At 65.4% G+C, this 56230-nt stretch carries 53 protein-coding genes and 1 tRNA gene (2 of these 54 only partly in view); 20 read left to right on the forward strand and 34 right to left on the reverse strand.

Annotation, left to right across the window (positions count from 1 at the left end):
• Nucleotides 1-88 carry the start of an NAD(P)-dependent alcohol dehydrogenase gene (locus tag Q0602_RS15625; protein ID WP_298845312.1) on the reverse strand. 923 nt of this gene lie to the left of the window's left edge, so the window shows 88 of its 1011 coding nt (coding positions 1-88); its start codon is at nt 86-88; its stop codon lies off the left edge, out of view.
• A gap of 145 nt (nt 89-233) precedes the next feature.
• Between Q0602_RS15625 and Q0602_RS15630 the strand changes: the two genes are divergently transcribed.
• Nucleotides 234-1133 carry a LysR family transcriptional regulator gene (locus Q0602_RS15630; protein ID WP_298845315.1) on the forward strand — a complete coding sequence of 300 codons (900 nt, stop codon included), beginning with the start codon at nt 234-236 and terminating at the stop codon, nt 1131-1133.
• Nucleotides 1134-1140: 7 nt separating this feature from the next.
• On the opposite strand, the gene Q0602_RS15635 is transcribed toward Q0602_RS15630, so the two are convergent.
• Complete coding sequence (locus tag Q0602_RS15635; protein ID WP_298845318.1) at nt 1141-2070, reverse strand: AraC family transcriptional regulator; 930 nt, start codon at nt 2068-2070, stop codon at nt 1141-1143.
• Between the two features lie 225 nt (nt 2071-2295).
• Here Q0602_RS15635 and Q0602_RS15640 point away from each other — a divergent pair, with 225 nt between their 5' ends.
• From Q0602_RS15640 to Q0602_RS15650, 3 genes are all read left to right on the forward strand, one after another.
• Nucleotides 2296-3060, forward strand: a complete 765-nt coding sequence (locus Q0602_RS15640; RefSeq protein ID WP_298845324.1) for an SDR family NAD(P)-dependent oxidoreductase — start codon at nt 2296-2298, stop codon at nt 3058-3060.
• A gap of 36 nt (nt 3061-3096) precedes the next feature.
• The gene (locus tag Q0602_RS15645) at nt 3097-3873 is read left to right on the forward strand and encodes an SDR family NAD(P)-dependent oxidoreductase (protein ID WP_298845328.1); all 777 of its coding nucleotides are present in this window, start codon (nt 3097-3099) and stop codon (nt 3871-3873) included.
• A gap of 209 nt (nt 3874-4082) precedes the next feature.
• Nucleotides 4083-4607: a YgjV family protein gene (locus tag Q0602_RS15650; RefSeq protein WP_295036458.1), complete on the forward strand. Its 525-nt coding sequence runs from the start codon at nt 4083-4085 to the stop codon at nt 4605-4607.
• A 233-nt stretch (nt 4608-4840) separates the two neighbouring features.
• On the opposite strand, the gene Q0602_RS15655 is transcribed toward Q0602_RS15650, so the two are convergent.
• Entirely contained in the window at nt 4841-5236 is a 396-nt protein-coding gene (locus tag Q0602_RS15655) for a helix-turn-helix domain-containing protein (RefSeq protein ID WP_298845331.1), read from the reverse strand.
• Between the two features lie 100 nt (nt 5237-5336).
• On the opposite strand from Q0602_RS15655, the gene Q0602_RS15660 reads away from it, so the two are divergent.
• Nucleotides 5337-6458 (forward strand): NADH:flavin oxidoreductase, encoded by a 1122-nt coding sequence (locus Q0602_RS15660; RefSeq protein ID WP_298845333.1) that lies wholly within the window; start codon nt 5337-5339, stop codon nt 6456-6458.
• Nucleotides 6459-6594: 136 nt separating this feature from the next.
• Here Q0602_RS15660 and Q0602_RS15665 read toward each other — a convergent pair whose 3' ends face one another.
• Nucleotides 6595-7284, reverse strand: coding sequence for a glutathione S-transferase family protein (locus tag Q0602_RS15665; protein WP_295040772.1), 690 nt, complete (start codon nt 7282-7284; stop codon nt 6595-6597).
• A gap of 208 nt (nt 7285-7492) precedes the next feature.
• Here Q0602_RS15665 and Q0602_RS15670 point away from each other — a divergent pair, with 208 nt between their 5' ends.
• On the forward strand, nt 7493-9286 hold the full coding sequence (locus Q0602_RS15670; RefSeq protein WP_298845336.1) for an assimilatory sulfite reductase (NADPH) flavoprotein subunit: 1794 nt from the start codon (nt 7493-7495) through the stop codon (nt 9284-9286).
• Nucleotides 9287-9294: 8 nt separating this feature from the next.
• Complete coding sequence (locus Q0602_RS15675; protein ID WP_298845338.1) at nt 9295-11058, forward strand: NADPH-dependent assimilatory sulfite reductase hemoprotein subunit; 1764 nt, start codon at nt 9295-9297, stop codon at nt 11056-11058.
• Between the two features lie 21 nt (nt 11059-11079).
• Here Q0602_RS15675 and Q0602_RS15680 read toward each other — a convergent pair whose 3' ends face one another.
• Nucleotides 11080-11913 carry a citryl-CoA lyase gene (locus Q0602_RS15680; RefSeq protein ID WP_298845341.1) on the reverse strand — a complete coding sequence of 278 codons (834 nt, stop codon included), beginning with the start codon at nt 11911-11913 and terminating at the stop codon, nt 11080-11082.
• Nucleotides 11914-11927: 14 nt separating this feature from the next.
• Nucleotides 11928-13088, reverse strand: a complete 1161-nt coding sequence (locus tag Q0602_RS15685) for a CaiB/BaiF CoA-transferase family protein (protein ID WP_298845345.1) — start codon at nt 13086-13088, stop codon at nt 11928-11930.
• A gap of 198 nt (nt 13089-13286) precedes the next feature.
• On the opposite strand from Q0602_RS15685, the gene Q0602_RS15690 reads away from it, so the two are divergent.
• The gene (locus Q0602_RS15690; protein WP_298845347.1) at nt 13287-13952 is read left to right on the forward strand and encodes a helix-turn-helix domain-containing protein; all 666 of its coding nucleotides are present in this window, start codon (nt 13287-13289) and stop codon (nt 13950-13952) included.
• Nucleotides 13953-14037: 85 nt separating this feature from the next.
• Here Q0602_RS15690 and Q0602_RS15695 read toward each other — a convergent pair whose 3' ends face one another.
• Nucleotides 14038-15027, reverse strand: coding sequence for a tripartite tricarboxylate transporter substrate binding protein (locus tag Q0602_RS15695; protein WP_298845350.1), 990 nt, complete (start codon nt 15025-15027; stop codon nt 14038-14040).
• 351 nt (nt 15028-15378) lie between these two features.
• Here Q0602_RS15695 and rluF point away from each other — a divergent pair, with 351 nt between their 5' ends.
• The gene (gene rluF, locus Q0602_RS15700; RefSeq protein ID WP_298845353.1) at nt 15379-16467 is read left to right on the forward strand and encodes a 23S rRNA pseudouridine(2604) synthase RluF; all 1089 of its coding nucleotides are present in this window, start codon (nt 15379-15381) and stop codon (nt 16465-16467) included.
• Nucleotides 16468-16486: 19 nt separating this feature from the next.
• On the opposite strand, the gene Q0602_RS15705 is transcribed toward rluF, so the two are convergent.
• From Q0602_RS15705 to Q0602_RS15730, 6 genes are all read right to left on the reverse strand, one after another.
• The gene (locus Q0602_RS15705) at nt 16487-16888 is read right to left on the reverse strand and encodes a heme-binding protein (RefSeq protein WP_149434359.1); all 402 of its coding nucleotides are present in this window, start codon (nt 16886-16888) and stop codon (nt 16487-16489) included.
• 146 nt (nt 16889-17034) lie between these two features.
• Complete coding sequence (gene glcF / locus Q0602_RS15710) at nt 17035-18312, reverse strand: glycolate oxidase subunit GlcF (protein WP_298845357.1); 1278 nt, start codon at nt 18310-18312, stop codon at nt 17035-17037.
• Nucleotides 18313-18327: 15 nt separating this feature from the next.
• The gene (gene glcE / locus Q0602_RS15715) at nt 18328-19515 is read right to left on the reverse strand and encodes a glycolate oxidase subunit GlcE (protein WP_298845360.1); all 1188 of its coding nucleotides are present in this window, start codon (nt 19513-19515) and stop codon (nt 18328-18330) included.
• A gap of 13 nt (nt 19516-19528) precedes the next feature.
• Nucleotides 19529-21028, reverse strand: coding sequence for a glycolate oxidase subunit GlcD (glcD, locus tag Q0602_RS15720; RefSeq protein WP_298845362.1), 1500 nt, complete (start codon nt 21026-21028; stop codon nt 19529-19531).
• A gap of 194 nt (nt 21029-21222) precedes the next feature.
• Nucleotides 21223-22920 (reverse strand): L-lactate permease, encoded by a 1698-nt coding sequence (locus tag Q0602_RS15725; RefSeq protein WP_298845364.1) that lies wholly within the window; start codon nt 22918-22920, stop codon nt 21223-21225.
• Nucleotides 22921-23264: 344 nt separating this feature from the next.
• On the reverse strand, nt 23265-25616 hold the full coding sequence (locus Q0602_RS15730; protein ID WP_298845366.1) for an FdhF/YdeP family oxidoreductase: 2352 nt from the start codon (nt 25614-25616) through the stop codon (nt 23265-23267).
• Between the two features lie 248 nt (nt 25617-25864).
• Between Q0602_RS15730 and Q0602_RS15735 the strand changes: the two genes are divergently transcribed.
• Both Q0602_RS15735 and Q0602_RS15740 read left to right on the forward strand, forming a co-directional pair.
• Nucleotides 25865-26575 carry a glutathione S-transferase N-terminal domain-containing protein gene (locus Q0602_RS15735; protein ID WP_298845368.1) on the forward strand — a complete coding sequence of 237 codons (711 nt, stop codon included), beginning with the start codon at nt 25865-25867 and terminating at the stop codon, nt 26573-26575.
• A gap of 172 nt (nt 26576-26747) precedes the next feature.
• A complete protein-coding gene (locus tag Q0602_RS15740) occupies nt 26748-27434 on the forward strand; it encodes a glutathione binding-like protein (protein WP_298845370.1) in 687 nt (228 codons plus the stop codon).
• Between the two features lie 111 nt (nt 27435-27545).
• On the opposite strand, the gene Q0602_RS15745 is transcribed toward Q0602_RS15740, so the two are convergent.
• From Q0602_RS15745 to Q0602_RS15780, 8 genes are all read right to left on the reverse strand, one after another.
• Nucleotides 27546-28499, reverse strand: coding sequence for a D-2-hydroxyacid dehydrogenase family protein (locus tag Q0602_RS15745; protein WP_298845371.1), 954 nt, complete (start codon nt 28497-28499; stop codon nt 27546-27548).
• Nucleotides 28500-28595: 96 nt separating this feature from the next.
• Nucleotides 28596-29417 carry an amino acid ABC transporter ATP-binding protein gene (locus Q0602_RS15750; protein ID WP_298845373.1) on the reverse strand — a complete coding sequence of 274 codons (822 nt, stop codon included), beginning with the start codon at nt 29415-29417 and terminating at the stop codon, nt 28596-28598.
• Complete coding sequence (locus Q0602_RS15755) at nt 29410-30075, reverse strand: amino acid ABC transporter permease (RefSeq protein ID WP_295040109.1); 666 nt, start codon at nt 30073-30075, stop codon at nt 29410-29412. The genes Q0602_RS15750 and Q0602_RS15755 overlap by 8 nt, the downstream gene beginning before the upstream one ends.
• Nucleotides 30076-30123: 48 nt before the next feature.
• On the reverse strand, nt 30124-30765 hold the full coding sequence (locus tag Q0602_RS15760; protein WP_298845375.1) for an amino acid ABC transporter permease: 642 nt from the start codon (nt 30763-30765) through the stop codon (nt 30124-30126).
• A gap of 119 nt (nt 30766-30884) precedes the next feature.
• Nucleotides 30885-31793: a transporter substrate-binding domain-containing protein gene (locus tag Q0602_RS15765; protein ID WP_298845377.1), complete on the reverse strand. Its 909-nt coding sequence runs from the start codon at nt 31791-31793 to the stop codon at nt 30885-30887.
• A 145-nt stretch (nt 31794-31938) separates the two neighbouring features.
• On the reverse strand, nt 31939-32844 hold the full coding sequence (locus Q0602_RS15770; protein ID WP_298845379.1) for a GTP-binding protein: 906 nt from the start codon (nt 32842-32844) through the stop codon (nt 31939-31941).
• Nucleotides 32837-34465 carry an amidohydrolase gene (locus Q0602_RS15775; RefSeq protein ID WP_298845381.1) on the reverse strand — a complete coding sequence of 543 codons (1629 nt, stop codon included), beginning with the start codon at nt 34463-34465 and terminating at the stop codon, nt 32837-32839. Before Q0602_RS15775 ends, Q0602_RS15770 begins: the two co-directional genes overlap by 8 nt.
• Complete coding sequence (locus Q0602_RS15780; protein WP_298845383.1) at nt 34462-35865, reverse strand: sodium/glutamate symporter; 1404 nt, start codon at nt 35863-35865, stop codon at nt 34462-34464. Before Q0602_RS15780 ends, Q0602_RS15775 begins: the two co-directional genes overlap by 4 nt.
• Nucleotides 35866-36046: 181 nt before the next feature.
• Between Q0602_RS15780 and Q0602_RS15785 the strand changes: the two genes are divergently transcribed.
• Complete coding sequence (locus tag Q0602_RS15785; protein ID WP_298845385.1) at nt 36047-37507, forward strand: PLP-dependent aminotransferase family protein; 1461 nt, start codon at nt 36047-36049, stop codon at nt 37505-37507.
• A 63-nt stretch (nt 37508-37570) separates the two neighbouring features.
• On the opposite strand, the gene Q0602_RS15790 is transcribed toward Q0602_RS15785, so the two are convergent.
• Nucleotides 37571-38899: an aspartate aminotransferase family protein gene (locus tag Q0602_RS15790; RefSeq protein WP_298845387.1), complete on the reverse strand. Its 1329-nt coding sequence runs from the start codon at nt 38897-38899 to the stop codon at nt 37571-37573.
• Between the two features lie 393 nt (nt 38900-39292).
• Between Q0602_RS15790 and Q0602_RS15795 the strand changes: the two genes are divergently transcribed.
• On the forward strand, nt 39293-40066 hold the full coding sequence (locus Q0602_RS15795; protein WP_298845389.1) for a sulfite exporter TauE/SafE family protein: 774 nt from the start codon (nt 39293-39295) through the stop codon (nt 40064-40066).
• Nucleotides 40067-40140: 74 nt separating this feature from the next.
• Nucleotides 40141-40902, forward strand: a complete 762-nt coding sequence (locus Q0602_RS15800; RefSeq protein ID WP_298845391.1) for an SDR family NAD(P)-dependent oxidoreductase — start codon at nt 40141-40143, stop codon at nt 40900-40902.
• Nucleotides 40903-41028: 126 nt separating this feature from the next.
• Here Q0602_RS15800 and Q0602_RS15805 read toward each other — a convergent pair whose 3' ends face one another.
• From Q0602_RS15805 to Q0602_RS15815, 3 genes are all read right to left on the reverse strand, one after another.
• Nucleotides 41029-41859 carry a TIM44-like domain-containing protein gene (locus Q0602_RS15805; RefSeq protein ID WP_298845393.1) on the reverse strand — a complete coding sequence of 277 codons (831 nt, stop codon included), beginning with the start codon at nt 41857-41859 and terminating at the stop codon, nt 41029-41031.
• A 138-nt stretch (nt 41860-41997) separates the two neighbouring features.
• Nucleotides 41998-42780, reverse strand: a complete 783-nt coding sequence (gene yaaA / locus Q0602_RS15810) for a peroxide stress protein YaaA (protein ID WP_295037515.1) — start codon at nt 42778-42780, stop codon at nt 41998-42000.
• A 90-nt stretch (nt 42781-42870) separates the two neighbouring features.
• Nucleotides 42871-43908 (reverse strand): NADP(H)-dependent aldo-keto reductase, encoded by a 1038-nt coding sequence (locus Q0602_RS15815; protein ID WP_295037517.1) that lies wholly within the window; start codon nt 43906-43908, stop codon nt 42871-42873.
• Nucleotides 43909-44365: 457 nt separating this feature from the next.
• Here Q0602_RS15815 and Q0602_RS15820 point away from each other — a divergent pair, with 457 nt between their 5' ends.
• Nucleotides 44366-44881: a tetratricopeptide repeat protein gene (locus tag Q0602_RS15820; protein ID WP_295037519.1), complete on the forward strand. Its 516-nt coding sequence runs from the start codon at nt 44366-44368 to the stop codon at nt 44879-44881.
• Between the two features lie 121 nt (nt 44882-45002).
• On the forward strand, nt 45003-45512 hold the full coding sequence (locus tag Q0602_RS15825; protein ID WP_295037521.1) for a hypothetical protein: 510 nt from the start codon (nt 45003-45005) through the stop codon (nt 45510-45512).
• Nucleotides 45513-45526: 14 nt separating this feature from the next.
• On the opposite strand, the gene Q0602_RS15830 is transcribed toward Q0602_RS15825, so the two are convergent.
• Nucleotides 45527-46498, reverse strand: a complete 972-nt coding sequence (locus Q0602_RS15830; RefSeq protein WP_298845397.1) for an NAD(P)H-quinone oxidoreductase — start codon at nt 46496-46498, stop codon at nt 45527-45529.
• A gap of 108 nt (nt 46499-46606) precedes the next feature.
• Between Q0602_RS15830 and Q0602_RS15835 the strand changes: the two genes are divergently transcribed.
• Nucleotides 46607-48391 (forward strand): GNAT family N-acyltransferase, encoded by a 1785-nt coding sequence (locus Q0602_RS15835; protein ID WP_298845399.1) that lies wholly within the window; start codon nt 46607-46609, stop codon nt 48389-48391.
• On the opposite strand, the gene Q0602_RS15840 is transcribed toward Q0602_RS15835, so the two are convergent.
• The 4 genes from Q0602_RS15840 to ybaK are packed head-to-tail and all read right to left on the reverse strand — an operon-like array spanning nt 48392 to nt 50314.
• Nucleotides 48392-48940, reverse strand: coding sequence for a TIGR00730 family Rossman fold protein (locus Q0602_RS15840; RefSeq protein WP_295037527.1), 549 nt, complete (start codon nt 48938-48940; stop codon nt 48392-48394).
• 57 nt (nt 48941-48997) lie between these two features.
• Entirely contained in the window at nt 48998-49519 is a 522-nt protein-coding gene (locus Q0602_RS15845) for a DUF501 domain-containing protein (RefSeq protein WP_298845401.1), read from the reverse strand.
• Nucleotides 49488-49817 carry a hypothetical protein gene (locus Q0602_RS15850; protein WP_149434382.1) on the reverse strand — a complete coding sequence of 110 codons (330 nt, stop codon included), beginning with the start codon at nt 49815-49817 and terminating at the stop codon, nt 49488-49490. The genes Q0602_RS15845 and Q0602_RS15850 overlap by 32 nt, the downstream gene beginning before the upstream one ends.
• Before the next feature lie 8 nt (nt 49818-49825).
• On the reverse strand, nt 49826-50314 hold the full coding sequence (gene ybaK / locus Q0602_RS15855) for a Cys-tRNA(Pro) deacylase (RefSeq protein WP_149434383.1): 489 nt from the start codon (nt 50312-50314) through the stop codon (nt 49826-49828).
• 85 nt (nt 50315-50399) lie between these two features.
• Here ybaK and Q0602_RS15860 point away from each other — a divergent pair, with 85 nt between their 5' ends.
• Nucleotides 50400-50732, forward strand: a complete 333-nt coding sequence (locus Q0602_RS15860) for a hypothetical protein (protein ID WP_295037535.1) — start codon at nt 50400-50402, stop codon at nt 50730-50732.
• A 6-nt stretch (nt 50733-50738) separates the two neighbouring features.
• Here Q0602_RS15860 and Q0602_RS15865 read toward each other — a convergent pair whose 3' ends face one another.
• Nucleotides 50739-51194: a hypothetical protein gene (locus Q0602_RS15865; protein WP_295037537.1), complete on the reverse strand. Its 456-nt coding sequence runs from the start codon at nt 51192-51194 to the stop codon at nt 50739-50741.
• Nucleotides 51195-51229: 35 nt separating this feature from the next.
• Between Q0602_RS15865 and Q0602_RS15870 the strand changes: the two genes are divergently transcribed.
• Nucleotides 51230-52381, forward strand: a complete 1152-nt coding sequence (locus Q0602_RS15870; protein ID WP_298845409.1) for a MalY/PatB family protein — start codon at nt 51230-51232, stop codon at nt 52379-52381.
• 77 nt (nt 52382-52458) lie between these two features.
• On the opposite strand, the gene Q0602_RS15875 is transcribed toward Q0602_RS15870, so the two are convergent.
• Nucleotides 52459-53394, reverse strand: coding sequence for a tetratricopeptide repeat protein (locus Q0602_RS15875; RefSeq protein ID WP_298845410.1), 936 nt, complete (start codon nt 53392-53394; stop codon nt 52459-52461).
• Between the two features lie 106 nt (nt 53395-53500).
• Between Q0602_RS15875 and Q0602_RS15880 the strand changes: the two genes are divergently transcribed.
• Nucleotides 53501-54307: a DUF3750 domain-containing protein gene (locus tag Q0602_RS15880; RefSeq protein ID WP_298845411.1), complete on the forward strand. Its 807-nt coding sequence runs from the start codon at nt 53501-53503 to the stop codon at nt 54305-54307.
• A gap of 126 nt (nt 54308-54433) precedes the next feature.
• Here the strand turns inward: Q0602_RS15880 and Q0602_RS15885 are convergent.
• Both Q0602_RS15885 and Q0602_RS15890 read right to left on the reverse strand, forming a co-directional pair.
• A tRNA-Met gene (locus Q0602_RS15885) sits at nt 54434-54510 on the reverse strand.
• A gap of 28 nt (nt 54511-54538) precedes the next feature.
• Nucleotides 54539-56230, reverse strand: the 3' portion of a protein-coding gene (locus tag Q0602_RS15890; protein ID WP_298845412.1) for a DUF349 domain-containing protein. Its footprint extends 1077 nt past the window's final position; the window shows 1692 of its 2769 coding nt (coding positions 1078-2769); its start codon lies beyond the right edge, outside the window; it ends in the stop codon at nt 54539-54541.

The raw sequence follows: 56230 nt of genomic DNA on the forward strand, positions 1-56230 counted from the left end.
CACCAGGGCCCGGCTCCGGCTTCACGACATCCTCAATGACCAGCCCATCTAGGGTGGTCTTCCCACTCTTCAGAACCCAACGTTTCATGATTTTCGCGCCTGATCGGATCATTCGAGATGTGGCCCCGGCAGCGGCTTCTTCTGTGCTGCCAAGTACTCAGATAACGATAGAAATGTCGCCATTCATTGATAAGGTGGTTTTTACTTGATGAGTTTATGAGTGAGATTCAGCAATGAAGCGTTCGGATTTTGCGGACCTGATGGCGTTTGCGATGATCGCCGAGGAGCGGAGCTTTACCCGGGCGGGCAATAGACTGGGCATTTCAAGCTCCGCGCTCAGTCATGCCATGCGCCAGTTGGAAGAGCGGCTCGACGTCAAGCTGCTCAGCAGGACCACCCGCAGCGTCGCCCCCACGGCCGCCGGCGAACGTCTCCTCGCGCGTCTGCAGCCGGCGCTCCAGGAAATCGGGGACGGACTCGAAGAACTTGCAGACGAGCACGCCGGACCCAGTGGACTCGTGCGCATCAATACCCACCACAGCGCGGCGGCGCTCTATGTGGTTCCGAAGCTGCCAGCGCTACGTCTCACCCACCCCGGTATCACCCTGGAAGTCACGACCAACGAGGGGGTGGTCGATATCGTGTCGGCTGGCTACGACGCAGGCATCCGCAATGGAGAGCAGTTGGCCCAGGACATGGTGGCCGTGCGTATCGGTCCCGACTACCGGACGGCCGTCGTCGCCACGCCTGGGTATCTGGAGGTAGCACCTGCCATCGCACGTCCCCAGGATCTGGTGCAACAAGCCTGTATCGCCTATCGAATGAGCACGTCCGGCACCTTGTTGCGATGGCAGTTCCAGCGCGGATCGCGCACGTTCGACGTCGCGATAAAGCCGACCTTCATCACCAACGACATGGACCTTCTGATAGAGGCAACGCTGCAAGGCATTGGTGTGGGCTATTTGCTGCGTGAGCAGGTTGCAGCGCATCTTGCCAGCGGAAGGTTGGTGGAACTCCTGCCACGATGGTCCGTGCGCCATACCGGCAGCTTTCTGTACTACCCGGGGCGTCGCCAGATGCGTCCGGCGGTGCGCGCCGTGGTCGACATGCTGCGCTATGAGGGGCGAGCCTAGTTGGCAGTCAGATGGACCTCAATGGCGCGACGTCGCGAATCGGTGGGGCGCCGAACATCCGTCGGTATTCCCGGTTGAATTGACTAATGCTTTCGTAGCCAACCCGGATACCTGCCGTTGCAGCATCGATATTTTCCGCGATCAGCAGCCTTCTCGCCTCATAAAGGCGTAGATGTTTCTGGTACTGAAGCGGGCTCATCGAAGTCACTTTACGAAAATGATGGTGAAGCGTAGATACGCCCATCTCGGCCAGTTCCGCCAGGGCTTCGATTTTCAGCGGCTGCGTATAGTGATCACGCAACCAGGTAACGGCCTTGGCGACACGCTGGCTTTGCGTTCCCACCATGACGGTGTCGCGAAAACGCCCGCCGGCAGAGCTAGTCAGTACCCGATAAAGAATCTCTCGCTGGACGAGACTGCCCAGGTGGAGCATGTCGTGTGGCTGGTCGAGCAGCCGAACCAGCCTGCTCGTCGCGTCCATCAAGTCGACGGTTGCGGGACCGGTCGCCATGGCTTTGTGCTGTATCTCTGCTTTCGGGCCAAGCGTCTCGACATCCGCAATCAACTGGCGAGCCATCTGTAAATCAATCTTCATCAGTAAAGAGAGATAGGGCCGCTCGGGCGATGCATCTGTGACTTCGGTAATCGTGGGCAGATTCACCGCCGTCAGCAGAAACCGTGAGGCATCGTAGATATACGTCGTGTTCCCCAGCACGACGCGTTTCCTCCCGCGAATGATGATGGCGAGGCTGGGCTCGTACAGATAGGGCGTCGGTGGCTGTGGCGTCGTTACCTTGAAAAAATTCAGGCCTGGCAGATGGGTTTCACGCTCCATCTGATTGCCGACGAAGGTGGAGATCTGTCTCGCCATCTGATCGCGAATGGCTGCCGTTTCCTCTCGCCGTGCCTGGTCGTCTGCACCGAGTTCAATGATCACTGTCCGCTCCTGCCTGTTTGAGCATGCTCCATTCTAGAGCGATGAACGGCTAGATTTCCGCTTTTCCCTGGGATCAAGAGAATTAGGCAATCAATGGGAAGAATTGGCGTCACGGGTTCCCCCACGAGGGCCCTACCTTTGGATCGTCACTTGAATCAAATATCCGGACACAGACACCGGTATCAGGTGTTCCGGATCCATTGTCGACTCAAATGGAGAAACTCCATGAACAACGCCGAGAAGCTCAACGGAACCGTAGCCCTCATCACCGGCGCATCCAGCGGCATCGGGCAGGCCACGGCCATTCGACTGGCTAACCTGGGAGCCAGCGTTGCGCTGGTGGCCAGACGCCAGGATAGGCTCGAATCACTTGCCAACAGGATCGCCGCCGCTGGCGGCACCACGCTGGTGATCGCTGCCGACATCACAGACAACCACGAAGCCGAGCGTGTGGTGGATCGGGTACTCGAACGCTTCGGTCGTCTGGACACCTTGGTCAACGCCGCTGGGCTGATGCTCAATGGCCCCTCCGTGGAATCGCCGCTTGAAGAGTGGGATCGCATGGTGGACGTCAACCTGCGGGGGTTGATGTACCTCACCAAACAGGCCCTGCCGCATCTTCTCCAGGCGGTGACATCAAGCCCTCGCGCTGTGGCGGATGTCGTCAATATCTCCTCGGTTGCCGGGCGCATCGCTGCTCCCCAGGTCGCCATCTACAACGCCACCAAGTTTGCCGTCACGGCAGCCACCGAAGCCTGGCGTCAGGAGTTCACCAAGCAATCGCTACGCTTTTCGGTGATCGAACCCGGCGCGACCGCGACCGAACTCTTCGAGCAGAAAGACGGACAGTGGGAAGGTTTCACCAGCATGTTCGGCGAGGTGGAGCGCCTGCATGCGGAAGATATCGCCGAGGCCGCTGCCTTCATCGTGACCAATCCCCGGCGAGTGGCGATCAACGAGATCGTCGTCAGGCCCACGGATCAACCTTGATCCATCCGACACGACCTGATCATGAGGAAGATCGCTATGTCTACAGCGCAGGATTTCGCCCAGAAAGTCGTACTCGTGACCGGTGGTGGCACCGGGATCGGCAAGGCTACGGCTATGCAGTTCGCCCGTCGGGGAGCGCGAGTGGCTATCGCGGCCCGACGGCCTGAAGCGCTCGAACAGACCGTTGCCGAGATTCGCGCGGCCGGGGGCGATGCCACGGCGTTCCGAGCCGACATTGCCCTGGCTACGGATGTGGAATCGCTAATTGCCAGTGTCGTCGAGCGATACGGACAGTTGGATATCGCCTTCAACAACGCGGGCATCATGGGAAAGTGGGGGCTCAGTGAGTCACTGACGGTCGAGGATTTCGACCAGGCCATCGGCATCAATCTGCGAGGTACCTGGTTGTGTTGTCAGGCCGAGATCGCCCAGATGGCCAAACAGCAGACCGGGGGTGCCATCGTGAATACGTCATCGTGGCTTGCGCATGGTGCGCTCGAGGGGTCGACCCTCTATTCGATCAGCAAGGCGGGTCTCGACAACATGGTACGGGCCCTGGCGCTGGAGACCAGCCGTCAGGGAATCCGGATCAACAATGTCAATCCAGGCGTCATCGACACGGATATGTATCGTCAGAATACCGACGAAGCCAGCCGCAAACCGTTTATCGCTCATACTCCCATGAGCCGGGTGGGTAGCCCCGAAGAAGTCGCTGAAGCCGTGATTTGGCTGAGCTCCGACGCGTCTCGCTTCGTGACCGGCCAGAACCTGCTGGTCGATGGCGGGTATACCATCCCGGGTAATCGGGTCTGATGGGAAAGCCGCAGCGCGGTCGCCGGGAGCGAGATGGGAACCCTCGGCCAACCCTTTCGCCAGACTCGGGTCACCGGCCTATCTCGGTCTTACCGAATTGGGCTCATGGCGCTAGCGGTTTTGAAATTTCGGCAAATGCATCGCTCACGGTCCGAACCGTCTAGGCTTGAGGGCTGTCACGCCAATCCTGCCCCGACATTAGGAGTCGCATGGACGCACACAGCCCGACCTGGATCGCCGCCCAAATCGGCGGGTTCGTCGCCCTCGGCTTCATCATCGCGGCGTTCGCCAGCCGTCAGGACGATCGGCTGCTGCTCTATCTCATCTTCGCCAACGTCGCCTTCGCCGTGCATTTTCTGCTGTTCGGGGAGGCCGTTGCCGCCGGCATGTCGGTCCTGGTCGTCGTCAGGATCTGGCTGGCGCGGCGGTTTCCGCGACGTCAGCCGCTCATGTGGCTGGTGCTGATCGCAACGGTGGCGGTCGCCGTGGCGACCTGGCACTCCTGGTACGACATCTTCCCGCTGCTCGCCGCCGTCTTCGGCACCCTGGCGATGTTTCTGCTGCGCGGCCTGCCCATGCGAGTGCTGCTGGCGGGTGTGGCGCTGTGCTGGCTCGCCAACGCGCTGATCATCGGCTCGATCGGTGGTTTCATCGCCGAACTGCTGGCGCTGGGTACCAACCTCGTCACTATGTGGCGCATCCAGCGCGCCAAGCGCCGACCTCAGCCCGGTTGACGGGATCGCCTTGGTCTCGTGGCGTGGGTCCGCAGGCCCACCGCTCTCCTCGTAAGATCGTCAAGGGATCGCTAGTGTGATGTCTCGCAAGTAACGCGAAGAAATATCGGATGCATGGTGTTGCCAGACAAGGCGCGAGGAGGCGTCATATCGGGGTCTATGGCAACGACGCGCAACGCGGTATGGCGGTGCCAGGCGCCGATATTATTGGATGATATTTGTGAGACATCACACTAACCCCACGCGGCTTCGTCATCGAGTGCCTGCTGGCGCGCATCGTAGACGCTTCGCGCCTTTTCGATTTCATGGTGGTGTTGCAGCGTCCATTGATGCAGCGCGTGAAAAGGCGCCTCGAGCGTTCGGCCGAGCGGCGTGATCCGGTATTCCACGGCTACCGGAGCCGATGCGATCACGCGGCGCTCGACGATGCCATTGCGCTCCAGCCGACGTAGCGTTTGGCTCAGCGCCTTCTGGGTAATGCCCTCCAACTGGCGCTTGAGCGCATTGAAGCGCAGCGGCTCGCTGCAGAGTGCCGCCAGCACCAGTACCGACCACTTGTCGGCGATCTGATCGAGAATCACGCGGCTGGGGCAATTGGCCGCCGCCGTCTGGCATGGTGAGTTGGGCATGGCGGTTTCCTCGAGGATACCTGGTGAGTTGAAAGTAGCCGATGGGTATCAGGTATAAACCATATACCGCAGTTTCCATCTTATCACTCGGAGTATTCCCATGGCCTCATCCAACGTCGATGCGCTGTTTCGGCCCTTTCAACTGAAATCCCTCTCGCTCAAGAACCGTATCGTCATGGCGCCGATGACGCGGTCGTTCTCGCCGGCGGGCATACCTGGCGACAACGTCGCCGCCTACTACCGCCGGCGGGCCGAGAACGAGGTTGGCCTGATCCTGTCCGAAGGCACCACCATCGATCGGCCGGCCGCCCGCAACGAGCCCAATATCCCGTTCTTTCATGGCGAAGAGGCGCTGGCCGGTTGGCAGAACGTCATCGATGGCGTGCATGAAGTGGGTGGCCGCATGGGGCCGCAGATCTGGCACGTGGGCTCGGTCGCCAGTTTTCTCACGGACTGGGTACAGGAGATACCTGTCGAAAGCCCGTCCGGTCTGGTCGCGCCCGGTCAGCCGCGCGGCGAAGCCATGAGTGAAGAGGCTATCGCCGACACGCTGGATGCCTATGCCCGCGCCGCGGCCGACGCCAAGCGGCTCGGTTTCGACACGGTGGAAATTCACGCCGCCCACGGCTATCTGATCGATCAGTTCTTCTGGGCGGCCACCAATCGGCGCAGCGATCGCTACGGCGGCACTACCCTCAAGGAGCGTTCCCGCTTCGCCGCGGAAGTCGTCAAGAGCGTGCGCGCTGCCGTCGGCCCCGATCTGCCGATCATCCTGCGCGTGAGTCAGTGGAAACAGCAGGACTTCGACGTACGCCTGGCCAATACGCCGGACGAGATGACCGACTGGCTCGCCCCGCTCGTGGAAGCCGGTGCGGATATCCTGCACTGCTCGCAGCGACGGTTCTGGGAGCCGGAGTATCCGGAAATCGACGGCCCCGATGGCCTGAATTTTGCCGGCTGGGCCAAGAAACTCACGGGGGCGCCCACCATCAGTGTCGGTTCGGTCGGCCTGTCCGGTGATTTCATGGGCGCCTTCAGCGGCGAGAGCTCGAGCCCGGCCAGCCTGGACAAGCTCTTGGCCCGGATGGAGCGCGACGAATTCGATCTGATCGCTGTCGGTCGCGCGTTGCTGAGTGATCCGGCGTGGGTGAGGAAGATCCATGCCCGCGATGAGGGATCGTTGAGCGATTTCACCAAGGAGGCGTTGGCCGAACTGTACTGATTCGGCATTCGATCTCCGCAACGGGCTTGGACCACCACAGGGTGGTCCAGCAGCCGGTCGGCACGCGAAGTCGTGGCATTTCGATCCGACCCCGAAAGCTCTCGAGCCGACGGGGTCTCCCCTCGAAGGATCGGCTTCAGGCTTGTCGGCGCCGATCCGCGATGACACGCCGGCCACGCACGCAGTCGGCTTCGTGCGGCTCGTCGACCCACGGTTCGGCGATGCCCTGTTCGACCCATTCGGCCACCGCCGGATGCGCCAGCAGGCGCTCGGCGTAGGCCATGGCCGCCGCCCCGAGTTCGATGCCGTAACCGCGGATGCGCACCGCGACCGGGGCGAACATGGCGTCCACGGCGGTGAAGGCGTCGCCCGCGAGCCATGGGCCGCCGAAAGTCTCCAGCCCTTCCTGCCATAGCGTATCGAGTCGCTTCAGATCCCTCTCCAGCGCCTCGCTCGGCGTGCCCAGGTCGATGCTCAGCGCGCAGTTCATCGAACACTCGTCGCGCAGGGCGGCAAAGCCGGAATGCATCTCGGCGCTGGCGCAGCGGGCCCAGGCTCGGGCGGCGCGATCGGTGGGCCATGCGCTCGGGTGGGCCTCGGCCAGGTACTCCGCGATCGCCAGTGACTCCCATACCACCTGGTCGTCGTCGTGCAGGCAGGGGACCTTGGCGGTGGGCGAGAAGCGCGTGAACGCCTGCTGCTGGCCGGCGCCTTCGAACGGCGTCAGCACCTCCTCGAACGGGATCTGCAGGGCCCGCAGCAGCACCCAGGGTCGCATCGACCAGGATGAGTAGTTCTTGTTGGCGATGAAGAGTCGATAAGCCATGGCAGTCTCCGGAAAAAGGGGGCAACCGAGTATGCGAGGATCGACGACCGACGAAAAGCCGTCATGACGTCATCGAATAACGACAGTGCGTTTTAGCCTTTTTGATTCTCGGCGGTTGCCCTAACACTAATGGGTTATCCGATTCCGGTCCGCGCGCTCTGCCGGCGGTTCCGGTCATTTCGTCAACGAGAGGATAGGCGTGGCGCCGATGACACTGACCGATACCAACAGCCCGCTGAACGCCGACCAGGCCAGGCGCGTGCAGCAGGCGCTGGCGGATCTGAACGACGCGCAGCGGCAGTGGTTGAGTGGCTATCTGGCGGGGCTCGGTGCCCAGTCGGCCGGTGAGTCGCCGACGGGCGATTCGTCGCCAGCGAAGGCCGCCACCACGGCGCTGACCGTGCTCTATGGCAGCCAGACCGGCAATGCCGAGGGGGTGGCCGAGCTGGCCGCAGAGCGCGCTCGCGCCAAGGGATTCGAGGTAACCCTCACCAGCATGGCGGACGCCGGAAAGAAGACGCTGAAGGCCGTCGAACGGCTGCTGGTCGTGGTCAGTACCCAGGGCGACGGCGATCCGCCCGATCCGGCGCTCGAATTTCACGAATTAATGATGGGGCGCAAGGCGCCGAAACTGACGGGGACTCGCTTTGCCGTGCTGGGGCTGGGCGATGCCAGCTACGAGCACTTCTGCCAGACCGGCAAGGAGTTCGACGCGCGCCTGGCCGAACTGGGTGGCGAACGGCTCAGGGAGCGCGCCGATTGCGATGTCGATTACGAGGAGCGTGCCGAGGCCTGGATCGACGAGGTGCTCGAGTCGCTGGCCGGCGACCTCGCCACGCCGCCTCCGGCTGAGGCCGCCGAGACCGACGCGGCGCAAGGCGCCCAGCCGTCGTACTCGAAGAAACATCCGTTCATGGCCGAGGTGTTGACCCGTCAACCGCTCAATGGGCGCGGCTCCGACAAGCAGACCTTGCATCTCGAACTGTCGCTGGAGGATTCCGGGCTGGAGTACCTGCCGGGCGACGCCGTCGGGGTGGTGCCGCAGAACGATCCCGCGCACGTGGACGAACTGATCGCGATGCTCAAGCTCGACGCCGAATCCCCGCTGGACGAGGGCCGGGTACTGCGCGACGCGCTGCTGGCGGATTTCGAGGTGACCACGCTGACGCGCCCGTTTCTCAAGCAGTGGGCGGAGTGGTCCCAGGCGCCGGAACTGCAGCGCCTGCTGGGTGAAGAGGCCCGCGATGAACTGCGTGACTGGCTCCACGGGCGCCAGATCATCGACGTGATCGAACAGTTCCCGGTCGACGGGATCGATGCCGCCCAGTTTTCGGCGGCGCTGCGCAAGTTGCCGCCGCGTCTCTACTCCATCGCCTCGAGCCAGGCGGCGGCCGCGGACGAGGTGCATCTCACCGTGGCTGTGGTGCGCTACGAAACCCACGGCCGGGCTCGTAACGGCGTGACCACGAGCTATCTGGCCGACCGGATCGAACCCGGCGACCGGGTGCCGATCTATATCGACCGCAACAAGCAGTTCAAGCTGCCCGACGATGACGAGGCGCCGCTGATCATGATCGGTCCCGGCACCGGCGTCGCGCCGTTCCGCGCCTTCCTGCAGGAGCGCGAGGAGCGCGGCGCTGGCGGCGACAACTGGCTGTTCTTTGGCGATCGGCACTTCCGCAGCGATTTCCTCTATCAGGCGGAGTGGCTCAAGTGGCGACAGCAGGGGCTGCTGACGCGCCTCGATGTCGCTTTCTCTCGCGATCAGGCCGACAAGGTCTACGTTCAGGACAGGATGCGCGAGCAGGCCGAGAGGCTCTATGCCTGGCTGGAAGCCGGCGCCTACGTCTACGTCTGTGGCGATGCCGAGTTCATGGCGCCGGACGTGCACCAGGCACTGCGCGACATCATCCGCGAGCAGGGCGGGCACGGCGAAGCCGGCGCCGACGACTATCTGCGTCAGTTGCAGCAGGAGAAGCGTTATCAGCGCGACATCTATTAGGAGTCGACATGGACATCATCGCCAAACTGCGTGACATCCCACTCGATGAGCTGCATCCCAACGAGCGGCTCAAGGTGGAGAGCGACTATCTGCGCGGCACGCTGGAAGAGAGCCTGGCCGATCGCGCCACCGGCGCCGTCGCCGAGAACGATACTCAACTGACCAAGTTTCACGGCTTCTACCAGCAGGACAACCGCGACCTGCGCGACGAGCGCCGACACCAGAAACTCGAACCGCTCTACAGTTTCATGGTGCGGTTGCGGCTGCCCGGGGGGCTGGTCACGCCGGCGCAGTGGCAGACGCTCGACGACGTGGCCTCACGCTACGCCAACGGCACGCTGCGCATCACCACGCGGCAGACCTTCCAGTATCACGGCGTGCTCAAGGAGAACCTGCGCCCGCACCTGCAGACCATCCATCAGGCCATGGTGGATACCATCGCCGCCTGTGGCGACGTCAACCGCAACGTGATCTGCACTGCCAATCCGCATCGCTCCGCCGTTCATCGGCAGGTCTACGAGTTGAGTCACCGGATCAGCGCTCGCCTGCTGCCTCGCACCCGGGCCTATCACGAGATATTCCTGGGTGAGGAGCGCGTCGCCGGCGGCGCCGAGGAACGCGCGGACGCGACGGCGGAGGGGGCTTCGCCGGCGCTCGATCCCAACGAGCCGCTCTACACCCGCCATTACCTGCCGCGTAAGTTCAAGGTGGCGCTGGCGATTCCGCCGGAGAACGATGTCGACCTGTTCGCCCACGACGTCGGCTTCATTGCCGATGTGGTGGAGGGCGAACTGCGGGGCTTCACCGTCTGCATCGGCGGCGGCATGGGTATGACCCACGGCGAGCCGACGACCTTTCCGCGGCTCTCCGACCCCATCGGATACTGCTCGCCGGAAGCCGCGCCCGCCGTGGCGGAAGCGATCATGCGGGTGCAGCGCGACAACGGCAATCGCCGCGACCGCAAGCAGGCACGACTGAAATATACCGTCGAGGAGATGGGGCTCGAGGCGTTCAAGACCGAGGTCGAAGGGCACCTCGGCGAAGCGCTGGCGCCGGCGCGCGATTATCACTTCGACAACAACGGCGATCGGCTGGGCTGGGTCCAGGGCGACGACGGCCAGTGGCACTACGGCCTGTTCGTCCAGAACGGACGCATCGCCGACTTCCCCGACGGCCCGCAGCTACGCACCGGATTGCGCGAGATCGCCGAACAGCATGACGGCGACCTGGTGCTCACCACCAACCAGAACGTGATCATCACCCAGGTCGACGAGTCCCGGCGCGAGGCCATCGACGCGCTGCTGGACCGTCATCGGCTGGTCGCGGAAACCTCTCCGCTACGGCGTAACGCCATGGCCTGCGTGGCATTCCCGACCTGCGGGCTGGCAATGGCGGAGAGCGAGCGCTACCTGCCCTCGCTGATCGACAAACTGGAAGCCGTGATGCACGAAGCGGGGCTGGCCGACGATGCGATCATCGTACGCATGACCGGCTGCCCCAACGGCTGCGCACGCCCCTATCTCGCCGAGATCGGCTTCGTCGGCAAGGCGCCGGGGCGTTACAACCTCTATCTCGGCGGCGGCTTCAGCGGCCAACGCCTCAACAAGCTCTACCGCGAGAACATCGATGAAGCGACCATCCTCGAGGCGCTGATGCCGTTGATCCAGCGCTACGCCGTCGAGCGCGAGGCGGGCGAACCGTTTGGCGACTTCGTGATTCGCATCGGCGTGATCAAGGAGACCACCGCCGGACGCGAGTTTCACCAGGCTTGAACGGTCGCCGTTCGAGAGAGATCAGCCCCGGTTTGGCACCGGGCGTTGTGCCGGGCCGCCATAGGGCCACAGCCAGCCCTTGGGCATCGGGCCCTTGTTGCGCCCGCCCTGGCACTGCTGCTCCCAGGCGTGGGCGAGGATGCCCACCGAGCGCGACAGGCAGAACAGGCCGCGGGCCAGCGGGGCGGGAAAGCCCAGCTCGGCGTAGATGACGGCGGTGGCGCCGTCAATGTTGAGCGGAATCGGTTTGTCCTTCATGGCGATGAGCTGGCGTTCGACCTCGCGGGCGATGGAGACGAAGTTGCCATCCACCTCGCCGCGAGCGGCGGCTTCCTCCACCAGCCGCAGCAGTCGCGGCCCGCGGGGGTCGACCGAGTGGAAGCGGTGGCCGAAGCCGGGAATGATCTTGGTCCGCTCGCGCTGCCAGGTGGCGATGCCTTCCTGGACCGCGATCTCCAGAGGGTGCCCGCCGATCTGGTACTCGAGGATCGACTGGTACAGCTCGACGGCCTGTTCGCCGGCGCCACCATGGACGTCATCGAGCACGTTGACCGCGGAAGCCATGGCGTTGTTGAGGCTGCTGCCGCAGGTCACGGCCATCCGGGCGATGGCGATGCTCGGCGCCTGCGGGCCGTGGTCGACGGCGCTCATCAGTGCCGTTTCCAGCAGCGCCGACTGCGCTCGGGTGGGCAGCTCACCGCGAGTCATCAGCCAGACCATGTCGGTAAAGCCGACGTTGCCGATCAACTCCTCGATGGGATAACCGCGATAGCGGATCTCACCGGGGCGCATGTCGATGATGTCGGTCTTCCACCACTGCCGGGCCTGGTATTCGGGGGTGAGGGTATCGGTCATGAGATGTCTCCTGTCTATTCGTCGTTGGCGGCGCGGGTGGGCAGCAGGATGTCGTTGTCCTGGCCGAGGCGGGGCGGTGGTGAGGCGACGCGGGGCGCCTCGCCGTCGAAACGGTAACCGCCGCTGACCACTTCCAGCGGCCGGCCGATCGTGTCGTTGCCGAACCGCTCGATCAGCCCGCGATCGCGAACCTGTGGGTGCGCCAAGGCTTCGGCGACGCTGTAGACGGGACCGGCGGGTACGCCGGCCTCGACCAGCCGCGGCCACCAGTACTCGGTCGTTTCCCGTTTCAGCGCCGCCTCGATGCAGTCGCTCAACGCCTGACGGTTCTCCAGGCGCGCCTGGCGCTGGGCGAAGCGGGCGTCGGTGAGCCATTCCGGGCGTTCGAGCAGGTGGCAGATCGCCTCGAACTGCTCCTGCTTGTTGGCGGCGATGTTGATCAAGCCATCGGCGGTGGCGAAGGTGCCCGAGGGGCTGGCGGTGACGTTGTCGTTGCCCATGGGCTGGGGCGGCTTGTCGGCGACCAGCAGGTTGGAGACCGCCCAACCCATGGTGGCCAGCACCGATTCGAGCATCGAGATGTCGACGAAGTGCGCCTTGCGCGGGCGCTCGGCCAGGGCGGCATTGATCGCCATCGCCGCGGTCAGGCCGCCGACGGTGTCGGCCAGCGGATAGCCGACCCGGTAGGGCGCGTTCTCGGGCGCGCCGGTGATGCTCATCACTCCTGCCATGCCCTGGATGATCTGGTCGTAGGCCGGGTAGTTGGCCAAGGGGCCGTCTTGCCCGAAGCCGGAAATCGCGCAGTAGACCAGCTCGGGGTTGGCCTCGCGCAGTGTCTCGAACCCGAGCCCCAGACGGCGCATGACGCCGGGACGAAAGTTCTCCACCACCACGTCGGCCGTCGCCACCAGTTCGAGGAAGGTTTCACGATCGGCCGGTCTCTTGAGATCGAGCGTCACCGAGCGCTTGCCGGCGTTCTGGGCGAGGAACGAGACCCCCATCAGCTCCTGATTGAGCGTGGGGTCGGCACCCAGTTGACGAGCCAGGTCACCGCCCTGGGGCCGCTCGACCTTGATCACCTCGGCGCCGAGATGGGCCAACTGATGACAGCAGAACGGCCCGGCCAGCACGTTGGTCAGATCGAGTACCCGGTAACCGGTCAATGGCGATGACATCATTCCTCCTGGTGAAACGGTTTCTTTCAGAGAGAATATGATTCGCTCGGATGAGTTGCAATACCGTTTTGTCTGTCGCAACATCCGCCATTAGTCCAAGTCCCGGTGACCTGATAGCAAGTCCCGATCAACTGATGCCCGATTCACTGATAGTCCGATTAACTGATAGCTCGATTAACTGATAGATAGGAGCGTCCCATGGCCCAGAGACGTGTCGAGGCCGTCGAACGAGCGCTGACGCTGCTCGAGGCCTTCTCCCAGGAGCGGCGAGAGTTCTCTCTGACCGAACTCGCCAATGCCTCGGGGTTCTACAAGAGCACCATCCTGCGGCTGATGGCCTCGTTGGAGCACTTCGGCTATGTCACCCGCGACGAACGCGGCATCTACCGAGTCGGCCCGGCGGTCTCGCGGCTGGCCCCGCTGGCGGGCGACGGGCCGCAGCTCGAGAATCTGGTACGGCCGATACTCGAGTCGCTGCGGGATGCCAGCGAGGAGACCGCTTCCTTCTATGTCCGCGACGGCGACCACCGGATCTGCCGGCTGCGCGAGAATGGCCGACTGGAGGTCAGGCACCATCTGGAGGAGGGCGTGAGGCTGCCACTGGGACGCGGTGCCGCCGGGCGGGTGCTCAATTACGAAATCCCTCGCGGCCAGGTTGCCGTATCCAGCGGAGAGCGCCAGGCCGGGCTGTCGGCGGCGGCGATCGGTATCTACAACGGCGAGGGTGAGCTGATGGGGGCGCTGGCGCTATCGGGTCCCAGCGAGCGCTTCAACCTGGCGGCCAAGGATCGCCATATACCCTTGCTGGCCCAGTATGCGCCGCGTCTCGAACGCCAGTGGCCGCGGGCGTTGCGCGCTTCCTGACGCTGCCGATGTCGTCGGCGCCGCAAGCCCGGCACCGACGACCAGGGGGTGAGGTGACAAGCCCCACCCTAGCGGGGAGCCGGCCTTACTGGATCAGGCCGACTTCCTTGGAGATCTCCTCGATATCGGCGATCTGCTGATGCACGTACGCCTTGAAGGCCTCGCCGCTGCGGTCGAAGGGAATCAAGCCGTTCTTGCTCATGACCTCCTTCCACTCCGGGCTCTCGTAGACCTTGTGCAGCGTCTCCTCCCACCAGGCCACGTCCTCGTCGGAGAGCTTCGGTGGCAGGTAGAAGCCGCGCCAGTTGATCCCTTCGACATCCACGCCCTGCTCCTTGGCGGTGGGGAATTCACTCAGCGCGCCGGGCAGGCGACCGTCGGCGAGCACGGCGAGCACCCGAAGGTCGCCGGATTCGACGAAGCCCAGGGTCTCAGAGGCGTCTCCGGAGAAGGCGTCGATATGGCCGCCGACGACCTGGGTCATCGCCTCGCCGCCACCGTCGAAGGGCAGATACTTGATCTTGTTCAGCGGCTCGATGCCATCGGCGCGGGCCATCATCAGGACCTTGAGGTGATCCCAACCGCCGCTGGCGCTGCCGCCGGCAAAACTGACGCTGGAGGGCTTCTCCTCCATCGCATCCAGCAGCGACTCGAGGTCCTGGTAAGGCGAGTCCTTGCTCACGGCGATCACGCCATAGTCCGCGCCGACGGTGCCGGCCCAGTTGACCATGTCGGCGTTCAGGCCGGGGAACTGATGCTGGGCCAGACGGGTGGTGGTCGATGTCGAAGCCGAGACGATGACGTCGTTCTGTCCGGCCCGTTTCGTGACCACGTGTGAAAACGCGACACCACCGCTGGCGCCCGGCATGTTGGTGGTCTGGACGCTGCCGTCGATGGCGCCGGTCTCGCTCAGAACCTGGCCCACGCTGCGGCAGGTGAAGTCCCAGCCGCCGCCGGGGTTGGCAGGGGCGATGCAGTCGATCTTACCGCTCGGGCCGACCGCCTGCGCCAGCATCGGCAGCGTCGCCAGCGAGAGTGCGAGGCACAGCGCGGAAGGCTTCAAGGACAAATTCATGGCGTCTCCGTTATTCTCTTTTGTAGAACATGTTGCGACAGTAGAAATTAGGGGCGCCGGGATGCCGGGTCAATCTCGGGACTGCGAATTGCGACTAAAGAATGTCGTCAGAAGCTATGTGATTCTGTCTGTCAGAACAAAAGGGGTCGGGAAGCCTGCTTGACCGCCCCCGGTCACGCAGCCGGGCGTTTCCCGGCGATGGCCGCCATGCGGCTTTTGAACCCCGGCCGGTTTTATCCACACGGAGGAAGCGTCAAACTGTCCGGGTGCGCCGGCCCGTTGCGGGCCGGCACAGGTCCGGCGGTTGCGACCGGATGCTGAGTCACCTTTCTTCTGGCTGGACGACCCTTTATGGCGTTACGACAATCGACCCGTATCAACAAGTACATCAGCGAGAGCGGGATGTGCTCCCGTCGTGAAGCCGATCGCTTCGTGGAGCAGGGCAACGTGTGGATCAACGGCCGCCGTGCCACCACCGGCGACCAGGTGGTCGCCGGCGATCGGGTCAAGGTCAACGGCCAGGAGATCGAGCCCCGGGAAGCGGAGGATCTGGTCCTGATCGCGCTCAACAAGCCGGTGGGTATCGTCAGCACCACCGAGTCGGGGGAGAAGGACAACATCGTCGAGTTCGTCAAGCACGGGGCGCGGATCTTTCCCATCGGCCGGCTCGACAAGGATTCCCAGGGGCTGATCTTCCTGACCAACGACGGCGACCTGGTCAACAAGATCCTGCGTGCCAACAACCACCACGAGAAAGCGTATCGGGTGACGGTCGACAAGCCGGTCACCGACGAATTCGTCGAGGGCATGCAGCGTGGCGTGCCGATCCTCGGCCAGGTGACGAAGCGCTGCCAGGTGCGCAGGGAGTCGACGTTCGTCTTCACCATCACGCTGGTGCAGGGGCTCAACCGCCAGATACGCCGCATGTGCGAGTATTTCGGCTACGAAGTCACTCAGCTGATCCGCACGCGCATCATGAACGTCTCGCTCAAGGGGCTGGCGCTGGGTGACTGGCGGGACCTGACTCCGAGAGAGATCGATACCATCATCGCGCTGACGGAAAACTCCGACGCCGCTCCGGAGAAGAGTGGCCGCGCCAAGCCCAACTCCGGCTCTCGCTCGGGAAAGGCTAGGCAGCCGACCTCCAAGGGAGGCAGGGCATCGGCAGGGCCCGGGGCGAAGGCCGGTGTCAAGGCGGGCGGCAGAGCCGCTGCCACCAAAGCCGCTGCCACCAAGGCCCACCCCAAGGGTAAAAAAGCCGCGAGCGGCAAAGCGTCGCCCGGTGGCAAGAGTCACGCGGCAGGTAAGTCACACCCCAGCGCCAAAGCGGGAAAGCCCGGCGCCAGGGGCAAGGCTGGCGCCAAGCCCGGCGACAGGAAGCGTTCAGGCAAGGCCGGCCCCGGCAGTCGTGCCAGGGGCGCGTCCTCCAAGAAGCGCTGACAAAGCGTCGGCGACGGCTTCAGCCGATAGCCTTGACGCCGGCTTTCGCGACCTGCACGTCCTGCTCCGGCTTGACCCCGGAAACGCCGACGCTGCCGATCACCTGGCCGTCGTGAATGACCGGCACGCCGCCCGAGAGCAGCGCGGTCATCGGTGCCGTCACGAAGGCGGTGCGGCCGTTGTTGATCATCTCCTCGAAGACCTGGGTCTCCTTGCGGCCGATCGCCGCGTTGCGCGCCTTTTCGGTGGCGACGCCGGCGCTGAAGGGGGCGGCACCGTTCATCCGGCGCAGGCCCAGCAGATGGCCGCCATCGTCGGCGACGGCGATGGTGACTGCCCAGCCCTGGGCTTCGGCTTCGGTCTGGGCGGCATCGAGGATGGCATTGACATCGTTGAGTTCGAGTGCGGCTTTGGTCTGCATGGTGGGGACTCCAGTTCCATGGTCAGGGCAGCGTCGAGCTACGAGCTACGAGAAAAAGCGAAAAGCCAACTCGCCGGGTGCCGCAGCGAGCTGGCCTTGCGCGGTCATGAGTGAGTCGCCGGCGTCGGACGCCGAGAGCGTTGGTTCTACGCCATGAGCGCTTCGTCGACGACTTCGATCCAATGCTTTACCGGGGTTCGTCCGGCGCCGTTGAGATGGCTCTGGCAGCCGATATTGGCGGTGACGATGGTATCCGGCGACTGGGCCTCCAGGGCGTCCATCTTGTTGTCGCGCAACTGCCGGGCCAGCGTCGGCTGGGTGATCGAATAGGTGCCGGCGGAGCCGCAGCAGAGGTGCGAGTCCCGCACCGGTGCGAGACCGAATCCCAGCCGCGCGAGCACGCCTTCGACGGCACCCCCCAGCTTCTGGGCATGCTGCAGCGTGCACGGGCAGTGGAACGCCAGCCGCGCGGACGAGTCACTCGTGCCCAACGCCTCCAGATCCTCCTCCCGCAAGATCTCGACCAGATCCTTGGCCAGCTCGCTGATCCGTCTGGCCTTGGCGGCGTATTCGGGATCGTCGGCCAGCATCTCGCCGTACTCCTTGACGAAGGCGCCGCAGCCGCTGGCGGTCTGGATGATCGCCTCCACTCCGGCCTGCGCGGAGGAACTCTCGCCACGTTGCTCGATCAGCGGCCACCAGGCATCGATATTGGCGCGCATGCGCTGGCGTCCGGCGGCCTGGGCATTGAGATGGAAGTCGATGGCGCCGCAGCAGCCCGCTTCCGGGGCGGCACTCACCCCGATGCCGAGACGATCGAGCACTCGTGCCGTGGCGTCGTTGGTATTGGGCGCCAGGCCGGGTTGAACGCAGCCTTCCAGGATCAGCATCTGGCGGGCGTGTCGGGTCGGGTCGGGGCGCGCCTGACGCCCGCGCGAACCCGGCCGCTGGCGCGGGGGGATCTTGTCGCGCAGATCGTGAGGCGCCAGCGGGCGGAACGTCTGCCCCAGGGCGAGCAGCGCCTGGAACCGCTTGGGCTCGACCAGCGCGGTGCGCAGTCCCAGTCGCAGGGCGCGCTCGCCGGGCCGGCGGCCGACCCGACGGTCGACTTCGGCACGCCCGATATCCAGCAGCTTGTGATACTCGACGCCGGAGGGGCAGGTGGTCTCGCAGCTGCGGCAGCTCAGGCAGCGGTCCAGGTGCAACTGCGTCTCCTGGGTGACCTGTTCATCGCCGTCGTCGCTCTCCAGCAGCTCCTTGATCAGATAGATGCGCCCGCGCGGGCCGTCGCGCTCGTCGCCCAGCAACTGGTAGGTCGGGCAGGTGGCATTGCAGAAGCCGCAGTGCACGCAGGTGCGCAGGATGCGATCGGCCTCGTGGATGTGGGGCTTGGCACGGGCGGCCTCGGAAAAATGGGTCTGCATGGGGTAGAGGTCTCCTCACCACTCGGCGTAGAGCCGGCCAGGGTTGAAGATCGCCTGCGGATCGAGCCGTTGCTTGAGCTGGCGGTGGTACTTGGCCAGCACCGGCGGCAGGGGCGTGAAAGGCGAGTCTCCGTTGGCGCTCGACGTGAAGCGCGTGGCATGGCCGCCGGCGGCAATGGCGGCCTCGTGAATGTGGGCGTCGGCCCGCGGTTCGTCCTCGAAACCGCGTCCCTCGGAACTTTTCAGCCAGCGCTGGGCTCCGGCCCAGTCGACCAGCCAGTCACCCTCGAGTGCCGGCGTGCGCGCCAGCGCCGGCAGCGACAAGCGCCACAGGACGTGGGCGTCGTCATCGAAGGCGCCGTCGAAGAAGGGCAGCTGCAGCTCGCGAAGCTGCGCCCAGAAGCGTGAATCTTCCGGTTCACCGCCAAGGCGTTGGCGCGTGGCCGAGACGGAGCCCTCGCCGCCTTCGAGACGCAGGTGCAATGCTTCGCCATCGTGGGCGGCGCCGGTAATGGGCATCGGCTCGCGGCCCCAGGCCGTCAAGCGCTCGAATGCTTCGGCCAGCGGCAGTTCGAGTCGCAGGCAGGCATGCGCGTGGGGAATGGGAAGCACCTTGAACGAGACTTCGGTCAGCACCCCGAGCGTGCCCTGGGCGCCGACCATCAGCCGCGAGAGGTCGTAGCCGGCGACGTTCTTCATCACCTCGCCGCCGAAGCGCAACTGCTTGCCGTCGGAAGTGATCACCCTTACACCCAACACGAAATCACGTACGGCCCCGACCCAGGGTCGGCGAGGGCCGGAAAGCCCGGCAGCGACCATGCCGCCGACGGTGGCATCTTCGCCGAAGTGCGGCGGCTCGAAGGCGAGGCGCTGGCCGTTGTCGGCAAGCGCCCGCTCGAGATCCCGCAGCCGCGTACCGGCGCGCACGGTGGCGACCAGCTCCACCGGGTCGTAGTGGACGATGCCGTGATGGCCGGTGGTGGAGAGCGCTTGCGCCGTCTCGACCCGACGGCCGTAGAACGCCTTGGTATTGCCGCCGACGATGCGCAGCGTGGCGCGCTCGGCCTGGGCCCGCGCCACCTGTTCGCACAAGGCTTCGCTATCGTCGCGGCCCGCGAGCGCGTCGGGACCGGACTCGTTCGGCGGCGTGTATTCCGGCCGCTGATCCTGCAGGTGGGTCATGGCGATCTCCTTGCGACTCATGCCGCCTCCGATATCAGAATCGCGGCAGTTCGGGGTGCGGCAGTTCGCCGTGATGTACGTGCATGGCGCCGAACTCGGCGCAGCGTGCCAGTGTCGGGATGTTCTTGCCGGGGTTGAGCAGACGGCGCTCGTCGAAAGCCGACTTCACCGCATGGAACAGGGTGATCTCGTCGGCGGCGAACTGGGTACACATCTGGTTGAGCTTCTCGCGGCCGACGCCGTGTTCGCCGGTGATGCTGCCGCCGGCGTCGACGCACAGTTCGAGAATTTTGCCGCCGAGCGCTTCCGTGGACTCCAGCTCGCCGGGCTGGTTGGCATCGAACAGGATCAGCGGATGGAGGTTGCCGTCGCCGGCATGAAAGACGTTGGCGACCCGCAGCCCGTACTGGGCCGAGAGATCGTTGATGCCCTTGAGCACCCGCGGCAGCTCGCGCCGCGGTATGGTGCCGTCGATGCAGTAGTAGTCCGGCGACATGCGGCCGACGGCCGGAAACGCCGCCTTGCGCCCGGCCCAGAACAGCTGGCGCTCGGCGTCGTCCCGGGCGAGCTGGATCTGGGTGGCGCCCGCCGTCTCGAGCAACTGGCGGACTCGCTCGCAGTCGGCCTGGACGTCGCTCTCCACGCCGTCGAGCTCGCACAGCAGGATCGCCTGGGCGTCGACCGGATAGCCGGCGTGGACGAAATCCTCGGCGGCGCGAATCGCCAGGTTGTCCATCATCTCGAGACCGCCGGGGATGCAGCCGGCGGCGATGATGTCGCCCACCGCCTTGCCGGCCCGCTCGACGTCGTCGAAGCAGGCCATCAGCACCTTGGCCACTTCCGGCTTGGGCAGCAGGCGCACCGTCACTTCGGTGATCACCCCGAGCATGCCTTCCGAGCCCATGAACAGCGCCAGCAGATCGTAGCCGGGCGTATCCAGCGACTCGCCGCCGAGGGTCATGCGCTCGCCCTCGATGGTGATGATCTCCACGCTCAGCACGTTATGGACCGTGAGGCCGTACTTCAGGCAGTGAACGCCGCCGGCATTCTCGGCGACGTTGCCACCGATCGAGCAGGCGATCTGCGAGGAGGGATCGGGGGCGTAGTAGAGGCCGTGAGGGGCGGCCGCCTCGCTGATCGCCAGGTTGCGCACGCCTGGCTGGACCCGGGCGAGGCGGGCATCGGCATCGACGCTCAGGATCTGGTTGAAGCGCGACATCACCAGCAGCACGCCCTTCTCCAGCGGCAGCGCGCCACCGGACAGGCCAGTGCCGGCACCTCGCGTCACCACCGGCACGGCGTGCTCGTAGCAGACCCGCATCAGCGCTTCGACTTCGGCCAGCGTCGTCGGCATGGCCACCAGCATCGGCAGCACGCGATAGGCCGACAGCCCGTCGCACTCGAACGGGCGCAGGTCCTCCTCGCGATCGAGCAGGGTCAGTCTGGGCGCGACCGCCAGGATCGCCGCCATCAGGCCGGACTTGTCGACATCGGCGATCTCGCCGTCGATGCGCTCGTCGTAAAGCAGTTCCATGGCGTTTCCTCGCTGGCGCGGATGCCGCTGGCGGTGGGTGAAGATCCGCTTTGTGGAAGGCCTTTCCACATTGCGCTGCGGTCATTCTGTGGAAGGCCGTCGACGGCGACCATTAGCCAAAAGCCCAATAGGTTGGCAAATGGTCAGACCAAAACAGGATGTGAATCCTCCCGGCCGCGGCCGGGAGGATGGGATCAACCGCCCATGAGCGGGTCGGTGAGACCGAAGACGTAGAAGGCCAGCAGCCCGATGATGCCGGCGAACAGGCAGTAGTAGAGCGTCGGCAGGATCGTCTTGCGCAGCGTCGTGCCCTCGCGGCCGAGCAGACCGACGGTGGCCGAAGCCGCCACCACGTTGTGGATCGCGATCATGTTGCCGGCGGCGGCCCCCACGGCCTGCAGCGCGACCATCATCGCGGTGGAGACGCCCAGCACCTCGGCGACGTTGAACTGGAATGCCGCCAGCATCAGGTTGGAGACGGTGTTGGATCCGGCGATGAAGGCGCCCAGGGCGCCGACCGCCGGGGCGAACAGCGGATAGATCTGACCCACACCGTCGGCCACCAGCTGCGCCATGGCGACCGGCATCGAGACCAGGTCGGACTCGTTGACGCCGGAGTTGATCAGGATCCGCACCATCGGAATGGTGAACAGCAGCACGAAGCCGGCACCGAAGATGGTCTTGGAGGATTCGGCGAAGGCCGCCGTCACCTGCTGGGCGCGCATGCGATGCAGGAAGATCGTGCAGATCACCGCGATCAGGATGATGCCTCCGGGGAGGTAGAGCCATTCGACGCTACCGGAGATGCCCTGCTCGCCGAGGATATCGCTCCAGCCGGTGCTGATCGAGGAGAGGCCTGCCTTGACCGAAGGGATGGTGCGCGAGATCACCAGCAGGATGGCGACGATGACGTAGGGCAGCCAGCCCCGCAGCGTCGACATCGGCGCGCGACCGGCCACGTCGTCGACCTTGATCTCGATGGTGCCGAGCCACTCGGAAGGCCACTTCGAGCGCTCCGGGAAGTCCCAGGTGTCCTTGGGCAGCAGGAAGCCCTTGCGTGCGGCCGGCACCACGATCGCCAGGCCGATGAGGCCGCCCAGCAGCGACGGGAATTCCGGGCCCAGCAGGACGCCGACCAGCATCGACGGCACCACGAAGCAGACGCCGACGAACAGCGCGAACGGTGTGATCGACAGCCCCTCGGTCCAGGAGCGATTCTCGCCGAAGAAGCGCACCATCACGACGACCAGGATCAGCGGCATGAACACGCCGATGATGCCGTGAGTGATGACCACCTCGGAGGTGATCAGGCGGAAATAGGTCTCCCAGGTCGAGCCGTTGGCGGTGAGCTGTTCGGCGATCGCGGACTGGTTCACGCCGCCGGTGACGCCGACCACGATCGGCGTGCCCACGGCGCCGAACGAGACCGGCGTCGACTGCAGCATCATGCCGACCACCACGGCGGCCAGGGCGGGGAAGCCCAGTGCCACCATCAGCGGCGCGGCCACGGCGGCGGGCGTGCCGAAGCCGGAGGCGCCCTCGATGAAGCAGCCGAACAGCCAGGCGACGATCAGCGCCTGCACGCGGCGGTCCGGGCTGATGCCTGAGAAGCCGTTGCGGATCGCCATGATGCCGCCCGAGTGCTTCAGCGTGTTGAGCAGCAGGATGGCCCCGAAGATGATCCACAGCAGCGAGACGGTCATGATCAGCCCCTGCAGCGTGGAGGCCAGCACGCGGGTCGCGGTCATGTCCCAGGCCAGCAGCGCGATCAGCACCGCGACGACGAACACGATCGGCATCGCCGTCCGTGCCGCCATCCGGAATCCAATCAGCAGGACCCCCGCCAGCACCAGCGGCAGGAAGGCAAGCAGAGAGAGAAGCGTGTGATCCATATCGAGAGCCCCAGAGTCGTTATTATCGGCTTCGTTCGTCGCCAGGATGTCATCGCCGGACGGCGGCAGACCGGTCGTTCCACTCCGGTGGCCAATCACGGCGATTGACTCGGAAGATAACCACAGACGGTGGTGCTGCCAATCATGGGTAAATGGTCTTACCAATAAGCGCCGGGTAGCATGGGCGCCTCCCAAGTGGCTGACTTTGAAGGGCTTAGAGGTCAGATGGCGAGGCGATATCGGGCGCTGGCGGCGCCTGCGTTGCGACTAATGGACATCGCCGCCCGCCGGGAGGCGGACGGCGCCAGCACCGGGGGGAGGCGAGTCGGGCGGTTGGGGCATTATCAGCCGGTGGCGAGCATGCCGGTCTCCGCTTCCAACGCCTCCGTGCTCATCAACTCGAGCGTCACCGGGATCGACTTGCCGGCGATGGTGTTGCTCTGCTGGTCCCGGTTGCCGACGGGGATCAGGTCGTTGACCTCCGGATAGTAGGCGCCGAGGCAGTTTTCCGGCAGATCGTAGGCGATGATCTTGAAGCCCGAGACCCGACGTTCGATGCCATCGTCGCTCACCGCTTTCAGCGTGACCTTGTTGCCGGCCTCGAAACCGTGCTTCTCGATATCGCGAGGATTCATCATCAGCACCATGCGGGTGCCGTAGATGTCGCGGTAGCGGTCATCGAACGAGTAGACGGTGGTGTTGAACTGATCGTGCCCGCGGATCGACAGCAGCTGGAAATGGGCCTCCCCCGGTTCGGAGGCGTCTTCGGTGAGATGGTCGGCGGGGAACAGGAAGTGGGCCTTGCCGGAGTCGGTGTTCCAGACCCGATCGCGGGCGGCGATATCGAGATGGAACACGCCCTGGTCGTTCAGTCGCTGATTGAAAGCGTAAAACGTCTCCGGCTGGGTCGCTTCGATCTTGTCGCGGATGCGGGCGTAATCCTCGGCGAGCCACTCCCAGTCGACCTTGGGGTTGGGCGCGAATGTCGCCTTGCCGAGGCCGGCGACGATGGCGATCTCGGAGCGCAGATGCTCTGATGCCGGCTCCAGCGCGCCCCTGGAGCCCTGCACGTTGCACATGCCGTCTTCGATGGTGATGGTCTGCTCGACGCCGGCCTGGACGTCCTTCTCGGTGCGGGCCAGTGCCGGCAGCAGATAGGCCGTCTTGCCGTGAATCAGATGGCTGCGGTTGAGCTTGGTGGCGATCTGTACGGTGAGCGGGATGTCGCCGACGTGGGCGGCGACACGGGCCTGGTCGGCGATGGCGCGGAAGAAGTTGCCGCCCATGCCGAGGAAGGCGTCCACCTCGTCGCGCAGTATCGCCTCGCAGCAGAGCGACACGTCGTGGCCATGCTCGCGCAGGCACTCGATGCCGAACACCTCGTCCATCTTCGACAGGAACGCCTCGCCGGACCTGTGGAAGATCCCCACGGTGCGATCGCCCTGGACGTTGGAGTGGCCGCGCACCGGGCAGGCACCGGCACCGCGCCGGCCGATATGGCCGCCCATCAGCAGCAGGTTGAGAATCTGGTGGACGTTGTCGCTGCCACGGATGTGCTGGGTGATGCCCATCCCCCAGCAGCAGATCACCCGCTCGGCCTTCATCCAGGCCCCGGCGGCCTGCTCGATCGCCGCCCGTTCGAGCCCGCTGTGGCGCTCGATTCGCTCCCATGGCAGGTTGCGGCAGTGATCGGCAAACCTCTCGAAACCATCGGTGTGCATCGCGATGAAGTCGTGGTCGATGACGCGCTCGCCGCCGCTGTTGCGGGCCTCGTCGTCGACCTCGAGGATGCGCTTGCAGATGCCCTGGATCGCGGCGATGTCGCCGCCGATGCGAACCTGGTGATACTGCGAGCTGATCGGCACGCCGTGGTTGGTCAGCATGTCCCTGGGCGTCTGGGGATTGGCGAACTTGACCAAAGCCCGTTCGCGCAGCGGGTTGAAGGTGATCACCTCGGCGCCGCGCAGACGCGCCTCGTGCATCAGTCCCATCATCCGCGGGCTGTTGGTGCCGGCGTTCTGGCCGAACAGGAAGATGCAGTCGGCATGTTCGAAATCCTCCAGCACCGTGGTCGCCTTGCCCACGCCGATGCTCTGGGGCAGGGCCACGGTGGTGGTCTCGTGGCACATGTTGGAGCAGTCGGGAAAATTGTGCGTGCCGAGCATGCGGCCGTAGAGCTGCCACAGGAATGCCGCCTCGTTGGAGGTGCGCCCCGAGGTGTAGAGCTCGACGCGTTTCGGATCGAAGGATTTCACCCGCTCGCCGATTTCGCGAAACGCCGTTGTCCAGTCGATCGGATCGTACTTGTCGGTGGCCGGGTTGTAGCGCATCGGGTGGGTCAGGCGGCCCTGCTTCTCGAGGGCATGATCCGACCAGTCGAGCAACTCGGAAACCGTGTGGCTGGCGAAGAACTCCGGCGTGGTCCGTGCCGCCGTGGCTTCCCAGGCGACCGCCTTGGCGCCGTTCTCGCAGAACTCCGCCGGGCCGGGTTTCGCCGGGTTGGGCCAGGCGCAGCTGGGGCACTCGAACCCGCCGTCGGGATGATTGATCTTGAGCATCAGGCCATTGCCCTTGAGCGCTACCTTCTCGCGCAGGAAGTGCGATTCGGTGGCCTGGATCGACTGCCAGCCGCCGCCGGGTGCATCATGTTTGCCCTGCTTGCCGTGCAGTTCGTCGTCCTTGAGTCGGCGTACCATGATCTACTCCTTCGTGATCGATCCGAGGTGGTAAACCCGCCGCGATCCTGTCTGAAAAGTCCTGCCTGAAAAGGTGACTCGCAGGCTCACGGTATGACTGCTATCCGTAACAGCATGGCAACGATTTTCGATTCGCGCCGAATCGAGTCGGGTCGGGAGAGCGCATGTTCAGGGTTTGACGGTTTACTCGCCCTTGGACATGCTGCGAGCACTGCAGCGTGATAGCCGTATCTGACGAGGAGTGTGGCATGAGCCGTAAAATGTTCGATCTGTGCGGGCGCGACGAGAGACTGCGATTCTCGCCCTACTGCTGGCGGGTCAAGTATGCGCTGGCGCATAAAGGGCTCGATTGCGAATTCGTGCCGTGGAAGTTCACCGACAAGGCGGCGATCGCCTTTTCGGACCAGACGAAGGTGCCGGTGTTCGTCGATGGTGACCAGACGGTCGTCGACAGCTATGAAATCTTCCGCTATCTCGATCGCGTCTACCCGGACAAGCCGCTGCTGGGCGATGCCACGGCCGAGGCCCGGGCGCGGTTCTTCAAGTTCTATGCCGAACGTTCGCTGGCGCCGGGGGTGATGCGCACCATCCTGATGGACGTGTTCAACGCCGTGCACCCCGACGACCGCGACTATTTCCGTACCTCGCGCGAAAAGGCATTCGGTCGCACGCTGGAGGAGATGCATTCGCCGAGCCAGGGGCTATCGATGCTCGATCGTGCGTTGGAGCCGATGCGCGGGCGACTGGACGAATCGCCGTTCCTGGAGGGCGACGAGGCCGGCGCCGCGGACTATCTGGTGGTGGGCGCCTTCATGTGGGCGCGGGTCACCTCCGCTGCCGATCTGGTCTCCAACGCCGATCCGGTCTACGCCTGGTTCCAGCGCATGCTGGACCTGCATGGCGGCGTCGGCCGCAACGCAACGCGGATCGTCGATGTCGACGGCGCCTATGCCAATTGATCGCGAGCTTGGCCGACCGGGCAGGCGCTTTCGACCCTTCGAGCAGGAGGGTTGGACTCACAGAGAAGAGGCTTTTGAACGGCGCGGGGGCGATGTCGGAAGACGCCGCCCCCCGCAAAGCCTATCCTGACAGCATCCGGCTTATCGCCGGGCGTCACGACAGGAGCCTGTGATGATCGATCTCTACTACTGGACGACCCCCAACGGTCACAAGATCACGCTGTTCCTCGAGGAAGCGGGGCTGGACTACCGTATTCATCCGGTCAATATCGGCAAGGGCGAGCAGTTCACGCCGGAATTTCTCGAGATCGCCCCCAACAACCGCATTCCCGCGATCGTCGATCGTGCCCCGGCCGACGGCGGTCAGCCGCTGTCGCTGTTCGAATCCGGCGCGATCCTCGAGTATCTGGCCGACAAGAGCGGCAAGTTCCTGCCCAAGAGCGGGCGCCAACGCTATCGGGTGCTGCAGTGGCTCAACTGGCAGATGGGCGGGCTGGGGCCGATGGCGGGGCAGAACCACCATTTCCGCCACTATGCGCCGAAGAAGATCGATTACGCCGTCGAGCGCTACATGAACGAGACCTCGCGACTCTATCGCGTGCTGGACAAGCAGCTCGACGACAACGATTTCGTTGCCGGCGATGATTACTCCATCGCCGACATGGCGATCTGGCCGTGGATCAAGCCCTACGAGAAGCAGGGCCAGGATCTGGAGGATTACCCCAGCCTGCAGCGCTGGTTCGAGCAGATCGGCAAGCGCGAGGCGGTCAGGGTTGCCTACGCCAAGGCGGAGGAGATCAATCCCGCCAACAATGTCGAGATGACCGACGAGGCGCGCAAGCACCTGTTCGGGCAGTAGCCTCAAGACAGTACCGCCGGACTTGGCAACACCCACGACGACGTCGGCTTCGGCCGGCGTCGTCGTCGTTTCAGGTGTTAGGCAGCAAAGAACTCTCCAGGAAAAGACTCTCTAGGCAAAGAACTCTCTGACCTGGCGATAGGCGGTCGAGAAATAGAGCTCGTAGGTGTCCTTCTCGACGAAGCCGATATGCGGTGTCGCCAGCACCCGGGGGTGGGCCTGGTAGGCGCTGGCACCGTCGGGCTCGTTCTCGTAGACATCCAGCGCCGCTGCACCCGGCCGCCCGGCGTCGAGGGCGTCGAGCAGCGCACCGGGGCGGATCAGCTCGGCGCGGCTGGTGTTGACCAAGAGCGCATCGGCGCGCATCGCGGCAAGGTCCGCCGGCGTGATCATGCCGCGAGTGTCACCGTTGAGCTTGAGATGCAGGGTGATCACATCGCAGCGGGCCAGGAAGGCGTGTCGATCGGGCTCGAATTCGACGCCCAGCTCGAAGGCGCGCCCGGCGCTGCTCTCGCGGCCGTGGGCGACGACGTTCATGCCGAAGGCCTGGGCGTAGCCGGCGACCAGACTGCCGATCTTGCCCAGCCCCCAGATGCCCAGCGTGCGCCCGTGGACGGCGTGGCCCAGCGACTCCGCCTCCAGGAGCTGGTTGGTGCGCTGCCAGTCGCCCTCGGCCTGTCGGGCGAGATAGCCGCCCAGACGCCGACAGCCCGCCATGATCAGCAGCCAGGTGAGCTCCGCCGGCGCGATCGGCGAGCCGCCACCGTCGCGTACGGCGATGCCCAGTTCCTTGCAGGCCTCGACATCGATGGCCGAGGAGAGTCGCCCGGTCTGGACCACCAGCTTGAGATTCGGCAACTGCTCAAGCAGTTCGCGGGTCAACGAGGTGCGTTCACGGATCAGGATGATGGCGTCGCTGTCCAACAGGCGAGCGGGCAGCGCCTGGTCGTCGATATGTCGATGTTCGATGTCCAGGCGCACGTCGCTGCCGTCGAGTTCGTGGGCGGCGTCGAGAAAGGCACAGCATCCCTGATAGTCGTCCAAGACCGTAACCGTTATCGACATGACAGCTCCCTCGAAATGATGACGTTGTCGCATTGTTGGCACTTTCGCCATCGGCTGTCGAGTCGCTTTCACCGTCTTCGATTGCCGGTCTTCGGTTCAACTCTCTTCCCGTTCCAGGAACTTGCGTACCCGCTCGGTACTGGGGTTGGTGAAGAACGTCTCCGGGTCCGCCTGTTCGATGATCAGGCCCTTGTCCAGGAACACGACCTTGTCGGACACCGCCCGGGAGAAGGCCATCTCGTGGGTGACGACGATCATGGTGTAGCCTTCGGCGGAAAGGTCCCTGATCACCGCCAGCACCTCGCCGACCAGTTCCGGATCGAGTGCCGACGTCGGCTCGTCGAACAGCATCACTTCCGGCTGCATCGCCAGGGCGCGAGCGATCGCCACGCGCTGCTTCTGGCCGCCGGAGAGGGTGCTGGGGTAGGCGTCGGCCTTGGCTGACATACCGACCTTCTCCAGCAGTTCGCGAGCGTGAGTTTCGGCCTCGGCTTTCGATTTGCCCAGTACGTGGATCGGGGCCTCGGTGACGTTGTGCAGCACGTTGAGGTGCGGCCACAGGTTGAAGCTCTGGAACACCATGCCGGTACGGGCGCGAACCCTGGCCAGCTCTCGCACCGGCATCGGCCGGCCGGCGTCGTTGACGCCGATGCGCTGGCCGCCGATGTGGATGCTGCCGCTGTCGGGTCGCTCCAGCCAGTTGATGCAGCGTAACAGCGTCGACTTGCCGGAGCCGGAGGAGCCCAGGATCGTCACCACGTCACCCTCGCGCACCTCCAGATCCACGTCGCGCAGGACCTCGACGCCGTCGAAGCTCTTCGACAGATGGCGGATCGAGACCGCGGTCCGCGCAGGCGCGGTTCGTTCAGGCGTGGTTTGTTCAGACCTGACGCTTTCCGATGTGCTTTTCTCAAACATGGTCGAACCCCCGTTTGGCGCTGAAGCGGCCACACTGTTTGATGATGATCTCCATGACCACGCTGACCGCCCAGTAGAAGCCGATGACCACGATGAAGGCCTCGGTGGGGATGAAATAGGTTCCCGACAGGCTGTTGGCGGCGGCGGTGAGTTCCTGCACGGTGATGATCACCAGGAAGGCGGTGTCCTTGAGTGCGTAGATCAACTGGTTGCCCAGTAGCGGCCGGGTCTGCATCACGATCTGGGGCAGGATCAGGCGAAAGAACATCTTGCCCTTGGTGAAGCCGTGGGCCTTGGCGGCTTCGACCTGGCCGGGCGGGAAGGTCAAGCGCGCACCGCGGAAGATCTCGGCGAAGTAGCAGCCGTGATAGACCGCCAGCGCCCCGACGCCGGACCACCACGCATCGAGGCGGATATCGAAGGCCGGCAGGCCGTAGTAGAGCAGATAGGCCAGGATCAGAAACGGCAGCATCCGCATGCCGTCGATGAACACCCGCAGTGGCACGGTCAGGCGAGGGCGGCTGCCCTCCAGCAGGTAGAGCATGCCGCAGCCGATCGCGAAGGCGGCGCTGATCGACAGGCCGAAGATCTCCATCGTGCTGAAGAACCCGCTCCAGAACTGGTCGCGAGCGCTCCACAGAATCTCCCAGTTACTCATGGCGCCTCCTCGGCTTTGGGGTACCGCCGCCTTGTCGTCGTCGGCTCATCACACCGCCAGCCGGTTGGCGCGGCGTTCGGCGATCCGCTGCAGCCAGACCAGGCAGCCGATCGCGGCCATGTAGAGCGCACAGGCGACCAGAATCGGTGGCAGGGGGTCGTAGGTGACGGCCGAGATGCGATTGGTGACCCGGGTCAGGTCGACGATGCCGATCACCGCGATCGCCGGACTGCCCTTGATCAGGAACGACATCTCGTTGATCAGCCCCGGCAGGCTGGTGATCATCATCTGCGGCAGCATGATGCGTCGGAAGGTGACCCACGGCGTCATGCCGGCTGCCATGGCCGCCTCGCGCTGATCGCGGGAGAAGTTGCGAAAGGCGCTACGCCAGATTTCGGCGTTGAACGCCGTGGTGTTGAGCGTCAACGCCAGGATGCCGGCCACGTTGCGGTCGAGGTTGATGCCGAAGGTCGGGGCGCTGAGAAAGATGAACAGCGCCAGCGTGACCAGTGGCGTGGCGCGCGCCAGGCTGATGTAGAGCACCAGGAGCTGGTCGACGACGGGAATACGGGCGAGGCGGATCAGGGCCAGTATCAGCCCGGCCGTGACCCCCATGGCGATGGAGATGCCGGAGATCCAGACGGTCGTCCAGGCGCCTTCCAGCAGCATGTGCCAGGCACTGGCATTCATGGGCGGCTCCCGAGGGCTTGAGAACGGGGGAGGCGCCGCGCGAACCCGCGGCGCCGCTGACGGTATGACGTGTCAGCCGATGGGGTGTGTCGTGGGACTCGACGATCGGGCCACCGGGCTCAGTCGTCCAGGCCCGCCAGCTCGTGGAACTGGTCGACGCTCTCCAGCGGTTCGTCGGGCAGGTCCGGGAAGCTCTCGCCGAACCACTTCTCCTGCAGCTCGGCCAGACGGCCGGTCTCCTTCATGTGGTCCAGGAATGTCGTCATGTAGGCGAGCAGTTCCGGGCTCGACTTGGGGATGGGCCAGGAGACGTAGCCGGCGCCGGAGACCGCCGGACCCTTGGCGAAGACGTCCGGCTTGGAAGCCACCAGGGTATTGACCGGCACGGCGGAATCGATGACGAAGTCGAGACGGCTGTTGGCCAGGTCGGCGAAGGCTTCGGGGTAGGATTCGTACTGCACCACCTCACCCAGCTCGCCGCCGTCGTCCTCGAGCATCTTCTTCAGCTCCGGCAGTCGCGACAGCAGCACGCTACCGGCCTGAACGCCCACTCTCTTGCCGCTGAGATCGTCGACATCGCTGATGCTGTCGTCGTCGGCGCGCTTGATCGCGAAGTGCTGGGCGGAGGCGTAGGGCGGGGTGTAGTTGAACACCCGCAGGCGTTCGTCGGAGACCGAGGCGCCGGTCAGCGCCATGTCGTACTGGCCGGTGGAGACGGCGGCCAGCAGGCCGGTCCAGGGCAGGATGTCCTGGCGAACCTCGAAGTCGGCGTAGTTGCGCAGCTCCTCGAGCATGTCGGTATTGAAGCCCTTGGCGTTGCCATCCTCGATGAAGTTGAACGGGGCGTAGTTGTCCTCCGTCGCCACGCTCAGATAGCCGCGGCTTTCGATCTCCGGCAGGTCGGCGGCAATGGCTGACAGCGACAGAGTCGACAACGACAGCGCCATCAGCGTACCGGCCATGGCCTTGGCGGCGAGACGGGGCAGGTGAAACCGGGCGGTGGGTTTGCGGTTCGGGAAGCGCAGCATGAAGTACACCCTCTCATTGTTGTTGGTGTCGGTGATGGGTCGTGACGATTGCGTAGCGTGATTCCACCCTAAAGAATCCGGGAGCGGTTGCTGTAGAGCCAGTTGATGAACATCGGCTGGCCAGATCGGCGTTGCCGCCGGCAAATCAGGCGAGCGTTTTCAGCGCCGCGATCAGCGCATCGAAGGGCGCCCCGGCGAAGCCGATTCCCACCAGCTGGCTGGCACCCGGGCGGGGCGCGGTGGGCGTCCACTCGGCCTGCCCGCCGCTCCATTGAAAGACGTAGTACCGGCCCTCGGCCTGGATGAAGCCCTTGGCCCGCGCCAGCCCTTCGGCATGCTCGGCGAGCAGCGACTCCAGCGTCCGGCGATTCAGTGACACGGGCAGTTCGATCGCAAAGCGCTGCCAGTCGGGATCGCGATCATTGGCGGTGGGGCGAAATGTCGGTGGTCGTTTCGGTGCCGCCTGCTCCGGTCGCCCGGTGCTAAAACCCGCGTGAGCGACCTGTGCCGTGGGATTGAGCGACTGCAGCCGACGCATCAGCCCTTCGCGCTCGGCATCGTCGAGATCGTCGCCGCGATTGAGCGAGAGGGTGTCGGCGCTGGCAATCTGGTCGGCCACCAGCTCGCCGACGCGGCTGTCATTCAGCCGCTGTGCCAGGCTCGCCAGGTCGACCAGGGTGACGATGCGATCCAGGCGGAACCGGCGCGCCACGCGGATCAGGTCGGCGATGCGGCGCGGCCGCGCCACGCCGCTGGTCTCGATGATCAGCGCCGCGGGCGGCGCCGGCCAGCGGCCGATACGCGAGAGCTGGGTGCCCAGTTCGTCGCTCAGCGAGCAGCACAGGCAGCCGCTGCTGAGCTTGAGTAGGCGCTCCCCGGCGTAGTCGATCAGCTCGGCATCGACATTGATGGTGCCGAAGTCGTTGACCAGCACCAGCGTATCCGGCGCCACGCCGTCTCGCAGATGGGCGTTGAGCCAGGTGGTCTTGCCGGCGCCGAGATAGCCGGCAATCAGTACCACCGGGATCGGATCGGCGTCGGGCTCAGCCATTGTCGAAGACACGGCCACCCACCACCGTCGCCGCGACGCCGATCGATGCCAGCCGCGCCAGCGGCACCTCGCGCGGATCCTCGTCGAGCACCGCCATGTCGGCGAACTTACCCACCTCCAGGCTGCCGATGCGATCGTCCAGCTTGAGGGTGTAGGCCGCGTCCAGCGTGATCAGGCGCAGCGCCCGTTCCACGCTCAGCGCCTCGTTGGGTCCCAGCACCTCGCCGCTGGCGGTCTGGCGGGCGACGACGCACCACGCCGTGAACAGCGGCGCCAGCGGTGTGACCGGGGCATCGCAATGCGCCGCGATGGGGATGCCCAGGCGATCCGCCGAGGCCAGCGGTTCGAGACGCTGACAGCGCTCGAAACCCAGCGTGCGCGAGCGGTGGATGTCGCCCCAGTAGTAAAGGTGGTTGGCGAACATGTTGAGGCACACCCCGAGTCGTGCGGCGCGTTTCAGCTGGGCGTGGCTGATGATCTGGCAGTGCTGCAGGGTGTGGCGATGATCGGCCCGCGGCCACAGTTCCAGCGCCGATTCGATGGCGTCCAGCATCAGCTCGACGGCCTCGTCGCCGTTGGTGTGGATATGCAGCTGCAGCCCGGCCTGATGATAGCGGTGCACGATCTCGGTCAGGCGTTCCGGCTCGGCGTTCCACATGCCGTTGGGCGAGCCGTCGTGATAGCCCGGCCACATGAGGCGCGCGGTGTAGCCCTGGATGGAGCCGTCGGTCATCAGCTTGACCAGTCCGAAATGGAGCTTGTCGCTGCTCTTGTCGCGACAGTCCAGCACCCGCTCTATGCCGTCTTCCGGCGTGTAGGTCAGCGCGCTCATCGCCGGTGCCAGGCGCATCGGGACGTCGTCCCGGTTGCAGGTGCGCTGCATGCTCTCGACGCCGGTCTCGCTCAGCGGATTGTAGAGGTCGGTCAGCGTGGTCACCCCGTGGCGCTGGCCGATGCGCGCGTAGCGCTCGAGTGTCGCTTCCTCGCTGCCGCGATCGAAGAGATCGAGGTTGAGGGTGTCGAAGATCGCGAACATCGCTGCCATCTCGCGCAGCTCGCCGTTGGGACGGCCGTCGTCAAAGGTCACCACGCCTTCGACATCGGCCTGGGATTCGAGCCCGGAGAGACGCAGCATGGCGCTGTTCACGGTCATCATGTGCAGGTTGGCATGGATGACCACTATCGGCCGTTCGGCGTCGACGGCATCGAGGTCGTCGCGGTCGAGTCGGCGCTGGGGGAAGTAGATCGGATCGAATCCCCAGGCGATCAGCGGGATTTCCGACGAGAGCTTGCCAACCTGTTCGCCGAGATGGCGCTGCAGCGCGGCGATGTCCGTCAGCCCCGGCCAGGTGTGGCCGTCGGGGCCCTGGCGGGGGAAGAAGCCGGCGTAGGGATACTCCCACAGCACGCCCTCCAGCGCGTGGCTGTGGCCCTCGACGAAGCCGGGCAGAATGACCTTGTCGGCGAAGCGCTCGTCGAGTTCGAAGTCGCCCAGGTCCGCCAGCGTTCCCAGCGAGCCGATGCCGAGAATCCGGCCGTCGCGTACCGCGATATGGGTGGCCTCCGGCTGCGAGGGGTTCATGGTCAGGATGCGCCGGGCGACGAAGATGCGATGGCTCATGAGGGAGTCGGCTCCTGAACGGAAGGGATCTGGCCGCCCCGGCTGCGCTGCCATTTCAGCAGCAGCGGGATGCAGAACAGCATCAGTATCACGTAGCCGCCGAAGATCGCCAGGTAGCTCCAGGGGCCGAGGGAGGGGGCGATCGGGGCGACGAAGAACAGCGTGGGAATATTGACCACGATGATCGCGATGTTGAAGAACGCCAGCTCCTTGGGCACCGAGGTGCTGAAGTCGGCATCCAGCATGCGCAGCAACAGAAGGCCAGTACCGGTGGAGCCGCAGCAGCAGCCGAAGGCGGTGACGGCGCGTTCCGGCCCGAGCTGGCCGCTGAGCTTGCCGATCGCCATCGCGCCCAGGAAGGTGACCAGCGTCACCGCGACCGCGATGAGCAGGATCGGCATCAGCAGGGCCGAGAGCACGGCGATCTGGATGCTCATCAGGGTGGCGACGACCATGAAGTCCACCGAGCCGCTGGTGATGCGCTTGAGCGTGTCGTCGTCGACCTTGTGATTCCAGCCAAAGCGTTCGATCGCCATTCGCATCAGCACGCAGACCGTCAGCCCATGGATGAAGAACAGGTTGTAGCTGAAGAACACCGACAGCACCTGATTGCCCGCCACCAGCGGCTGCATTGCGCTCAGCCATACATAGGTAATGACATACGCCACGCCCAGCAGGCCCAGATGCCAGGCCAGCGAGTCAACGGTGCCGGCGTGCGAGACCTGCTTGCCGGCCGAAGGCTGGGTCTCGGGCGTGTGAAAGCCGCGCACGAAGTCGTCGTCCAGCGTCGAATGGCGGTTGGCGTTGAGCCCCCGCTTGAGAAAGTAGCGTGCGGCCGGCACGCCGACGACGAAGGCGGCCACGAAGCCCAGCGAGGCGAAGATCACGCCCACCTGCGCGGCGTTGGCGATGCCGTAGTCGTTCTCCCAGATCGTGCCGTAGGTCAGTGCCTGCCCCGGCCCTTGGGTAAATCCATGGGTGACGATGGCGCCAAGCAGCGGACTGAGATCGCTGCCGGTGATCAGGTCGTAGCCCGCCATCAGCCCGAATCCGATCACCGCCTGGGCGCCGAGGCTGGCGGTCCAGATCAGCGTCAACCACAGCCCGCCACCGACGATACCCTGGCGCTGCTCGCCCGCGGCCGGCTTGGGGCTGCCGGTCAGACATAGCGACATGAAGCTCAGGGTGAAGAAGTGAAAAGCGAGTGCGGTGAAATCGGAAGGGTCGTAGCCGGGAATCAGCCCCGAGGAGAGCCCGGCGAAGCCGATGATGCCCGCCACGATACTGCCGGGAATCAAGCTGGCCCGCAGCCAGGAAAGACGGCTGCGCAGCAGGCTGCCGACGACCAGCAGGGCGGCGATCAGCGCGAAGGCGATGACGCCATGGAAGGTGCTGCCCATGATGTAGTCCTCGTGATTGACGTTGTTATGGCTGGCCCATACTAAAGTTCGCGCTGTACGGCACTACAGGCCAGATTCCCGTCATGCTCGGGACAGTTCCGAACCCCGGCCGCCTGTCGAACAGGTCGACTGGCGCGGATCTTGCAGCGTGTAGAGCTCAGCCACGGGGCGGGAGCTCGGCATGCTCGATCACTATTTTCATCTCGACTTCGATACCCGGCGCGGCCTGCAGGAGCAGCTGCGCGAGGCGCTGCTGGATGCCATTCACACCGGCACCATCCCCACCGAGGAGGCGCTGCCCTCGTGCCGCAAGCTGTCGCTGCAGCTCGGCATCTCGCGCAATACGGTGGCGCTGGTCTACGAAGGGCTGGTGGAGGATGGGTATCTGGTCAGCCGGCCGCGCAGCGGTTACTACCTGCACGATGCCTATCACGAGCCCGATGCACTGGAAACGAGCCCGGCAACGCACGACGAGATCGTCAATGCACCTTCCTGGGGCAGTCGTTTCACCCATCGGCCCAGCCATCTGCAGGGCGTCCTGCGTCCCGGCAACTGGATGAGTTACGAATTTCCCTTCGTCTACGGCCAGTTGGATACCCGGCTGTTTCCCCTTGAGCAGTGGCGCGAGACCTCGCGGCGGCTGCTCGGCGGGCGCCGCGAACGACACTGGTTGGGCGATCGTTACGATCAGGACGACCCGATGCTGGTCGAGCAACTGCGAACCCGGGTGCTGCCCAAGCGCGGCATTCACGCGCGCAGCGACGAGATCCTGATCACGCTGGGATCGCAGAATGCCCTGTTCCTGATCGCCCAACTGCTGTTCGACGCGCGCACCCGGGTGGCAATGGAGAATCCCGGCTACCGCGAAGCGGCCAACGTCTTCCTGCGCCAGGGGGCACAACTGAGCTATCAGCGGATCGACGCTGAAGGCATGTGCCTGGATGCGGCAGCGGCCGGGAGCGACTATCTCTACGTGACGCCGAGCCATCAGGGGCCGACCGGGGTGACCATGAGCCGCCGTCGACGGGAAGCATTGATCGAGCAGATCCAGCGCCGCGATCAGATCGTGCTGGAAGACGATTACGACGCCGAGGTCAATTTCGATCGTCACGCCCAGCCGGCACTGAAGGCGAGCCGGGCGGGTTCCCGCGTGATCTACATGAGCAGTCTGTCGAAACCGCTGTCTCCCGGCTTGCGGCTGGGATACGTGGTGGCCGATGCCGAACTGATCGAGGAGTTGCGGGCGCTGCGGCGGCTGATGTATCGCCATCCGCCCTCCGGTCTGCAGCAGCAGCTGGCGCAGTTCCTCTCCCAGGGGCATTACGATCGCTATCTGCGCCAGTTCGCCGACGAGATGCGTCATCGCTGGGAGATCATGGATGCCGCCATCGCTCGGGAGCTGCCCGATTGTCGTCGGGTCGGGGGAGATCATGCCAGCGTGTTCTGGCTGGAGACGCCGGATGCGACCGATACGCAGCGGCTGGCCTGGCAGGCGGCCCAGCGCGGCGTGCTGATCGAGCCGGGCTTCCAGCACTTCTTCGACTCGGCACCGCCACGCAACTACATGCGCCTCGGGTTCGGCGCCATCGATGCCGAGCGTATCGAACCCGGGATCCAGCGACTGGCGCAGGCCTTCGGCTAGCCCCGACCCCAGACGACAGCGACCGGCAAGTCGCCGGCCGCCAGTCCGATCTCGCGAACCCGATCAGCCAGCCGCAAACTCGCCCAGCACGTCATCGAGGATCGACAGCCCCTCGGTGACTTCCGCGTCGCTGACGATGCACGGCGGCACCACGTGAATGCGATTCTCGACCACGAACGGCAGCAGACCCTTGGCGATCAGGGCGTTCTTGATCGTACCCATCGCCGCGGCCGGTAGCGGGGCGCGGGTCCGGCGATCGCTGACCAGCTCCAGCGCGTGGAACACGCCGAGGCCGCGGGTTTCGCCGACGATGGCATGATCCCTCGCGAGCTGCTGGAGCCCGGCAGCCAGCGGACCGTTGCCGATGCGGTCGGCGTTTTCCACGATCCCTTCGTCGCTCATCGCGTCCAGCGTGGCGACGATCGAGGCCATCGCCAGCGGATGGCCCGAATAGGTCAGCCCGCCGAAGAACATGTGATCGTCGAAATGGCGGCAGATCTCATCCGAAATGATCACGCCCCCGGCCGGCACATAGCCGGAGTTGACCCCCTTGGCGAACACGATCAGATCCGGCCTGGCGCCGAAGTGCTCGAGGGCGAACCAGCGCCCGGTGCGGCCGAAGCCGGCCATGACCTCGTCGAAGATCACCAGGATGCCGTACTGGTCGGCCAGTTGGCGCACGCCTTCCAGGTAGCCCTTGGGCGGAATCAGCACGCCGGCGGTGCCGGGAATCGATTCCAGCAGAATCGCCGCGATGGCGCTGGGGCCTTCGCACTCGATCACCCGCTTCAGGTGCTGCAGCGCGCGCTGGCACTCCTCTTCCTCGGTGCCGGCCCAGAAGTCGCTGCGATAGAGGAAGGGGTTGAAGAAGTGCGCATGGCCGCGGGCGAACTCGTTGGGCACCCGGCGCGGATCGCCGGTGGCGACGATGGCCGAGCCGGTGTTGCCGTGGTAGGAGCGGTAGGCCGACAGGATCTTGTCGCGACCGGTCACGCTGCGCGCCATGCGCATGGCGTTTTCGTTGGCGTCGGCGCCGGCGTTGGTGAAGAACACCTTGCCGAAGCCGGACGGCGCCCGGTCGAGAATCCGCCTGGCCGCCTCGCCGCGAGCGAGATTGGCGTGGGCCGGGGCGATGGTGGCCAGCTGCTCCGCCTGGGCCTGGATGGCGGCGATCACCTTGGGATGCTGGTGGCCGATATTGGTATTGACCAGCTGGCTGCTGAAGTCCAGGTACTCCTTGCCGGCGTAGTCCCACAGCCGGCAGCCCTTGCCCCCGGCGATCACCAGGGGCGACAGATTGCCCTGCGACGACCAGGAGTGAAACACGTGCCGGCGGTCGAGCCGATGGACATGCTCATTGGAAACGTCGTCGTTGATGAAGGTGTCGGTCATGGCAGGGTTCCTGTTGTGTGGCGTTCACTGTCTCGATCCAAGACTACGCTTTGTCTGAAAAATGCCTGCGCTCAACCATACGGCGTTAAAAATCGGCTGGTGCGCCAGCCCGGTCAAAATGCTCATTTACCCCTCGTAAACTGGAGCGCCAGCCCGGTCCTTTTTTCACCGATTTTTGCCTTGTCTGGCTATCGCTCGTCGATTTTTCAGACAGAGCTTAAGGGGCGATGGTTCGATCGCGTAGAGCCAGAATGCGGTGGCGACCGTGACAGTCACGGAAGGATGTCCCGACCTGGTTGCCGAACTGGCCCTACCCGGCGCGGTGTTGGCTGGGTAGGGTTGCTGATTCCACGATATCGGTGGCCAGGAAAACGGCGGGAGGAGTTCGTTCCCATGATGTCATCGATGCCGCTGCTGGGGGCGGCCATGGCGCTGGCGTGCTTCGCCGGAGTCGTCAGGGGCTACTGCGGCTTTGGCTTCGCCATGTTGCTGGCGCTGGGGCTGACGCTGCTGCTGCCGCCGATCGAGGCGGTGCCGCTGGCGCTGCTGCTGGACCTCTTGACCAGCGTCGGCCTGTGGCGCCGGGCCAGCCGGCTGGCGGAGTGGGGCCTCCTGCGCCAGTTGCTGTGCGGCATGCTGGTGGCGACCGCCGTCGGGGTGAGCCTGATGGCCATGTTGCCGGCCGCGCCGATGCGGGTCGCCATTGCCGTGCTGGCGCTCCTTGGTGCGCTGGCGCTGATGGTGCGTCCCGAACCGCTGGCCGGCGAGGATCCGGTGGCGGCCGTGTCGAGAGGGCAACAGACGTGGTCCGGCGTTGCGGCTGGCGCCTTGTCGGGGTTGTGCATGACACTGGCTTCTTCGGGTGGTCCGCCGCTGATGCTCTACCTGTTGCATCGGCGTCTCCCGCCGCTGGAATTACGTGCAATTGCTATCCTGTTCTTCGCCGCCAGCAGCAGCGCATCGCTGATCGGACTGGAGATGGCAGGGGCATTGGGGCGAGAGACCTGGGGGCGGGCGGCCTGGCTGCTGGTGCCGGCGCTGATCGGCAACCTGTTGGGACAGTGGTACTTCGAGCGCTCGCCGCCGCGCTCGATGAAGCTCACCGTGGCGCCGCTGCTGATGGCGCTGTCGTTGTGGGTGCTGGCACGCGAGGCGTGGCAGGGTTAGTCGAGCTATCCGGGCGCTGGCGGCATGACATGGGATGGAGATCCCCTTTCTATCGAGTTATGAAGGAGAACAATGTGAGCGATGTCGTATTCATCACCGGGGCGACCTCCGGTTTCGGCCGTGCCGCAGCCCATCGTTTCGCCGCGGCCGGTTGGTCGCTGGTGCTGTCCGGTCGCCGTGGCGAGCGTCTGGAGGCGCTGAAGGCCGAACTGGCCGACAAGGTCGCGGTGCACACCATCGTGCTCGACGTGCGCGACGACGAAGCCGTGCAGAGGGCCGTCGACGCTCTGCCGGAAGCGTTCAAGCGGGTACGCACGCTGGTCAATAACGCCGGACTGGCGCTGGCGCCCCAGCCGGCACAGAAGGTGGCGCTGAAGGACTGGCACACCATGATCGATACCAACGTGACCGGGCTGGTCAACGTGACCCACGCGCTGCTGCCGACGCTGATCGAAGCGGGTGAAGGGGCGACGATCGTCAACGTGGGCTCCATCGCCGGTCAGTGGCCCTACCCGGGCAGCCACGTCTACGGCGCGTCCAAGGCGTTCGTTCAGCAGTTCAGCTACAACCTGCGCTGCGACCTGCAGGGTACCGGCGTGAGGGTCACCGATCTGGCCCCGGGCATGGCCGAGACCGAGTTCACCCTGGTGCGCACCGGTGGCGATCAGACCGCGTCCGACAATCTCTATCGTGGCACCACGGCGCTGACCGCCGAGGATATCGCCGAGCAGATGTTCTACATCGCGACACTGCCGGCGCACATCAACTTCAACCGCGTGGAAGTGATGCCGACGCGACAGGCCTGGTCGGCTTTTGCGGTCGATCGCGACGACTGACAATAGTTGCGACGACCGACAAGAGTCGCGACGCCGCCTCGGCGAGGGGCGCGGCCACAACGAGAAAGACCCGAGCCTGTCATTCGCAGGCTCGGGTCTTTTCGTTCAGGGCGGCTCCGGGCTTCGTCAGGCGCTCGGATTCTGCTCGATGCCCTGAACGTACCACGGTGCGCCGTCACGCAGCGCCCGTTTCAGGTGCCAGGTCTCGTTGAACTCGGTCTCCTCGCCGTTCTCCTCGAGCACGCCATGAAACAGCACGGTGGCTTCGGCTTCGTCCTTGAACTCCTGCACGCTGCCCAGTTCGGCGAACAGGCGCACGATTTCGGTGCGATTGTTGGCCGGTTGCTCCATGCGCTCCGCTTTCAGCAGGTTGTAGAGTTCGGGCGTGACGTACTCCTGAATCCGGCTCAGGTCGTTGTTGTCCCAGGCGCGCTGGAGGGTGGTGAAGTGCTCCTTGGCGCCGGCCAGGAAACGTTCGCGATCGAACCAGGCAGGCTCGGTGGCGATGCCTCCGGTGCTCGTGCCCGTCGCGCCGGTGCCCATGAACGGAGCCGGCTGGGCGCTGGTGTCATGGTGCGCTTGACCGTCATCGCGATGGCCGGCGGGGGCGTGGCGTCGACGGCCCGCCAGTAGCCGGAAGCCGATGAAAGCGACCAGCGCGATCAGCAGGAAGTCCATCATCCGCAACCCGTCGAAGGCGCCACCGAAGAACAGCGACGCCAGCAGGCCGCCCGCGAGCATTCCCGCCAGCGGGCCGGCGAAGCGCGACAGTCCGGCGCTGGGCTGGCGGGGCGGGGCGGATGCGTTGCTGCGTGTCGTGGTCGGGGTGGGCTGCTGCACCGAGCGCGAGTAGGAACCGAAGCTCTTGCCGCCACCCATGCGGCGAGCCTCGGCGTGGTCGACGGCGGCGGCAAAGCCGAGCATACCGACCATCAACATGACGAGCAGATGACGCATGGCGTTCTCCTGAAAATCAGCGTTATTGCGGGTCGAGTGACGACGTCGCGGCACTCGTTGCTGCGGGCATTGTTGCAGATGGGCGTGAATGGAAGCTGAACGGCGTCACATTTCCCCTGATTCTTTGGTCGCGTCCCGCTATTCACGATCCCGTTCGCGGCGGCGAAAGACGGGTTTGCCCGGCTTGGACTCGTCGGGTGCATGGCGATAGCCGGCGACGTCGAACTCGGTCAACGCCGCGGGGTCCTCGATGCGTTCGCGAATCAGCCACGCTGCCATCAGGCCACGTGCCTTCTTGGCGTAGAAGCTGATGATCTTGAACTGGCCGTTCTTCTCGTCCTGGAACACCGGCGAGACCACATCGGCCTGGAGTCGCTTGAAGTCGATCGCCTTGCTGTATTCGTTGGAGGCGAGGTTGACCAGCGTCGGACTGCCGCTGGCGGCAACGGCCTGGTCGAGATCGGGGGTCAACCGCTCCCGCCAGTAGGCGTAGAGATCCTTGCCGGCGGCATTCTCCAGCTGGATGCCCATCTCCAGGCGATAGGGCTGGATCAGATCCAGCGGCCGCAGCATGCCGTAGAGTCCGGACAGGATCCGCAGATGATCCTGAGCGAAGGCGTTGTCTGCCTTGCTGAAGGAGGCCGCCTCCAACCCGACGTAGACATCGCCCTGGAAGGCCTGCGCCGCTGGCTTGGCGTTATCCAGCGAGAACGGTGTCTTCCAGTCGGCGTAACGGGCGGCGTTGAGCCCGGCGAGCTTGTCGCTGATGCCCATCAGTTGCGACAGCTGCTGGGGGGAATAGCCGCGCAGGATGCCGATCAGCTCTCGACTCAGGTCGAGGTAGTCGGGCTGGGTGACGTCCCGGGTCGTCGGGGGCGTCTCGAAATCCAGGGTCTTGGCGGGGGAGAGAATGCTGAGCATGGCGCGCTTACCCGTGCTGGAGGTGGCGTTATCGGTCGCCGATGGCGACCGTCAGGACCGAGTTTCGAAAACGAGTCTCAGGGCCGAGTTTCATGGGCAGGGATTGGAAATTCGTCGATGCACGCCCTCGATCGCCTCGACGACTTCGGCGGACAGCTCGAGCGAGTCGCTGTCGATATTGGCATCGAGCTGCTCGAGGGTCGTCGCACCGATGATATTGCTGGTCACGAACGGCCGGGACGTGACGTAGGCCAGCGCCATCCGGGCCGGGTCCAGGCCGTGCTCGCGGGCGATGTCGACGTAGGCCTGGGTCGCCTCCTGGGCCAGCTCGGAGGTGTAGCGCGAGAACCGCTCGAACAGGGTCAGACGGCCCTTGGGCGGCTTCCGGCCGTCGAGGTACTTGCCGCTGAGCACGCCGAAGGCCAGCGGCGAGTAGGCCAGCAGACCGACGGATTCGCGGTGGGCGATTTCGGACAGGCCGATCTCGAAGCTGCGGTTGAGCAGGTTGTAGGGATTCTGGATGCTGGCGACGCGCGGCAGGCCCTGGGTCTCGGCCAGGTGGAGGCAGCGCATGACGCCCCAAGGGGTGTCGTTGGAGAGCCCCACGGCGCGGATCTTGCCGGCGTCCACGGCCTCTTTCAGGGCGCCCAGGGTCTCTTCCAGCGGCGTGGCGTCGCTGTCGTCGCCCGGCAGGTAGCCCAGCTGGCCGAAGCAATTGACGTGACGGTCCGGCCAGTGGAGCTGATAGAGGTCGAGATAGTCGGTCTGCAGGCGCTCGAGGCTCGCGTCCAGCGCCTGGTGAATCTGTTCGCGGGTGTGTCGCGGGCCGCCGCGAAGATGCTCCATGCCGCGTCCGGCACCCGCCGCCTTGCTGGCGATGATGAGATCGTCGCGCTTGCCGCGCTGCTTCAACCAGCTGCCGATATAGGCCTCGGTGCGGCCCTGGGTCTCGGGTTTGGGCGGTACAGGATACATCTCGGCGGCGTCGATGAAGTTGATGCCGGCGGCGACGGCACGATCGAGCTGCTCGTGCGCCTCGGCCTCGGTGTTCTGTTCGCCGAACGTCATGGTGCCGAGGCACAGGCGCGAAACCTGGATGTCGGTCTTGCCTAGGGGGCGTCGCTGCATGTTGCGCTCCAGATGAAAAAACGGATGTTGACGAGCCTGAGAGGGTGTTTACAAAATGCCTGCGCTCGGCAATACGGCGTTAAAATCGGCCTCAAATGCTCATTTACCCCGTGTAAACTCCGCCTTTTCGACCGATTTTGCCTTGTCTTGCCTTCGCTCGCCGAACTTGTAAACACCCTCTGAGGCGTGATGAAAAGCCGTTGGACATCGTATGTTACTGGCGCCGCTGGAAAGCGGCAAACCGGCGCCGGACGCGAGGGGTTGAGTCGCCACGCGGGCAGGCGTATCCTTGCGGCCTTTCGCCGCCCGGCCTCGGCCGTGCGCGCCTGTGAAGGGTCGATTCCGACGCGCCATAGAGCGTTGCCTGGTGTTGCGGTAATAGAAAACAAGATGCGTTCAGATCGACACGGTAGTTCGGACCGTTAACGGGTCCCAGTCTCCAGGGTCACTGTCAGTTATGCCACAGACGTTTTCTTTCTTTACGCGATTCGAGTTCCGTCTGGCCACGCAGCTCAGCCACACGCGCTGGATGACGCGTTCGCCGGGCAAGCAGCGGTTGATGCTGCGCTGGTTCAAGCGTTGCGCCGATGCCGGCCATGTCCCCGCGCGGTCGCTCTACGGCCGGGTGCTGATGCATCGTGGGATCTCCCCCCGCGACAAGTCCACCGGCGCGCGTTATGTCCTGCAGGCGGCCCAGCAGGGGGATCGCCATGCGCAATACCAGGCCGGGCGCATCTACGAACTGGGTTGTTCGCAGTACCAGCCCAACGAGCACCATGCGGTGACCTGGTATGCCCGCGCGGGCGAGAATGGCCATGTCCAGGCCGCAACACGGTTGGCCGACGCGTATCGGCACGGCGAGCTGGGCCTGCCCCACGACCCTGCTCGCGCGGACGATTGGCAGCGCTGGGCCCGGCATCTCACCGAAGACAGTCCCACTGGCGAGGCGCCCGCCGCGCTCGCGGCGCACTGAGCCGCCCGCAACCTTCCGGGTTTCCGGCGTGACCTCCGCCACCGGCCAGGTGGCGGGGTGAAGTCGCGCTTCATCACTGTCATGATGGCGCATCATCGGCGTCGCAAGATGAGACGGCATCATGGAAGGAGCCCGTGACGTGTTGCTGCCCACCCTGCTAGATATCGAGGCCTCCGGCTTTGGCCGCGGCAGTTACCCCATCGAGGTCGGCCTGGCCCGAGCCGATGGCAGTCGCTGTGCGTTCCTGATCCAGCCGGTGCAGGAGTGGACCCATTGGGATCCCAAGGCCGAACTGCTGCATGGCATATCCCGCGCCCGGCTGGTCCGCGAGGGGCACCCGCCGATCGAGGTCGCGCGCTGGCTCAACGACGAACTGGGGGCGAGCGGTATCGCCTACAGCGATAGCTGGGGCTACGACAATACCTGGCTGTCGCTGCTTTTCGATCAGGCCCGCATGCTGCCGCGGTTTCGACTGGAGGCGCTGCGGCGCCTGCTGAGCGAGGCCCAGACCGAGTGCTGGGCCGAAACCAAGGAGCGGATCGCCGCGGAGCACGACATCCGTCGTCATCGTGCCGGCGACGACGCCCGTCTGCTGCAGTTGACCTACAAGGCCACGCTGGGCGTCGACTAGCCTACCGCGCCGGCTCACCCCTCGCCGCTGACGCTCAACAGGATCTTGCCGGTATTGGCGTTGTCCGACAGGTGCTGCATGGCCGTTTCCGCTTCCTGCACCGACCAGGTGCCGGCAATCAATGGCTTGATCTCGCCACTGGCCAGCTTGGGCCAGACGTGGGCATGGAGCGCGTCGAGAATGGCACCCTTGGCCTTCGCCGAGCGCGAGCGCAAGGTGGAGCCGATCAGGCGTTGACGCTTCATCAGCATGCGCCCCAGATTGACCTGTGCCTCGACCCCGCCCATCAGTCCGATCAGCACCAGTCGACCGTCGGGATTGAGTACCGCGAGATCCTGCGCGATGTAGTCTCCCCCCACCGGATCGAGGATCATGTCGGCGCCGCCCCAGGCCTTGACCGGGTCGACGAAACTGCCGTCGTGGCGGTTCCAGCCGGCATCGGCACCCAGTCGATAGCAGGTCTCCAGCTTGTCGGCGCTACCCGCGGTCACGAAGCAGGGGTTGCCGAACGCGCGGCAGAGCTGGATCGCGGCGGTGCCGACGCCGCTGGCGGCGGCGTGCAGCAGGACGCGCTGGCTGGTCTGTACCGCGCCCTCCATGTAGAGGTTGAGCCAGGCGGTGGCGAAGACCTCCGGCAGCGCGGCGGCTTCTCGCAGCCCCAATCCCTGGGGGATCGGCAGCACCTGGGCCTCGTCGACCTTGACCTGTTCGGCGTAGCCGCCGCCGGCAAGCAGGGCGCAGACGCGATCGCCGCGCCGGAAGCGCTCGACGCCACGGCCGATTTCAATGATCGTCCCACTCACTTCCAGCCCGGGGATCTCGGATTCACCCGGCGGCGGCGGATAGTTGCCGCCGCGCTGCATCAGGTCGGCACGGTTGATGCCTGCCCAGGCGACTTCGATGCGGACTTCACTGGCGCCCAGTGCGCCGGGATCGTCGTGCTCGCGCCATATCATCTGATTGGCTTCGATGGCGATGGCCTGCATGGCTCGCTCCTCGTTTGATCGGTTCACCCACTCTAGTCAGCGGCCACGTCGTTGTCATATCTCGCCGTCATGCTACCGGCCAGGCCGTGATGGTCGGGAGGAAGCGATATGATCGACATTGCCGAAGCACTCGAAAATCACGTCAAGCCGTTCTCCAGGCTGCCGGGTTGGCTACGGCGGTTGAGTATCGCTCTGATCCGCGGGCTGGTCCGCGAGAGCGAGATCAACCGGTTTCTGAGCGCGCACGCCGATACCCGGGGCATCGGCTTCGTCGAACGGGTGCTCGATGAGTTTCGCTTCGGCTACACGCTGCCATCGCGGGAGCGGGAGAACATCCCGGTGACCGGACGGGTACTGATCGTGGCGAACCACCCGCTGGGGGCGTTGGATGGCCTGGCGCTGTTGAAGATGGTTTCCGAGGTGCGTCCGGACGTCAAGATCCTGGCCAGTAGCCTGTTGATGCAGCTGGAGCCGCTGCGCGACTGTCTGCTGCCGGTGGACAACCTCTCTCGCCGGGGCTTTCGCCGCAGCCTTGCCGAAATCGGCGGGGCGCTGGACCGGGAGGAGGCGGTCATCGTGTTCCCGGCCGGCGAGGTGTCGCGAGCCGGCCCCCATGGCGTGCGCGACCGGCGTTGGCAAGGCGGTTTCCTGCACCTGGCGCGGCGTTACAACGCCCCGATCCTGCCGCTGCACGTGCAGGGCAGGAACTCCTGGCTGTTCTATGCGCTGACGATGCTGCGAAACGATCTGGGCACGCTGATGCTGCCGCACGAGATGTTCCGCCAGCGCGATCGTCAACTTCGCGTGCGCGCCGGTGCGCTACTGTCGATGGAGCGGATCGATCGCGATGGGCTCTCCACCGCGGTCAAGCTCAAGTTGCTGCGCAAGCATGTCTATCGGTTGGGGCGCGGACGCAAACCGGTGTTCCTGGGGGAGGCGGGCATCGCGCACCCGGAGAGCCGCCTGGCATTGCGGGAGGCGCTGCGTGATGCCCAGCACCTGGGAGAGACCGTCGACGGCAAGCAGATACTGTTGTACGACGGCCAGCTCGACGGCGTGGTCATGCGCGAGCTGGGGCGGCTGCGCGAGATCGCTTTTCGTCGCGTCGGTGAAGGCACGGGGCGGCGCCGCGACATGGATGCCTTCGACGCGCATTACCGCCATCTGCTGGTGTGGGACGACAGGGATCTGGAGATCGCCGGCGCCTATCGACTGGGCGAGGTGGGGCGGATCCTCGACGCGCATGGCATGGAGGGGCTCTACTCGCCGACCATTTTCCACATGGAGAATGCGCCCTGGTCGGAGTGGCGTCACGGGCTGGAACTGGGGCGCAGTTTCGTCCAGCCCCGTTACTGGGGGCGTCGCAGCCTCGACTATCTGTGGCTCGGGCTCGGTGCCTATCTGCGTCACCATCCCGAGGTCCGCTGGCTGTTCGGCCCGGTGACGATCTCGGGCAGGGTGCCGCTGCGAGCGCGGGAGCTGTTGGTCGGCTACTACCGTCACTATTACGGTGACTTGAGCGAACGTGTACGCGCCCGGGCACCGTTCAGCCTCTCGGCGGCGGGGCGCATGGAGGCGGAGAGGCTGTTCGGCGGCAACGATCGCGACGAGGATTTCAGGCAGCTGCGCGATCAACTGGAGGCCCTGGGCGTGAGCGTGCCCGTCCTCTACAAGCAGTACTGCGACGTGGCCGAACCGGGGGGCGTGCGCTTCATGGATTTCGGCGTCGACGCCGCTTTCGGCTACTGCCTGGACGGCCTGGTGGTGGTCGATGTGGAACGGCTGAAGCCCGAGAAGCGCCGGCGTTACATCGGTACCGCGGCGAGCGTCGCCCCGGGCGGCGGTGGGGCGCTTGTCACCGCCGGCCGGTCGCTGCCGACGCAGACGGCGTGATCAGTCGAGCGCCGCCGCGGCCTGAAGACGGTCGAGCAGGGTGTCGGTGTCGGCCTCGGCGACCAGCGTGCGCCGGGTCGAGGCATCGAGGAAGCCGTGTTCGACGGTGGTATCGAGGAAGGTCAACAGTGGCGAGTAGAACTCGGCCACATTGAGCACGCCGATCGGCTTGTGGTGAAGGTCGAGATAGCGCCAGGTCCAGATCTCGAACAGCTCCTCGAGGGTGCCGATGCCGCCGGGCAGGGCGATGAAGGCGTCGGCGTGCGCGGCCATGGCGGCCTTGCGTTCGTGCATGTTGTCGACGCGAATCAGCCGGGTCAGGCCGTGATGCGAGACCTCGCGCTGGACCAGGTGCTCGGGCATCACGCCGATCACCTCGCCGCCCTCGGCGAGACAGGCGTTGGCCAGCCTGCCCATCAGGCCGTTGCGGGCGCCGCCGTAGACCAGCCCCCAGCCTCGTCTGGCGATCGCCGCGCCCAGCGCTTCCGTCGCCGCGGCAAAACGGTCGTCGTTGCCCTCACGTGAACCCAGGTAAACACAGATTTGCACGCTATCGCTCCTGAGAAAAACCAGTGGAAAGAGTAAAGGTTCCGCCCGCACCCCCGCTCAGGGAATGGTGGCGGCCACGCCGTGCTCGGCATCGAGCCAGCGGCCGATGGCGTTGTCCCCGCACAGGTGATGGGCGTACTGGGTGTGCAGGCAGCGCACCTGGTCCCAGTTGGTGATGCCACCGACACCCCGTTCGCGCATCAGTTGCGTGTAGCCGCGCTGCTCGACCGCGTGGCACTGTTCGTCGGTCATGAAGTGCCAGCGCTGGCGTACGTAATCGGCATGGCTCCGATGGTAGCTGGCGAGCCACTCGGGATCCTGCTGCAGCCGGGCCTCCAGCTCCTTGATCACGCCGCTGGCCTCGAGGCGCGACAGCACCACCTTGAGGCGCTCGCAGGAGAGCCAGTAGAGCGTCGGAAAGGGCGCATCGTCGACGATCGGCGCCATGCGCAGCACCAGCGGACGACCGTGGCCGTCGGTGGCGGCGACCGCCTCGAGGCCCCGCGGCGGGCGGCCCAACTGCTCGGCGATGATCGCCAGTTGGGCGTCAGTCGGTATCTGATCGGTGTGAATCACCATCGGGGGAATCCAGTATGACCTTGTTGGAACGAGCCACGGCGCGATAGAAGGCCTGGCTCAGTTGCATCGGCGTGGGCGAGTAGAGGTATTCGCGCAGCAGATAGTCGCGGGCGCGCTCGACCAGCACGGTGTGCAGCCGATTGAACGGCGCATCATAGTCGTAGGGGTCGGGGCCCGGCAAACGCAGATGGGGGTAATCGGCCAGTCGCTCCATGAAGTAGTGTTCCAGCACGCGCTCGACGGCGCGGTGGCGATCGAGGTCGTCGGGATCGATCCACAGGTCGAAGTCTATCGACATGCGAAGGGTTACCCGCGCCGCGCCAGATCCGCGGGGCGGGCCGCGGTCAGGGCGATCAGGTCGTCGCGCGCCAGCGACAGTTCCAGCCCGCGCCGGCCGCCGCTGACGTGCACCGTGTCCAGCGTCAGGGCGCTTGCGTCGATGAAGGTGGGCAGGCGCTTCTTCTGGCCCAGCGGACTGATGCCTCCGACCAGGTAGCCGGTGGTGCGCTCGGCCACCGGGACTTCAGCCATCCGCGCCTTGCGGACGCCGGCAGCCCTGGCCAGCGCCTTGAGATCCAGCGTGGCATCGACGGGCACCAGGGCGACCACCAGGCGATCGTCATCCAACTGGGCGAGCAGCGTCTTGAACACGCTGGCGGGCGACAGCGAGAGCGCTCGCGCGGCATCGAGGCCATAGGAGCCCTGGGAGGCGGCGTCGGATTCGCTCGTCAGGTCGTAGCTGGTGACCTGGTGGGCGACACCGCGTGACTCGAGCAGGCGAATCGCGGGGGTCATGGCGCGACTCCCGTCGCTGCCGGGACGGGTTGCGAAAAACCAGCGGAGGTTTCTAAGCTGATCACGCTATGGAGACTCCCTGTCGATGATGATGGATGCCGAGATGACCGAACGCTGCGCGTTGTGCCGACGCGCCGCGCCGCTGACGCGTCATCATCTCATTCCCCGAACGTTGCACCGCAAGCCGCGTTATCGCAAGCGGCATGGTCGTGAGCGGATGCAGACGGCGGTGCTGTGGGTCTGCCGGCCGTGTCACTCCCATCTCCACCGCACGCTGAGCGAACGCGAGCTCGCCGATCATTATGCGAGCCGTGAGGCGCTGCTGTCGCATCCCGACATTCGTGCCTTCGCCGAGTGGTTGGGCAGCAAGCCCGAGGGTTTCGTGCCCAAGTCGCCGCGCCGCGGTGGCGGTCGCTGAGCGGCGTCAGATCAGCCGCAGGCCGCGATAATCCTGCCAGGCTTCGGCCAGCGGCGCCGCCAGGCAGTCGCGCAAATGCTCGGGCAGGCTGGCATGAGCCGTCTCGCGGGCTTCGAATTCCCGGTTGTGCAGCCAGCAGTAGGCCCAGGCGCAGGCTTCGTCGTCATCCCGGGGCAGCGGCTTGGCGGGCATCTGCACCAGCAGGAACAGCGCCGTTCTGGCCGCCCAGCGCGGCGGAGTGGCGTCACCGCTCCAGTGAGTCAGCGTTTCGCCGTCCGGCGTCGACTCGGGCTCGCCCAATTTGGCGATGCGCGCCGTATCGGCCAGAATCATGGCCAGACGGTCCGGATCGGCCTGGCCCAGCATCAGCCAGTGGCCGACCAGTTTCGAACTGCCCGCCAGGACCCGAGCGTAGAACGATCGGGAAGAAGCGCTGTCGGGCTCGTCAGGCCGCTCGCACATGTTCGTCCATCCATTCCGATGATGAGATCACTATCGTGAATTTCGATTTTGCCACGCGTATCGATCGCCGCCAGCACCCCTCCACGAAATGGCAGCAGTACGAGGAGGACGTGCTGCCCCTGTGGGTCGCCGACATGGACTTCCGTTCGCCGCCAGCGGTGCTCGAGGCACTGGCGAGGCGAGTCGACCACGGGGTGTTCGGTTACGCTGGCGTGCCGGAGAGTCTAAAGCAAACGCTGTGCGAGTGGAGCCGTCATCACTACGACTGGGCGATCGACGACGCCTGGCAGCTGTGGGTGCCGGGCGTGGTGCCGGCGCTCAACCTGGCGGCGATGGCGTTCAGCGATCCTGGCCAGGGCGTGCTCACTGCGACGCCGATCTATCCGCCATTTCTCGGTGTGGCCAAGAACACTGGCCGCGAGGCTCAGGTGTTCGAGCTGGCGGAGCCGGAGGCAGCGGGCCAACCGTGGCGGCTCGATCTCGAAGCGCTCGAAGCCGCCATCAAGCCGAATACGCGCGTACTGCTGTGGTGCCATCCGCATAATCCCACCGGTCGGGTATGGACGGCCGAAGAGCTCGAAGGGCTGGCGGAGTTGGCGGTGCGCCACGACCTGATCGTGATCTCCGACGAGCTGCACTGCGACCTGATCCTCGATCCGTCGATGACGCACCGTCCCCTGGGACGGCTTTGTCCCGAGCTGTCGGAGCGACTGGTCACGCTGTGGGCTCCCTCCAAGACGTTCAACATCGCCGGGCTCTCCTCCGCCTGCGCGATCATCAGTGACGACGGCCTGCGCCAGCGCTTCAAGGCTGCGGCTGCCGGTCTGCTGCCCAGCGTCAACGTGCTCGGTCTGAGCGCGTCGCAGGCCGCCTATGGTGAATGCGAGATGTGGCGGCAGGCACTGCTGGGCGAGCTGCGCAGCAATCTTTCGCTGGTGGAAGCGCACGTTTCGCGGTGGCCGGGCGTGACCATGACGACCCCGGAAGCGACCTATCTGGCGTGGCTGGACCTGCGTCACAGCGCGTTGGCGGATGGGCCTCAGCAGCGGCTGCTCGAGGAGGCTCGGGTCGCTCTCTCCGATGGCGCCGATTTCGGCTGGCCGGGATTCGTCAGGCTCAACTTCGGCATGCCGAGGAGCTGGCTGGAGGAGGCGCTGATGAGGCTGGACCGGCTGCTGGCGCCGTGATCGAAAGGCAATGCCCGGCGCCAGCCGGGCGTTGCCTGCATGGCTGTTGCCACTCAGTAGAGCATGGCTGTCGCCACTCAGTAGAGCATGGCGAACAGACGACGGCGGTAGGCGACCGTCAGCGGATGCTCGGCGCCCAGCGCGTCGAAAACGCGCAGCAGCGTCTTGCGTGCCGCGTCTTCGCCGTAGGCGCGGTCGCGTTTCATGACGGCCAGCAGCGCCTCCAGGCCCGCTTCGTACTGGCCATCGGCGATCTGGCGCATGGCACGCTGGTACTGCGCCTCGCTATCGTCGCGCTCGCCCAGGGCGTCGATGTCGGCCTGGCTCAAGGCTTCTTCGCCGAACTCGATGCGTGCGCGCACGCCGCGCGCCTTCGCCGCATCGCGATGCTCCGGCGGCAGGTCGTCGAGCTTGCGTTTCGCATCGTCGACCTGGCCCGCTGCCACCAGCACCCCGGCCAGATCGATCTGGTAGTCGTAATGCTCGGGGTACTGCTGAATCAGATCCTGGTAGATGGCCTGGGCGGTCTCGGTGTCGCCGGAGGCCAGCGCGGCCTGTGCCATCTCTTCGGGGCTCTGGGACGCCTCGGCGGGCGCTTCCAGATATTTTCCCAGCCATTCGCGTACCTGCTTTTCCGGGAGTGCACCCTGGAACTGGTCGTAGAGCTGGCCCTGGGAGATGAGCTTGACGTCCGGCACCGAGCGCACGCCCAGCTGCGAGGCGATCTGCGGGAAGGCTTCGATATCGAGCCGGGCCAGCACGAACGCCCCGGCGTACTCCTGGGCCAGCTTCTCGAGCACCGGCTTCAGGTTCTTGCAGGGCTCGCACCAGGAAGCCCAGCTCTGCAGCAGCACCGGGTGCTGCATCGAACCCTCCAGCACGACCTGCTGAAAGTTCTCCAGCGTGACGTCGACGATGACGTCGTCCGGGGCGACATTGCTGCCGGCGCCGTTGTGACTGCTTTCTTCCGGGCCGGTCAGCGGTTGCCCGGTGCGAGGATCGACGATAGCCATGCGAAAAACCCTTGATGTTCGATTCGAGATTGGGGACTGTTATGCGGGTTGTCCCGTATCGATTCAACCCCAGCGCTCGACTTAAGCTCCGGAACCCGCCTTCTCGATGCCTCTTCCCCGTCTGTTCAAGCGCATTCTGGTGAGCGTGACGATATCGATCGTGCTGGTCGTGGCCCTGTTGTCGGGCCCGGCCTACATGCTCGGCTCCCAGCAGGTGCCACTGCATGCCAACTGGCATGACGCCGATCGTGCGTCCAGTGGATTGGCTCCCGATCCGGGCGAGGTCGACGAGGCCGTGGTTCAGGTCTACGCGGCGCGCGCCTTCGAATGGCGGGGCGCCTTCGGCGTCCATACCTGGATCGCGACCAAGGCCGAAGGGGCCGAACGGTATCGCGTCTATCAGGTGCTGAGCTGGCGCCGGCCCACGGTGGAGTCCGGGTACGCGCCGCCGGATCGTCGATGGTACGGCAATCCGCCGACGCTGCTCGCCGAGCTCCGGGGCGATAGGGCGGCGCGAGCGATCGACCGCATCGAGGAGGTCGTGCCCGACTATCCGGAAGCCGATCGCTATCGGATCTGGCCGGGGCCCAACAGCAATACGTTCATCGCCTGGGTCGTGCGACAAGTGCCGGAACTTTCGGTGGATTTTCCTCCCAACGCCATCGGCAAGGATTATCTGCCGGGCCGGATCGTGGCGAGGGCACCGACGCACACCGGCTACCAGTTATCGCTGGGTGGACTGCTCGGGGTGATGCTGGCCCGGGACGAGGGCTTCGAGCTGAACGTGCTGGGGCTGACGGTCGGGTTCGACTGGCAGTCGCCGGCGCTCAAGCTGCCCGGTATCGGTCGTGTCGGCATGGCCCAGCCGACGGGGAGCTCGGGAGAGAAAAGCGTCGATCAGGACGTCCCGTGATCACATGGAGGGGGTTCGATCGGTGAGCGGGCCTGACGGAAGCGTGCTCGGCGTGGTGGGAGGCGTGGGGCAAATAGCGGAGACCAAAAAAAACCGGCGCCTGGGGAAGGCACCGGTCAAATAATTTGGTAGCGGGGGCCGGATTTGAACCGACGACCTTCGGGTTATGAGCCCGACGAGCTACCAGACTGCTCCACCCCGCATCAATGTGTGGCGTATTATACGTATGGATTAGATGATGTCAATGGCTTCGGCATCACGATGACGACCATTTTGTCCCAGGTGCGCCATCACGCTATCGAAAGCCGGTTCATAGCGCTCCCAGGTCTCCATGGTCAGCGGCGCCGTCGACATCAGGCGCAGCAGGGTCTGCCGGAGCTCCTCGGGGGGTGTCGGCGGGCGGCCCAGTCCATCGTTGAGGCGCGCCACCTGCACCTCGAGGCGCAGCGGTTCCAGTGCTTCGGGGATGGCGTCTCCCGCCAGCAGCGTCAACTGAACCAGGCAGCGCTGCAGGATCTCCTCGGCCTGTGCCGGTGACTGCAGCCGACGCTGCTCGGCCTGGGTCTCGATGGCCTGGCGCAGGTCTCCGGCGAGCTGGCTGGTGTCGAGCTCGCCCTGGAGCGACTGCCGCATCCAGTGACGGTAGTCTGGCCACTGCTTCGCTTCTTCCACCAGCGCGAGACGATCCAGCGTGATCTCGCGGGCGTGGACGATTCCCTGCCAGCGCTTTTCCATGCCGTCGCTGCGTCGGCTGCGGGGCAGCGGTGCCAGCCGTTGGGCTTCCGCCAGGGCCGCATCGAGGACATCACGCTCCTGGGCGGAATCCGGCTGCCAGGCGTCCACGCGATCGATCAGCGCCTGCATATCGTCGAAGCGCTGCTGTTGACGCGTCTGCTGCTCGCCGCGGGCGGCGTCGCGGGCCGCGAAGATGTCGTCGCAATGGCTTCGGAACTGGCGCCACAGCGTCTGCTCGATGCCCTTGGGAGCGCGGCCGAGGTCGCGCCAGCGCTGTTGCAGCGACTTGGCCTGCTCGGCGCGTTGAGTGGCCGGGGCGGGATCTTCCGCCAGCCGCCGTGCCTGCTCCACCAGCTCGCGCTTGTGCCCGGCGACGTCCCCGGCGCGTTCGTCGATCAGCGACTGCAACTGCCGGCGCAGACGCGCATAGCGACGGCCGGTCGAGGCGGCCTGGCGTCGCGGCACCGGCCAGTGATGATCCCACTGCTCCTGGGCGGCATCGCGAACCTTGCGCAGCCCGTCCGGGTCGGCATCGGCAGAGGGGTTGGCCAGCAGCGCCTCCAGCTGTTCGCAGAGGGCCTCCCGGGCGGCAAGGTTGTCCTGTTCCCGTGACTCGAGCTCGGCTTCCCAGTCCGCCAGTTGCCCATGCAGGGCGTCGGATGCGTTGCGGAAGCGCTGAGCCAGTTCACGGGTCGCCGCGGCATCGCCGAGCTGGCGCCACTCCCGGATCAGTTGCTGGTGGTGGCGATGGCGCTCCGCGTCGGAGCGCTCACGCGCCTCGACCAGCGCTTCCATGGCCGCCAGCAGGGCCTCGCGCTTCGGCGCCGCGGCGAAACCGCGCCAGTCTCTCAACTCGGCGAGGCGGGCGGTCTGCTGCTTGTACAGCTGGTCATGAGTCGGCGACAGCCTCTGGCCACTGGTTTCCAGATGCTGGCGGATCCGGCGGTGCAGCTGCGAGGCCGGCCGGTAACGGCCCTGGTCGAGCTCCTGCGTCAGCGCCTCGAGTTGAGCCGCGACCTCCTCCTCCGGCCAGTGACTTGCGCTGCTGGCGACGTTGTCAGCGTCGGCCCCGCGCCGGTCGGCCGCCGCCTGGCGCTGGGCGTCGAGCACCAGTTCGGTGGGCGGCAGTTCGTCCGGCCACGCCAACCGGTCGAGCACCGGCTGCAGCGGTTGTTCGCCCTTCAGGCC

It is taken from the genome of uncultured Salinicola sp. (genome assembly GCF_937921195.1).
Lineage (GTDB): Bacteria > Pseudomonadota > Gammaproteobacteria > Pseudomonadales > Halomonadaceae > Salinicola.

Coding starts and splice junctions, on each gene's coding strand:
- Q0602_RS15790 (WP_298845387.1), bottom strand. CDS start 38,899: ATGACCGACACCTTCATCAACGACGACGTTTCCAATGAGCATGTCCAT.
- Q0602_RS15745 (WP_298845371.1), bottom strand. CDS start 28,499: ATGTCGATAACGGTTACGGTCTTGGACGACTATCAGGGATGCTGTGCC.
- Q0602_RS15665 (WP_295040772.1), bottom strand. CDS start 7,284: ATGGCTTATCGACTCTTCATCGCCAACAAGAACTACTCATCCTGGTCG.
- Q0602_RS15685 (WP_298845345.1), bottom strand. CDS start 13,088: ATGTCATCGCCATTGACCGGTTACCGGGTACTCGATCTGACCAACGTG.
- Q0602_RS15775 (WP_298845381.1), bottom strand. CDS start 34,465: ATGAGCCATCGCATCTTCGTCGCCCGGCGCATCCTGACCATGAACCCC.
- Q0602_RS15820 (WP_295037519.1), top strand. CDS start 44,366: ATGCCACAGACGTTTTCTTTCTTTACGCGATTCGAGTTCCGTCTGGCC.
- Q0602_RS15650 (WP_295036458.1), top strand. CDS start 4,083: ATGGACGCACACAGCCCGACCTGGATCGCCGCCCAAATCGGCGGGTTC.
- Q0602_RS15750 (WP_298845373.1), bottom strand. CDS start 29,417: ATGTTTGAGAAAAGCACATCGGAAAGCGTCAGGTCTGAACAAACCACG.
- Q0602_RS15695 (WP_298845350.1), bottom strand. CDS start 15,027: ATGAATTTGTCCTTGAAGCCTTCCGCGCTGTGCCTCGCACTCTCGCTG.
- glcF (WP_298845357.1), bottom strand. CDS start 18,312: ATGCAGACCCATTTTTCCGAGGCCGCCCGTGCCAAGCCCCACATCCAC.
- glcE (WP_298845360.1), bottom strand. CDS start 19,515: ATGAGTCGCAAGGAGATCGCCATGACCCACCTGCAGGATCAGCGGCCG.
- Q0602_RS15815 (WP_295037517.1), bottom strand. CDS start 43,908: ATGCAGCGACGCCCCCTAGGCAAGACCGACATCCAGGTTTCGCGCCTG.
- Q0602_RS15785 (WP_298845385.1), top strand. CDS start 36,047: ATGCTCGATCACTATTTTCATCTCGACTTCGATACCCGGCGCGGCCTG.
- Q0602_RS15865 (WP_295037537.1), bottom strand. CDS start 51,194: ATGTGCGAGCGGCCTGACGAGCCCGACAGCGCTTCTTCCCGATCGTTC.
- Q0602_RS15825 (WP_295037521.1), top strand. CDS start 45,003: ATGGAAGGAGCCCGTGACGTGTTGCTGCCCACCCTGCTAGATATCGAG.
- Q0602_RS15655 (WP_298845331.1), bottom strand. CDS start 5,236: ATGCCCAACTCACCATGCCAGACGGCGGCGGCCAATTGCCCCAGCCGC.
- Q0602_RS15735 (WP_298845368.1), top strand. CDS start 25,865: ATGAGCCGTAAAATGTTCGATCTGTGCGGGCGCGACGAGAGACTGCGA.
- Q0602_RS15680 (WP_298845341.1), bottom strand. CDS start 11,913: ATGACCGATACCCTCACCCCCGAATACCAGGCCCGGCAGTGGTGGAAG.
- Q0602_RS15780 (WP_298845383.1), bottom strand. CDS start 35,865: ATGGGCAGCACCTTCCATGGCGTCATCGCCTTCGCGCTGATCGCCGCC.
- Q0602_RS15630 (WP_298845315.1), top strand. CDS start 234: ATGAAGCGTTCGGATTTTGCGGACCTGATGGCGTTTGCGATGATCGCC.
- Q0602_RS15660 (WP_298845333.1), top strand. CDS start 5,337: ATGGCCTCATCCAACGTCGATGCGCTGTTTCGGCCCTTTCAACTGAAA.
- Q0602_RS15805 (WP_298845393.1), bottom strand. CDS start 41,859: ATGCGTCATCTGCTCGTCATGTTGATGGTCGGTATGCTCGGCTTTGCC.
- Q0602_RS15740 (WP_298845370.1), top strand. CDS start 26,748: ATGATCGATCTCTACTACTGGACGACCCCCAACGGTCACAAGATCACG.
- Q0602_RS15830 (WP_298845397.1), bottom strand. CDS start 46,498: ATGCAGGCCATCGCCATCGAAGCCAATCAGATGATATGGCGCGAGCAC.
- Q0602_RS15640 (WP_298845324.1), top strand. CDS start 2,296: ATGAACAACGCCGAGAAGCTCAACGGAACCGTAGCCCTCATCACCGGC.
- Q0602_RS15845 (WP_298845401.1), bottom strand. CDS start 49,519: ATGGTGATTCACACCGATCAGATACCGACTGACGCCCAACTGGCGATC.
- Q0602_RS15770 (WP_298845379.1), bottom strand. CDS start 32,844: ATGGCTGAGCCCGACGCCGATCCGATCCCGGTGGTACTGATTGCCGGC.
- Q0602_RS15760 (WP_298845375.1), bottom strand. CDS start 30,765: ATGAATGCCAGTGCCTGGCACATGCTGCTGGAAGGCGCCTGGACGACC.
- Q0602_RS15880 (WP_298845411.1), top strand. CDS start 53,501: ATGCCTCTTCCCCGTCTGTTCAAGCGCATTCTGGTGAGCGTGACGATA.
- ybaK (WP_149434383.1), bottom strand. CDS start 50,314: ATGACCCCCGCGATTCGCCTGCTCGAGTCACGCGGTGTCGCCCACCAG.
- Q0602_RS15675 (WP_298845338.1), top strand. CDS start 9,295: ATGGACATCATCGCCAAACTGCGTGACATCCCACTCGATGAGCTGCAT.
- Q0602_RS15860 (WP_295037535.1), top strand. CDS start 50,400: ATGATGATGGATGCCGAGATGACCGAACGCTGCGCGTTGTGCCGACGC.
- glcD (WP_298845362.1), bottom strand. CDS start 21,028: ATGGAACTGCTTTACGACGAGCGCATCGACGGCGAGATCGCCGATGTC.
- Q0602_RS15850 (WP_149434382.1), bottom strand. CDS start 49,817: ATGTCGATAGACTTCGACCTGTGGATCGATCCCGACGACCTCGATCGC.
- Q0602_RS15755 (WP_295040109.1), bottom strand. CDS start 30,075: ATGAGTAACTGGGAGATTCTGTGGAGCGCTCGCGACCAGTTCTGGAGC.
- yaaA (WP_295037515.1), bottom strand. CDS start 42,780: ATGCTCAGCATTCTCTCCCCCGCCAAGACCCTGGATTTCGAGACGCCC.
- Q0602_RS15690 (WP_298845347.1), top strand. CDS start 13,287: ATGGCCCAGAGACGTGTCGAGGCCGTCGAACGAGCGCTGACGCTGCTC.
- Q0602_RS15835 (WP_298845399.1), top strand. CDS start 46,607: ATGATCGACATTGCCGAAGCACTCGAAAATCACGTCAAGCCGTTCTCC.
- Q0602_RS15730 (WP_298845366.1), bottom strand. CDS start 25,616: ATGGTACGCCGACTCAAGGACGACGAACTGCACGGCAAGCAGGGCAAA.
- Q0602_RS15645 (WP_298845328.1), top strand. CDS start 3,097: ATGTCTACAGCGCAGGATTTCGCCCAGAAAGTCGTACTCGTGACCGGT.
- rluF (WP_298845353.1), top strand. CDS start 15,379: ATGGCGTTACGACAATCGACCCGTATCAACAAGTACATCAGCGAGAGC.
- Q0602_RS15765 (WP_298845377.1), bottom strand. CDS start 31,793: ATGCTGCGCTTCCCGAACCGCAAACCCACCGCCCGGTTTCACCTGCCC.
- Q0602_RS15725 (WP_298845364.1), bottom strand. CDS start 22,920: ATGGATCACACGCTTCTCTCTCTGCTTGCCTTCCTGCCGCTGGTGCTG.
- Q0602_RS15705 (WP_149434359.1), bottom strand. CDS start 16,888: ATGCAGACCAAAGCCGCACTCGAACTCAACGATGTCAATGCCATCCTC.
- Q0602_RS15670 (WP_298845336.1), top strand. CDS start 7,493: ATGACACTGACCGATACCAACAGCCCGCTGAACGCCGACCAGGCCAGG.
- Q0602_RS15795 (WP_298845389.1), top strand. CDS start 39,293: ATGATGTCATCGATGCCGCTGCTGGGGGCGGCCATGGCGCTGGCGTGC.
- Q0602_RS15875 (WP_298845410.1), bottom strand. CDS start 53,394: ATGGCTATCGTCGATCCTCGCACCGGGCAACCGCTGACCGGCCCGGAA.